Origin of the sequence: Robiginitalea sediminis, from assembly GCF_002198115.1 — a bacterium.
In the GTDB taxonomy this organism is placed as follows: Bacteria; Bacteroidota; Bacteroidia; order Flavobacteriales; family Flavobacteriaceae; genus Robiginitalea; species Robiginitalea sediminis.
Genome location: NZ_NGNR01000001.1, coordinates 869,967 through 926,984 on the forward strand (window position 1 = coordinate 869,967; position 57,018 = coordinate 926,984).

51 protein-coding genes and 1 tRNA gene (2 of these 52 running past the window's edge) are annotated in these 57,018 nt (G+C 56.0%); 21 read left to right on the forward strand and 31 right to left on the reverse strand.

Translation table 11 applies throughout. The features are described from left to right. From CA832_RS03900 to CA832_RS03910, 3 genes are all read right to left on the reverse strand, one after another. Positions 1 to 46: transfer RNA gene (locus CA832_RS03900), tRNA-Arg, on the reverse strand (it extends 26 nt beyond the left edge of the window). A gap of 72 nt (positions 47 to 118) precedes the next feature. Beyond that, a complete protein-coding gene (locus CA832_RS15295; RefSeq protein ID WP_088340235.1) occupies positions 119 to 412 on the reverse strand; it encodes a GIY-YIG nuclease family protein in 294 nt (97 codons plus the stop codon). Between the two features lie 157 nt (positions 413 to 569). Continuing rightward, positions 570 to 863: a GIY-YIG nuclease family protein gene (locus tag CA832_RS03910; RefSeq protein ID WP_158211876.1), complete on the reverse strand. Its 294-nt coding sequence runs from the start codon at positions 861 to 863 to the stop codon at positions 570 to 572. Between the two features lie 152 nt (positions 864 to 1,015). Here CA832_RS03910 and CA832_RS03915 point away from each other — a divergent pair, with 152 nt between their 5' ends. Beyond that, positions 1,016 to 1,459 carry a molybdenum cofactor biosynthesis protein MoaE gene (locus CA832_RS03915; RefSeq protein ID WP_088340237.1) on the forward strand — a complete coding sequence of 148 codons (444 nt, stop codon included), beginning with the start codon at positions 1,016 to 1,018 and terminating at the stop codon, positions 1,457 to 1,459. A 4-nt stretch (positions 1,460 to 1,463) separates the two neighbouring features. Beyond that, positions 1,464 to 1,892, forward strand: a complete 429-nt coding sequence (gene moaC, locus CA832_RS03920; protein WP_088340238.1) for a cyclic pyranopterin monophosphate synthase MoaC — start codon at positions 1,464 to 1,466, stop codon at positions 1,890 to 1,892. A gap of 6 nt (positions 1,893 to 1,898) precedes the next feature. On the opposite strand, the gene CA832_RS03925 is transcribed toward moaC, so the two are convergent. After that, complete coding sequence (locus CA832_RS03925) at positions 1,899 to 2,615, reverse strand: hypothetical protein (RefSeq protein WP_233131729.1); 717 nt, start codon at positions 2,613 to 2,615, stop codon at positions 1,899 to 1,901. A 413-nt stretch (positions 2,616 to 3,028) separates the two neighbouring features. Here CA832_RS03925 and CA832_RS03930 point away from each other — a divergent pair, with 413 nt between their 5' ends. From CA832_RS03930 to rimK, 6 genes are all read left to right on the forward strand, one after another. Next, positions 3,029 to 4,498, forward strand: coding sequence for a type III PLP-dependent enzyme domain-containing protein (locus CA832_RS03930; RefSeq protein ID WP_088340239.1), 1,470 nt, complete (start codon positions 3,029 to 3,031; stop codon positions 4,496 to 4,498). Then, entirely contained in the window at positions 4,495 to 5,427 is a 933-nt protein-coding gene (gene speB, locus CA832_RS03935) for an agmatinase (RefSeq protein WP_088340240.1), read from the forward strand. Before CA832_RS03930 ends, speB begins: the two co-directional genes overlap by 4 nt. Beyond that, a complete protein-coding gene (locus CA832_RS03940) occupies positions 5,417 to 6,391 on the forward strand; it encodes a deoxyhypusine synthase family protein (protein ID WP_088340241.1) in 975 nt (324 codons plus the stop codon). Before speB ends, CA832_RS03940 begins: the two co-directional genes overlap by 11 nt. A gap of 1 nt (position 6,392) precedes the next feature. Further along, the gene (locus CA832_RS03945) at positions 6,393 to 6,692 is read left to right on the forward strand and encodes a hypothetical protein (RefSeq protein ID WP_088340242.1); all 300 of its coding nucleotides are present in this window, start codon (positions 6,393 to 6,395) and stop codon (positions 6,690 to 6,692) included. A 17-nt stretch (positions 6,693 to 6,709) separates the two neighbouring features. Further along, positions 6,710 to 7,129 carry a VOC family protein gene (locus CA832_RS03950; RefSeq protein ID WP_088340243.1) on the forward strand — a complete coding sequence of 140 codons (420 nt, stop codon included), beginning with the start codon at positions 6,710 to 6,712 and terminating at the stop codon, positions 7,127 to 7,129. Between the two features lie 75 nt (positions 7,130 to 7,204). Continuing rightward, a complete protein-coding gene (gene rimK, locus CA832_RS03955) occupies positions 7,205 to 8,584 on the forward strand; it encodes a 30S ribosomal protein S6--L-glutamate ligase (RefSeq protein WP_088340244.1) in 1,380 nt (459 codons plus the stop codon). Positions 8,585 to 8,587: 3 nt separating this feature from the next. Here rimK and CA832_RS03960 read toward each other — a convergent pair whose 3' ends face one another. Continuing rightward, the gene (locus tag CA832_RS03960; protein ID WP_088340245.1) at positions 8,588 to 9,535 is read right to left on the reverse strand and encodes an NAD-dependent epimerase/dehydratase family protein; all 948 of its coding nucleotides are present in this window, start codon (positions 9,533 to 9,535) and stop codon (positions 8,588 to 8,590) included. 63 nt (positions 9,536 to 9,598) lie between these two features. Between CA832_RS03960 and CA832_RS03965 the strand changes: the two genes are divergently transcribed. From CA832_RS03965 to treF, 3 genes are read left to right on the forward strand one after another with little or no spacing between them, the layout of a single operon-like run. Then, positions 9,599 to 10,093, forward strand: coding sequence for a hypothetical protein (locus tag CA832_RS03965; protein WP_088340246.1), 495 nt, complete (start codon positions 9,599 to 9,601; stop codon positions 10,091 to 10,093). Continuing rightward, a complete protein-coding gene (locus CA832_RS03970; protein WP_088340247.1) occupies positions 10,086 to 10,592 on the forward strand; it encodes a nuclear transport factor 2 family protein in 507 nt (168 codons plus the stop codon). Before CA832_RS03965 ends, CA832_RS03970 begins: the two co-directional genes overlap by 8 nt. Before the next feature lie 6 nt (positions 10,593 to 10,598). After that, on the forward strand, positions 10,599 to 12,185 hold the full coding sequence (treF, locus tag CA832_RS03975; protein WP_088340248.1) for an alpha,alpha-trehalase TreF: 1,587 nt from the start codon (positions 10,599 to 10,601) through the stop codon (positions 12,183 to 12,185). Between the two features lie 7 nt (positions 12,186 to 12,192). On the opposite strand, the gene CA832_RS03980 is transcribed toward treF, so the two are convergent. The 3 genes from CA832_RS03980 to CA832_RS03990 all read right to left on the reverse strand — a co-directional run bounded on the left by CA832_RS03980 (position 12,193) and on the right by CA832_RS03990 (position 16,074). After that, positions 12,193 to 12,891 carry a tetratricopeptide repeat protein gene (locus tag CA832_RS03980; RefSeq protein ID WP_088340249.1) on the reverse strand — a complete coding sequence of 233 codons (699 nt, stop codon included), beginning with the start codon at positions 12,889 to 12,891 and terminating at the stop codon, positions 12,193 to 12,195. A 98-nt stretch (positions 12,892 to 12,989) separates the two neighbouring features. After that, positions 12,990 to 13,799, reverse strand: coding sequence for a Rossmann-fold NAD(P)-binding domain-containing protein (locus CA832_RS03985; RefSeq protein ID WP_143542329.1), 810 nt, complete (start codon positions 13,797 to 13,799; stop codon positions 12,990 to 12,992). Continuing rightward, positions 13,792 to 16,074, reverse strand: coding sequence for a M28 family peptidase (locus CA832_RS03990; protein ID WP_088340251.1), 2,283 nt, complete (start codon positions 16,072 to 16,074; stop codon positions 13,792 to 13,794). The genes CA832_RS03985 and CA832_RS03990 overlap by 8 nt, the downstream gene beginning before the upstream one ends. A gap of 121 nt (positions 16,075 to 16,195) precedes the next feature. On the opposite strand from CA832_RS03990, the gene CA832_RS03995 reads away from it, so the two are divergent. Continuing rightward, positions 16,196 to 16,666 (forward strand): CBS domain-containing protein, encoded by a 471-nt coding sequence (locus CA832_RS03995; RefSeq protein WP_088340252.1) that lies wholly within the window; start codon positions 16,196 to 16,198, stop codon positions 16,664 to 16,666. Between the two features lie 544 nt (positions 16,667 to 17,210). Here CA832_RS03995 and CA832_RS04000 read toward each other — a convergent pair. The 3 genes from CA832_RS04000 to CA832_RS04010 are packed head-to-tail and all read right to left on the reverse strand — an operon-like array spanning position 17,211 to position 23,246. Then, the gene (locus CA832_RS04000) at positions 17,211 to 20,351 is read right to left on the reverse strand and encodes a VPS10 domain-containing protein (RefSeq protein WP_317042262.1); all 3,141 of its coding nucleotides are present in this window, start codon (positions 20,349 to 20,351) and stop codon (positions 17,211 to 17,213) included. A 45-nt stretch (positions 20,352 to 20,396) separates the two neighbouring features. After that, a complete protein-coding gene (locus tag CA832_RS04005) occupies positions 20,397 to 21,689 on the reverse strand; it encodes a serine hydrolase domain-containing protein (RefSeq protein ID WP_088340254.1) in 1,293 nt (430 codons plus the stop codon). 9 nt (positions 21,690 to 21,698) lie between these two features. Beyond that, entirely contained in the window at positions 21,699 to 23,246 is a 1,548-nt protein-coding gene (locus CA832_RS04010) for a M20/M25/M40 family metallo-hydrolase (RefSeq protein ID WP_088340255.1), read from the reverse strand. Between the two features lie 176 nt (positions 23,247 to 23,422). Here CA832_RS04010 and CA832_RS04015 point away from each other — a divergent pair, with 176 nt between their 5' ends. Beyond that, a complete protein-coding gene (locus tag CA832_RS04015) occupies positions 23,423 to 23,755 on the forward strand; it encodes a single-stranded DNA-binding protein (RefSeq protein ID WP_088340256.1) in 333 nt (110 codons plus the stop codon). Between the two features lie 110 nt (positions 23,756 to 23,865). After that, positions 23,866 to 24,258 (forward strand): hypothetical protein, encoded by a 393-nt coding sequence (locus CA832_RS04020; protein ID WP_088340257.1) that lies wholly within the window; start codon positions 23,866 to 23,868, stop codon positions 24,256 to 24,258. Positions 24,259 to 24,542: 284 nt separating this feature from the next. Here the strand turns inward: CA832_RS04020 and CA832_RS04030 are convergent, their stop codons facing one another. The 8 genes from CA832_RS04030 to CA832_RS04065 form a co-directional block, all read right to left on the reverse strand. Beyond that, complete coding sequence (locus CA832_RS04030; protein WP_088340259.1) at positions 24,543 to 25,064, reverse strand: ferritin; 522 nt, start codon at positions 25,062 to 25,064, stop codon at positions 24,543 to 24,545. Positions 25,065 to 25,140: 76 nt separating this feature from the next. After that, entirely contained in the window at positions 25,141 to 26,136 is a 996-nt protein-coding gene (locus CA832_RS04035; RefSeq protein ID WP_088340260.1) for a GRP family sugar transporter, read from the reverse strand. 3 nt (positions 26,137 to 26,139) lie between these two features. Further along, positions 26,140 to 27,039 carry a ribokinase gene (rbsK, locus tag CA832_RS04040; RefSeq protein WP_088340261.1) on the reverse strand — a complete coding sequence of 300 codons (900 nt, stop codon included), beginning with the start codon at positions 27,037 to 27,039 and terminating at the stop codon, positions 26,140 to 26,142. Positions 27,040 to 27,046: 7 nt separating this feature from the next. Then, positions 27,047 to 28,081 carry a nucleoside hydrolase gene (locus CA832_RS04045; protein ID WP_088340262.1) on the reverse strand — a complete coding sequence of 345 codons (1,035 nt, stop codon included), beginning with the start codon at positions 28,079 to 28,081 and terminating at the stop codon, positions 27,047 to 27,049. 96 nt (positions 28,082 to 28,177) lie between these two features. Continuing rightward, positions 28,178 to 29,080, reverse strand: coding sequence for a histone deacetylase family protein (locus tag CA832_RS04050; protein ID WP_088340263.1), 903 nt, complete (start codon positions 29,078 to 29,080; stop codon positions 28,178 to 28,180). Positions 29,081 to 29,095: 15 nt separating this feature from the next. Next, positions 29,096 to 31,174: a methionine--tRNA ligase gene (gene metG, locus CA832_RS04055; protein ID WP_088340264.1), complete on the reverse strand. Its 2,079-nt coding sequence runs from the start codon at positions 31,172 to 31,174 to the stop codon at positions 29,096 to 29,098. Positions 31,175 to 31,322: 148 nt separating this feature from the next. Next, complete coding sequence (locus tag CA832_RS04060; RefSeq protein WP_088340265.1) at positions 31,323 to 33,020, reverse strand: DUF1501 domain-containing protein; 1,698 nt, start codon at positions 33,018 to 33,020, stop codon at positions 31,323 to 31,325. Positions 33,021 to 33,031: 11 nt separating this feature from the next. Beyond that, positions 33,032 to 34,540: a DUF1800 domain-containing protein gene (locus tag CA832_RS04065; RefSeq protein ID WP_088340266.1), complete on the reverse strand. Its 1,509-nt coding sequence runs from the start codon at positions 34,538 to 34,540 to the stop codon at positions 33,032 to 33,034. Between the two features lie 194 nt (positions 34,541 to 34,734). On the opposite strand from CA832_RS04065, the gene CA832_RS04070 reads away from it, so the two are divergent. Both CA832_RS04070 and CA832_RS04075 read left to right on the forward strand, forming a co-directional pair. Then, positions 34,735 to 35,094 carry a YraN family protein gene (locus CA832_RS04070; RefSeq protein ID WP_158211877.1) on the forward strand — a complete coding sequence of 120 codons (360 nt, stop codon included), beginning with the start codon at positions 34,735 to 34,737 and terminating at the stop codon, positions 35,092 to 35,094. Between the two features lie 52 nt (positions 35,095 to 35,146). After that, positions 35,147 to 35,806 carry an aspartate kinase gene (locus CA832_RS04075; RefSeq protein ID WP_088340268.1) on the forward strand — a complete coding sequence of 220 codons (660 nt, stop codon included), beginning with the start codon at positions 35,147 to 35,149 and terminating at the stop codon, positions 35,804 to 35,806. Here the strand turns inward: CA832_RS04075 and CA832_RS04080 are convergent. The 6 genes from CA832_RS04080 to CA832_RS04105 form a co-directional block, all read right to left on the reverse strand. Further along, positions 35,803 to 37,725 (reverse strand): CocE/NonD family hydrolase, encoded by a 1,923-nt coding sequence (locus tag CA832_RS04080; RefSeq protein WP_088340269.1) that lies wholly within the window; start codon positions 37,723 to 37,725, stop codon positions 35,803 to 35,805. The genes CA832_RS04075 and CA832_RS04080 overlap by 4 nt on opposite strands. 50 nt (positions 37,726 to 37,775) lie before the next feature. Continuing rightward, positions 37,776 to 41,135, reverse strand: coding sequence for a transcription-repair coupling factor (gene mfd, locus CA832_RS04085; protein ID WP_088340270.1), 3,360 nt, complete (start codon positions 41,133 to 41,135; stop codon positions 37,776 to 37,778). Positions 41,136 to 41,204: 69 nt separating this feature from the next. Then, a complete protein-coding gene (gene pdeM, locus CA832_RS04090; RefSeq protein WP_088340271.1) occupies positions 41,205 to 41,861 on the reverse strand; it encodes a ligase-associated DNA damage response endonuclease PdeM in 657 nt (218 codons plus the stop codon). Between the two features lie 42 nt (positions 41,862 to 41,903). Beyond that, positions 41,904 to 44,384, reverse strand: coding sequence for a ligase-associated DNA damage response DEXH box helicase (locus CA832_RS04095; protein ID WP_088340272.1), 2,481 nt, complete (start codon positions 44,382 to 44,384; stop codon positions 41,904 to 41,906). Then, positions 44,381 to 45,994, reverse strand: a complete 1,614-nt coding sequence (locus CA832_RS04100; RefSeq protein ID WP_088340273.1) for an ATP-dependent DNA ligase — start codon at positions 45,992 to 45,994, stop codon at positions 44,381 to 44,383. The genes CA832_RS04095 and CA832_RS04100 overlap by 4 nt, the downstream gene beginning before the upstream one ends. Before the next feature lies 1 nt (position 45,995). Further along, positions 45,996 to 47,015, reverse strand: a complete 1,020-nt coding sequence (locus tag CA832_RS04105; RefSeq protein ID WP_088340274.1) for a ligase-associated DNA damage response exonuclease — start codon at positions 47,013 to 47,015, stop codon at positions 45,996 to 45,998. A 154-nt stretch (positions 47,016 to 47,169) separates the two neighbouring features. Between CA832_RS04105 and CA832_RS04110 the strand changes: the two genes are divergently transcribed. Continuing rightward, a complete protein-coding gene (locus CA832_RS04110) occupies positions 47,170 to 47,598 on the forward strand; it encodes a TerB family tellurite resistance protein (RefSeq protein WP_088340275.1) in 429 nt (142 codons plus the stop codon). Here CA832_RS04110 and fbp read toward each other — a convergent pair whose 3' ends face one another. Then, on the reverse strand, positions 47,599 to 48,606 hold the full coding sequence (fbp, locus tag CA832_RS04115; protein ID WP_088340276.1) for a class 1 fructose-bisphosphatase: 1,008 nt from the start codon (positions 48,604 to 48,606) through the stop codon (positions 47,599 to 47,601). 115 nt (positions 48,607 to 48,721) lie between these two features. On the opposite strand from fbp, the gene CA832_RS04120 reads away from it, so the two are divergent. The 3 genes from CA832_RS04120 to CA832_RS04130 all read left to right on the forward strand — a co-directional run bounded on the left by CA832_RS04120 (position 48,722) and on the right by CA832_RS04130 (position 52,339). Then, a complete protein-coding gene (locus CA832_RS04120; protein ID WP_088340277.1) occupies positions 48,722 to 49,210 on the forward strand; it encodes a GNAT family N-acetyltransferase in 489 nt (162 codons plus the stop codon). Beyond that, complete coding sequence (locus CA832_RS04125; protein WP_088340278.1) at positions 49,197 to 50,447, forward strand: aspartate kinase; 1,251 nt, start codon at positions 49,197 to 49,199, stop codon at positions 50,445 to 50,447. The genes CA832_RS04120 and CA832_RS04125 overlap by 14 nt, the downstream gene beginning before the upstream one ends. An 80-nt stretch (positions 50,448 to 50,527) precedes the next feature. Continuing rightward, entirely contained in the window at positions 50,528 to 52,339 is a 1,812-nt protein-coding gene (locus CA832_RS04130; RefSeq protein WP_088340279.1) for a GNAT family N-acyltransferase, read from the forward strand. 9 nt (positions 52,340 to 52,348) lie between these two features. Here the strand turns inward: CA832_RS04130 and CA832_RS04135 are convergent, their stop codons facing one another. The 5 genes from CA832_RS04135 to CA832_RS04155 all read right to left on the reverse strand — a co-directional run bounded on the left by CA832_RS04135 (position 52,349) and on the right by CA832_RS04155 (position 56,070). After that, the gene (locus tag CA832_RS04135; protein WP_088340280.1) at positions 52,349 to 52,846 is read right to left on the reverse strand and encodes a GNAT family N-acetyltransferase; all 498 of its coding nucleotides are present in this window, start codon (positions 52,844 to 52,846) and stop codon (positions 52,349 to 52,351) included. 9 nt (positions 52,847 to 52,855) lie between these two features. Further along, complete coding sequence (locus CA832_RS04140) at positions 52,856 to 53,338, reverse strand: DUF6428 family protein (protein WP_088340281.1); 483 nt, start codon at positions 53,336 to 53,338, stop codon at positions 52,856 to 52,858. Between the two features lie 13 nt (positions 53,339 to 53,351). Beyond that, on the reverse strand, positions 53,352 to 53,675 hold the full coding sequence (locus CA832_RS04145; RefSeq protein WP_088340282.1) for an ArsR/SmtB family transcription factor: 324 nt from the start codon (positions 53,673 to 53,675) through the stop codon (positions 53,352 to 53,354). Between the two features lie 76 nt (positions 53,676 to 53,751). After that, positions 53,752 to 54,186 carry a TM2 domain-containing protein gene (locus tag CA832_RS04150; protein ID WP_088340283.1) on the reverse strand — a complete coding sequence of 145 codons (435 nt, stop codon included), beginning with the start codon at positions 54,184 to 54,186 and terminating at the stop codon, positions 53,752 to 53,754. A gap of 342 nt (positions 54,187 to 54,528) precedes the next feature. Continuing rightward, positions 54,529 to 56,070: an aldehyde dehydrogenase family protein gene (locus CA832_RS04155; protein ID WP_088340749.1), complete on the reverse strand. Its 1,542-nt coding sequence runs from the start codon at positions 56,068 to 56,070 to the stop codon at positions 54,529 to 54,531. Positions 56,071 to 56,276: 206 nt separating this feature from the next. Here CA832_RS04155 and CA832_RS04160 point away from each other — a divergent pair, with 206 nt between their 5' ends. Then, positions 56,277 to 57,018, forward strand: the 5' portion of a protein-coding gene (locus tag CA832_RS04160; RefSeq protein WP_158211878.1) for a helix-turn-helix domain-containing protein. Its footprint extends 116 nt past the window's final position; 742 of the gene's 858 nt are visible here — the first part of the coding sequence; its start codon is at positions 56,277 to 56,279; its stop codon lies off the right edge, out of view.

The following is a 57,018-nucleotide window of genomic DNA, read 5'->3' on the forward strand; positions in this document are numbered from 1 at the left end:
TCTAAAGTTTAGGAAACTTCTATTCTATCCATTGAACTACGGGGCCAATCTTTTGGAAGCGGTTCAAAAGGGTTTGCGAATTTATGAATACTTTTTAAAAATGGTTGTCTCTGAATGATTATCCCGATGGGTTAAAGGACTTTTGATCAAATCTGTCGATGAGTTTTTTCTGCATTTCGGGATACTTTTTCAAATTATCAACATATTGCCGGCTTTTCATCCGCTTGATATGTTGTTCTATTTTAAGCCCGATGGTCTTATTTCTAACTTCAAGGATCAGATAGTATTCCCAGGGAATTTTATTTCGGGACTTACCTTGATTGAGGCCTTTATCATTGTGCCACTTAAGTCTTTTCTGGGTATCGCTAGTGCTGCCGATGTAATACGAATCGTCTTTAAGGGACCGTATCATGTAGACGTAGTAAGGCACGTTATTCAGGAAATGAAAGGAAACTTCCCCCGATAGCTATCGGGGCTATCCATTGAACTACGGGGCCAAGCTTTTGGAAGCGGTACAAAAGGGTTTGCGAATTTATGAATACTTTTTAAAAGTGGTTGTCTCTTAATGACTATCCTAATGGGTTAAAGGACTTTTGATCAAATCTGTCGATGAGCTTTTTCTGCATTTCGGGATACTTTTTCAAATTATCAACATATTGCCGGCTTTTCATCCGCTTGATATGTTGTTCTATTTTAAGCCCGATGGTCTTGTTTCTAACTTCAAGGATCAGGTGGTATTCCCAGGGAATTTTGTTTCGGGACTTTCCTTGATTGCGGTCTTTATCATTGTGCCACTTAAGTCTTTTCAGGGTATCGTAAGTGCTGCCGATGTAATAGGAAGCGTCTTTAAAGGATCGTATCACGTAGACGTAGTAAGGCACTTTTCTGAGGAAATGACAGGAAACTTCCCCCGATAGCTATCGGGGCTATCCATTGAACTACGGGGCCGCAGCGGGGTGCGAATTTAAAAATACTTTTCCAAAACTTCCCTAAATTCGTAGGGAAAGCAAGACGTGTGAAGGCAAAGAAAAAGATCAACCTATTTGTGGACGGGGCTATAACCCCGGGGTTTATCGCGGAATCCATCGCGAAACACCAAAGCAAAACAGGCATAGGCGCCCACGATATCTTCCTGGGGCAGGTACGGGCAGACCAGATTGATGGTAAAACGGTAACGTCCATAAGTTACACGGCCTACGAGGAAATGGCCCTGGAGAAGATGTATGAAATCCGGGAAGATACCTTTTCAAAATTCGACCTGAGCTGCATGCATGTGTACCATAGCCTGGGGGAGGTACCCACGGGGGAAATCTGCCTTTTTGTATTTGTATCCTCTGCCCACCGCGGGCCGGTATTTGAGGCTTTGCACTATGTGGTGGAACGAATTAAGAAGGAGTTGCCCGTATTCGGAAAGGAACACTTCGGAGACCAGGGCTACACCTGGAAAGTCAATACCTGATCCTATGGTCGATATTACAGCAAAGAAAGCAACCCTGCGCACGGCCGTGGCAGAGGCCCTGGTGGTACTGAGCGACTCCAAAACCGTTACCGCGATTGAAGCCGGCCAGGTACCCAAGGGGGATGTTTTTGAAATGAGCCGCGCCGCGGGCCTCTTGGGGATCAAGAAGACTCCGGACCTGCTGCCTGACTGCCACCCTCTGCCTATTGAGGGAGCCAGGATCACCTACCAGATGGAAGGCCTGGAAATCCGCATCCGGGTTTGGGTCACTACGATTTATAAAACAGGGGTGGAGGTAGAGGCTATGCACGGGGCCAGCGTTGTGGCCCTGAACCTCTACGACATGCTGAAGCCCCTCGACAAGGGGATCGAAATCCGAAATATCCGGTTGGTGGAGAAAACAGGAGGTAAATCCGATATCCGCCGGTCCTGAGACCAGTTACCTCAGGGACCAGATCTCGTACATGGGCTCCCCTCGGCTGTTACTGCCCTTGTGGTGCCAGTCATTCCCCATGCGTTCGAACTGGAAGCTGAGTTCTGCCCCTACCCGGCTGTCATCCCTCGAAAAGAATTCGATAACCTCGGTGTAGGCCCCGTCCATGGCAGCGTATCGCCCGCCTCCGGTGCCCATAAAGGCCATGGTCTCGGTATTGTAGGCAATCCATTGGAAATGGCCATCCATCAGGAACTTCAGGGTTTTGCGCGGGTTGGAATCCCCCCTGCGTTCCTGTCCCTCGTCCGGACCCCGGGTGGCAAAAAGCCATTCCCCGTCCAGTTCCTGAGACAAATGGGGCTGCCGGGTGTAGGGCCGGTCTTCATTGCCGTTAAAGATCAGGTTTCCCGACACAAATCCATAGGAGACATGGTGCTGGCGCTCCCCGGTTTTTTCGAAATCCGAATTAAACTCAAGGGTTACCCGCATGCTGTCTTCCTCTATGGTGTAAAACCCTCCCATGGTCTGAATAAAATGGGCCGGGTCTGAATCATAACTGGTGTAGATGGCGTAGTCCTCCGAGATTTTCAGGACGTGGTGGCGCACCCCTGTATCGAGGGTTTCCTTCGCGGTATAGACCCCGGGCTCCAGTTGTGCGCTGGAAATAGGCGCTGTCAGAAGGGCCAGTATGAGGGCAGCAGGTTTGGTATTTAATAATTTCATAATTTACATAAGAGTTGGACCACCCGAATTTACGATATATTTCCGTTCGGGAACAGGAGAAAACACCGCTGGGAAGCGGGCTAAAAAAAAATGTGCAATCGCGCTTGTTTTTTTGAAAAAAAGGTTTCATTTGCACCCGCGTAAACGGTATGTACCGCAGGCGCGTAGCTGAACATTTTGAAGTGTGTTTCTATGTTCGGGCTGGCAGGATTTAGGAAGTCATACCTGTCAGCGGCCTATGGGATAGGCAACCGGAGTTTAAAGCTAACTTCCGCATTTCTGTTTTTCCGGGAATTCCTTTTCCCATCCTTGCCAGGCGGCGATTTGTATCCTCCTGGTGTCCTTCTCAGTCCGGGGAGCGTTTCCCCTGTTTTTGCCACCGGATCGGACGGATCCACTGAATTACAACATCCATGAATATTACTTACCGCGATCTAATCGATCAGACGTACTACTTTCCTACCGAAGAGTTCGACCTTGACCAGTCCGGGCTCCGGTTTAACGGAGTTTCCCTCAATGACCTGGTGGAGCGCTACGGCAGCCCCATGAAGTTTACCTATCTGCCCAAGATTTCCCAGAACATCAACAAGGCCAAGGGCTGGTTTGCCGATGCCATGGCCAAATACGACTATCCCGGGAAATACTATTACTGTTATTGTACCAAGAGCTCCCATTTCCGCTATGTACTGGACGAGGCCCTGAAGAACGATATCCATATGGAGACCTCTTCGGCTTTCGACATCAATATTGTGGAGCACCTGAAAAAGGAAGGCCGTATCGATAATGATACCTATGTTATTTGCAACGGGTTCAAACGGGAGGCGTATATCGACAATATTGCCCGTTTGATTAATGGCGGCCACCACAACTGTGTTCCCATCATCGACAATTATGAGGAGTTGTCCCTTTTGGAGGGGGCCATAGACAAACCCTTCCAGGTGGGGATCCGCATCGCTTCCGAAGAGGAACCGAAATTCGAATTTTATACCTCCCGCCTGGGCATCGGGTACAAGGATATCGTCCCTTTTTACGAGAACCAGATCCGGGATTCGGAGCAGGTAGAACTCAAGATGCTCCACTTTTTCATCAATACGGGGATACGGGACAACGCCTATTACTGGAACGAGCTGGTGAAGTGTCTTAAGGTGTATGTGCGCCTGCGCAAGATTTGCCCCACCCTGGACAGCCTGAACATCGGTGGGGGCTTCCCTACCAAGAACTCCCTGGCCTTTGAGTACGATTACGCGTACATGGTAGACGAGATTGTAAACCAGATACGCCTGGCATGCGAGGAAGAGAACATCCCGCCGCCCCACATCTTTACCGAATTCGGGAGCTTTACCGTAGGCGAAAGCGGGGGCGCCATTTACCAGGTGCTGTACCAAAAGCAACAAAACGACCGGGAAAAATGGAACATGATAGACAGCTCGTTTATCACTACCCTCCCGGATGCATGGGCCATCAACAAGCGGTTCATCATGCTGCCCATCAACCGCTGGAATGACCCCTATGAGCGCGTCCTGTTGGGGGGGCTTACCTGTGACAGCGACGATTACTACAACAGCCAGCAGGATATGAATGCCATATACCTGCCCAAATACCACGTGAGCAAGCCGCTTTACATCGGCTTTTTCCATACCGGGGCCTACCAGGAAACCATCGGGGGCTTTGGGGGGTTGCAGCACTGCCTGATCCCGCACCCGAAACACGTGCTGATAGACCGGGACGAAGAAGGACAGATCACCTACCGGCTCTTCAGCCGGCAGCAGCGCCCGGAAGACCACCTCAGGATACTGGGGTACGACGGGGAATATGCCGAAACGGAAGAACCCCTGGTGATGCCCGAAAATGAATTGGCCAACCCTAATGCATTGAATTCATGAATCCGAACAACAATTATGCGGGCATCCCGGATAGGTATGCCCAACTGGAGAAGGCCGGGGTAGTTCTGATCCCCGTACCTTACGATGGTACCAGTACCTGGGGCAAAGGTGCAGACCGAGGACCCGAGGCTTTCCTGGATGCCTCTGCCAATATGGAGCTCTACGATATAGAAACCGATTCCGAAGTCTACCGCCAGGGGATTTACCTGGCGCCTCCCATCACGGAAGACAGCAGCCCGGAGGCCCTGGTGGACGCCGTGCACAGCACGGTTAAGGGGTATATCAAGCGCAATAAATTCGTAACCCTTTTCGGGGGGGAGCATTCCCTTTCCATCGGTTCCATCCGCGCCTTCAACGAATGCTTCGAAGACCTGACGGTCCTTCAGATAGACGCCCATGCCGACTTGCGGAAGGAGTATGAGGGCAGCGCCTGTAACCACGCCTGTGCCGTACATGAGGCCGCCCAGACCACCAACCTGGTACAGGTGGGGATCCGCAGTATGGATGCCATCGAAAAGACCTATATGGACCAGGAAAAGGTCTTTTTCGCCCATGAGATGGCCACGGACGATTACTGGATGGACAAGGTAATAGACCTGTTGGGAGACAACGTGTTTATCACCTTCGATCTGGATGCCCTGGACCCATCCATCATGCCTTCTACCGGTACCCCTGAACCCGGGGGGCTGTTCTGGTATGAAACCCTCGAGTTCCTCAGGCGGGTCTTCGAGGAGAAGAATGTGGTGGGCTTCGACCTGGTGGAACTTTGCCCCAACCCGGCCAACCGGGCCCCGGATTTTTTGGCCGCCAAGTTGTACTACAAAATGCTTACCTATAAATTTTCCGGTGAAGAGGCCGAGGAAGACGAACCCGCAGATTCCGGATCGGTTCCGGGGCTTGCGACAAACTTCGATGACGATGACTACTAAGGGACCCATTTCCGGGTTTATTACCCATTATTACAAACACTTTAACGCCGCTGCCCTGGTTGATGCCGCCAAAGGGTACGAGGCCCAGCTGGAACAAGGTTCCAAGATGCTGGTGTCCCTGGCCGGGGCCATGAGTACAGCGGAACTCGGCAAAATCTTCGCCGAGATGATCCGCCAGGACAAGGTGCATATCATTTCCTGTACCGGGGCCAACCTGGAGGAAGACCTCATGAACCTGGTGGCCCACAGCCACTACCGACGCGTGCCCAATTACAGGGACCTGACGCCCCAGCAGGAATGGGATTTGCTGGAACAGGGGCTCAACCGGGTTACCGATACGTGTATCCCGGAGGAAGAAGCCTTCCGGCGATTGCAGCGCCACATCTTCGACTTGTGGAAGGAGGCCGACGACAAAGGCGAGCGGTACCTGCCGCACGAATTCATGTATAAATTGCTGTTGTCCGGGGTACTGGAACCCTATTACGAAATAGACCTGAAGGATTCCTGGATGTATGCCGCGGCAGAAAAAAATCTCCCCATTGTTTGCCCGGGGTGGGAAGACAGTACCATGGGGAATATTTTTGCCTCCTACGTCCTGAAGGGCGAGCTGAAGGCTTCTACCATGAAGTCCGGGATCGAGTATATGACCTTCCTGGCAGACTGGTATACGGCCAATAGCGGAAAAGGCATCGGCTTTTTCCAGATTGGCGGGGGTATCGCAGGGGATTTCCCGATCTGCGTGGTTCCCATGCTCTACCAGGACATGGAGCGGACAGACACCCCGTTCTGGAGCTATTTCTGTCAGATCAGCGACAGTACCACCAGCTACGGCTCCTATTCCGGGGCCGTGCCCAACGAAAAAATCACCTGGGGCAAACTCGGGATCGACACCCCGAAATTCATCATAGAAAGTGATGCAACCATTGTGGCTCCTTTGATTTTTGCCTATCTTTTAAACATGTAATATGGATAATCTAAGGCGCGTCATAGTAGATTTTAAGAAACTTACCCCCGAGGTACTGAAGCTCCTGGTGGAGAAGTACCCGGATGGGTATGACGACGACGACATCATCACCTTCCGCAATGCGGTGGGCGAGCGCGTGGAGGCCGTCGAGGTGACCACCCCGGATACCAAATACCTGGTTAAAATCAGCGCGAAACTCGAAAAAACCATGGCCAATTACGACGAAGAGGACTACGCGGACTACGATTCCGACGACCCCGACGCCATCCCGGATATTGCCATGGATTCCGAAGAGGAATAGCCTTTAAACTGCCTGCCATGGAACAAGCCGCATTCCACCTTTCCCTGCCCTGCTACAGCGTTTCCAAAACGAGGGCCTTCTATACCCAGGTGCTGGGCGCCTCACAGGGCCGCTCCGCTACAACATGGGTGGATATCGACCTGTTTGGCAACCAGATCACCTTTATCAATTCCGGGGCGTTCGAGTTCCACTACCGGTCCTACAAGTTTGAGGACGCCATCCTCCCTGCATTCCATTTCGGGGTCCTGGTGAGCGAAGCGCAGTGGAATGCCCTGAGGGAACGGTTACAGGGGCATAAGGTCCATTTTTCAGTAGACAGTCAGTTCCTGAGCCAGAAGGCAGGTTCCCACAAATCCTTTTTTGTCGAAGATCCAAATGGGTACTTCGTGGAATTCAAGCAATTTACAGAGCCCGGGGCTATTTTTGCTGCAGACTAACCGGGCCATGAACCATGGGCAACCGCCCTTGCGGTGACGCCCGCCCAACCAGATAGTTCCAAAATTAAAACGCGAATGAACAAAATCGCCGGGAGCGAGGAGTGGTGCGTATTTGAAGACCTTGGGATCCCAGCCGTTAAGGCCCGGGTCGATTCCGGGGCCAAGACCTCTTCCTTGCAAGCCAGTAATATCCGCTACTTCATGCGGCATGCCCAGGAATGGGTGCATTTTGAAATCAACCCCCTGCAGGAAAACCGGAGTATCTGTATCCCCTGCGAGGCGAGGGTGGTAGACCGCAGGGTGGTCCGGAGTTCCATCGGGATATCGGAAGAACGGCCGGTGATCCGCACCCATGTGACCCTGGGTCCGGACAAGTTCGAGATCGAACTCACCCTGGCCAGCAGGGATACCATGGAGTACCGGATGCTCCTGGGCCGGGAAGCCCTCTCCGGGCGCTACCTGGTAGACCCGTCCATCAGTTTCGGCCTGCAGGCCTTTTCCGATGCCGAGATCCGGCAGCGGTATGCGAGTTACATCAAGGACCGGGAAGGCCTGAAGATCGCGTTGCTGGCCAGCAACCCCAACCTGTATTCCAATAAACGCATCGTGGAGGCCGCCCAGGCCCGGGGCCACGAAATCGTCTTCCTCAATGTGGAACTGGCCTATATGAAACTCGATGCCAGTGCCCCGGAAATCCGGTACAGGGGTGGAAACATCCTGGGGGAATTCGATGCGGTAATACCGCGGATCAAGCCTGCGGTTACCTTCTATGGGTGCGCCCTGATCCGCCAGTTCGACTATCTCGGCGTCTATTGCCTGAACTCTGCGGAGGCCATAACCCAGAGCCGGGACAAGCTCTTTGCCTCCCAGCTTTTCTCCAAACACGACATCCACATCCCCATAACCGGCTTTGCGAAATCCCCCAACGATACCAAGGACCTGATCCGGATGGTCAACGGGGCGCCGCTAATTATCAAGCTGCTTGAGAGCACCCAGGGCAAAGGGGTAGTGCTTGCCGAAACCAACAAGGCTGCGGAAAGCGTTATTAACGCCTTTAAAAGCGTCCAGACCAATATCCTGGTGCAGGAATTCATCAAGGAGGCCAACGGCCAGGATATCCGCTGTTTTGTGGTGGATGGCAAGGTGGTCGCCGCCATGCAGCGCCAGGCCGAAAAGGGCGAATTCCGGGCCAATATCCACCAGGGGGGCAGGGCCTCAAAGATCAAGATCACCCCGGAGGAGCGTAAACTGGCAGTTAAGGCAGCGCGTATCCTGAATCTATCCGTCGCAGGGGTCGATATCATCCGAAGCAACCGGGGCCCCCTGTTGCTGGAAGTGAACTCTTCTCCTGGTTTGGAAGGGATCGAACAGGCTACCGGGAAGGATATTGCGGATATCATGATCCGGGCCATCGAGCGTAAGCTCAAATTCCAGCCCGGGGAGGTCAGCCTGTAAGGTTCAGGACCGTTTTCCCAGTTCTTTGAGCATGATGGCCGTGGTTTCCTCCAGGCCGAATTGCGGCTCCCAGCCCCAATCCTCCCGGGCGGGCGTATCGTCTATGCTGCCGGGCCAACTGTCTGCAATAGCCTGGCGGTAGTCCGGCTCGTAACGGATCCGGAAGTCAGGGATATGTTTTCGGATGGCAGCGCTGAGCTGGTCCGGGGTAAAACTCATGGCCTGCAGGTTATAGGAAGAGCGCACTTGTAGCTGTTCCGGGTTTGCCCGCATCAGGGTGATGGTCGCGCGGATGGCATCGTCCATGTACATCATGGGCAGTTCCGTGCCGGCTGAGAGGAAGCTGGTATAGGACTTGTGTTTGAGGGCATGGTGGAAGATTTCCACCGCGTAGTCTGTGGTCCCGCCCCCCGGTTCTGTTTTCCAGCTGATCAGGCCCGGGTAGCGCAGGCTGCGGACGTCCACCCCGAATTTCCGGTTGTAGTATTCACACCACCGCTCCCCGGCCTGTTTGCTGATCCCGTATACGGTGCTGGGTTCCATAATGGTAGACTGGGGTGTCCGGTCCTTGGGGGTGTTGGGCCCGAAGACTGCAATGCTTGAGGGCCAGAAGACCTTGTCGATCATCTTTTCCTTTGCGAGTTTCAGCACGTTGAACAAGGAGGTCATATTCAGGTGCCAGGCCCGGTCCGGGAATTTTTCGGCCGTGGCGCTCAGCATGGCAGCCATCAGGTAGACTTCCTCCACTTCGTGGTGCATGACGGCATCTTCCAGGGCGTTTGGGTCTGTGGCATCCAGGCTCTCAAACGGCCCGGAGGCCATCAATTCCTCCCCGCCCTCGCGGATATCGCTGGCAATAACCCTCTCGCTTCCGTGAAGGTTTCTCAGGGTTAATGTCAGTTCGGTTCCGATCTGGCCGCAAGCGCCAAGGATAAGGATAGTTTTTGCCATAAAGGAGGGATTCTCGGCTCCGGAGTCAAAGATAACTCTTTGTAAAATTTGTACATTCGCTCTATGCGTAATTCCATTGTTGCGACCGTTTTTTTTGCCCTCCTATCCGCCTGCGGGGGAGGTGGGGAAGCCCCTGCCGAAAACGCCCCTCAGGATGCGGTTCAGAGCCCGGTTACCCTCCCCGACCCTGTGCAGCTTAACCCCAATGCCCGGGCTATTGCGGAAACCTGGTCGGAATTCGGCAGCCTGGAAGCCCGCATGGACGTCCTCCTGGCCGCCGAAGGCCCCGAGCAACTCGGACTGGAACTCGAGGAGGTACTGGCCCGTATTGTGGAAATCGAAACGGCCGCCATCCCTGCCAAATTTGAACAACCTTCGGTCCGCAGCCGGTTGAAGGTGCTGAAAACCTATCTGCTCAAAACCCAGGCAGCCCTGCATTACCGGACCGATTATGGCCCGGTGCTCGCGGAAGCGGCAGCGGCCTACAATGCGTTGCGCGACCAATTGAACCACATTGTAAACAGTAATCTGGACCCTAAACTCTTCGAAGATGACTAAAGCAGCTGCGCTGGTGGCGCTGTTCCTTTCCCTGACGCTACACGCCCAAACCCCGGAGAAGACAGCCATTGACCAACTCCTGACCCAATGGCACCAGGCGGCCGCCGATGCCGATTTCCAGGGCTATTTCGGCTTAATGGCCCCCAATTCTGTTTTCATTGGAACCGATGCCTCCGAGAATTGGGACAAGGATGCCTTTATGTCCTTTTCCAAACCCTATTTCGACCAGGGACGCGCCTGGTCTTTCAGGGCGGTCCAACGCAATATCTACCTTTCGGAATCCGGCCAGGTGGCGTGGTTCGATGAATTGCTCGATACCTGGATGCAACTCTGCCGGGGCTCCGGGGTTGCTGTGAAAACCGAGGACGGGTGGCGCATCGCGCACTATGTGCTTTCCATGACCATGCCCAATGAGGAGGTAGACGGCGCCGTTGCCCTCAAACGTGAAAAAGACAGCCTCACCCTTCGGTCCCTCACCGGGCTCCAACCCAAAAACTAGACCCAGATGAAACGTATACAAGTCCTTTCGGTACTGGCCCTGATTGCTTTGTTGCTGACCCAGTGCCGCACCACGCCCGAAGCCCCGGCCACCCCTGTATCCTTCTATGAGACGGAGGTTTTCAAGGCTATCCAACTGGAACAGTATTTTGCAGACTCCAAAACCTTTGTGGACCTGTTGCGTGACCGGCCGGCCTCTGAGCTCGAAGCCCTGTACCTGCAGCAGAAGGGCCAGCCCGGGTTCGACCTGAAAGCCTTTGTAGATGCCCACTTCTCGGCCGAGCCTTCCCAGCAGCAGGCTTTTGAAACCGATACCTCACGCACCATGCACGAGCATATAGGCGGCATGTGGGAGGTGTTGCGCCGGGGTCCGGATATGCCCAACCCGCTGAGCTCCAGAATTGCCCTTCCAAAACCCTATGTGGTGCCCGGGGGCAGGTTCAAGGAGATTTATTACTGGGACAGTTATTTTACCATGATTGGCCTGGTTTCGGATGGGCGGGAAGACCTTGCTGTGGATATGCTGGATAACTTTGCCTACCTGATCGACACCCTTGGATTTATCCCCAATGGCACCCGGGACTATTACCTGACACGGTCCCAACCCCCGTTTTTCAGTATGATGGTAGATCTATTGTCTGAAAAGGACCCGGCAGTAGCCGAAAGGTTCCTGCCACAGATAGAGAAGGAGTATGCCTACTGGATGGAGGGCGCCGACGGGTTGCAGGCCGGGGAGGCCACCATGCGGGTGATATCCATGGGGGGCGATACATTGCTGAACCGCTACTGGGACAGCGGGACCACCCCGAGGCCGGAATCCTATGCCGAGGATTTCCACCTGGCCTCTGGCCTCGCTTCCGAAGCGGAGAAGCAGGAGCTCTATGCCAATCTGCGGGCGGCGGCCGCTTCAGGCTGGGACTTCAGCACGCGTTGGTATGAAACGGAAGGGGAATTTGCCTCCACCCAAACCACAGAACTGGCACCGGTAGACCTCAATGCCCTGATGCATTTTATGGAAATGCAACTGGCCGAGGGGTACTTGCGCAACGGCCAGCAGGAGAAAGCGGAAAAGCTGCAGGATCGCGCCCTGAAACGGGCCGCATTTATTCGCAACCGGATGTGGGACCCCCAAACCGAATTCTTCATGGATTATGATTTTACCGATGGGCAGTTAACCGGAGAGCTTACCCTGGCAGGGGTTTTCCCCTTGTATTTCGGGATGGCCAGCGAAGGGCAGGCTACTGCCGTCCGCGACCGGCTGATGGCCGACTTCCTGAAGCCCGGTGGGTTGCTCACTACCCTGAGGGACTCCGGGCAGCAATGGGATGCACCCAACGGGTGGGCACCACTGCAATGGATGGCTGTCAGGGGCCTGCAACGCTTCGACTTCGAACAGGAAGCCCAGCAGATTATGCAGCAATGGCTCCGACTAAACCGAAAAGTTTACGGGGATACCGGCAAGATGATGGAAAAATACAACGTTGCCGATACCACCCTGCTTTCCGGCGGTGGGGAGTACCCAACCCAGGATGGGTTCGGATGGAGCAACGGGGTAGCCCTCGGGTTCCGGGAACTGCTGGAAGGCCCGCAGTAGCCCGGGTTTAATCCTGGTTCTCTGTGGCTTGCCCTTTTCGGGACTCCAGGGCCTGCTTGCTCAGGCTGGCCAGGTTGAAATTCGGGTCCAGGGCAAGGGCTTCGTCAAAGCTCGCAATAGCCTTGTCGATATTATTCTTATTCATGTTGTACTGGGCCAGACCCCTGAGGTGTATAAACGCTGCCTTTAGCGATACCTCATAAGGTTGTTGGCGCTCGTAAAACGCGTATTTCATTTCCGGGGTGGCATTGGCCACGCCATATTCGATATCCGTCAGGGCCCCTGCATTCTCCCCGACCTGGATTTTCAGGTCGGCGATCTCATAGGCCAGGTACGGGTTCGGGTTGCGCTTGAACATTTCCTGAAAGTGTAGCAGGGCCCGGTTGGGCTGCTCCAGGGCCTTTAACGCCAGGGCTTTTACCTGCAGGGCTATATCCGAATCATTACCATTGAATTCCACCCCGACAAGGTTCAGGGCTTGCATATACTGTTCGTTGTTGGCATACACATACGCCAGGGTATCCCTGCGGGCTACGGAGGGATCCAATACATTCAGGTGGGTGAGGGCATTGATGACCCCTCGGACATCCCCTTGCTTTTTCATTTGCAGGTAATAGGCCTCGTAATGGGCCTTCAGGCCATCCTGGGCCTGCAGTTGCGAACCGGCGACCAGGGTCATTACCAGCGCCAAAGTGAATCGTTTCATCGTCATATCATTGGTAGGAGGGCAAAACTACGGTATTTTTCCGATTCCAGACAACGGTAACAGGTTTGCCCTGCGGAATTTACAAAGGCCCCAGGGGCTTATCCCAGCGGATGTCGCCATTGATAGCCCTTGTCGGACAAGACTTTACTATCGACGCATTTGGCGTCCGAATCAGGTGGTCCGGAAGCTTTATAAACAGGGGGCTGAAGTCCCATTTCCCGTGCTGCCCGCCCATAGTAAATCGCTTTGGGTGGGTGGTCCGGATACACCCCATGGACCACGCCGGTCCAGGCAGGGTGGCCAAGTGCCTCCTGCAGGATGCCCATGCAGTCTTCCAGGTGGATGAGGTTTACCGGGTCTGCTCCTCCCTGCAAGCCGGTCCTTCCCGCCAGGTAGGCAGCGGGGTGGCGGCCGGGTCCAAAGAGACCCCCGAAGCGGACGGTCAGGACATTGCAGTCCTTCAAGCTGCCCACCAGGGACTCTGCCTCCAGGAGTTGCTTTCCGCTCTCTGTGTCCGGCTGGGGCGTAGTGGATTCGTCAACCCGGCCCTGGTGGCTGCCAAATACAGAGGTGCTGCTTACATAGATAAGCCGCGGTGTTTTAAACCGTTCCAGGGCTGAATACAAATGGCGGATGCGCGCAGGGTAGTCGCATTCAGGATTGCGTCTGAGCCCTGGGGGAATGTTGAATACCAGGGTATCCAGTCCCTCAAAAAAGCTTTCCCAGGGGCCCTCAAACCCTCCCGATCCCAACCGTATAACAAAGGGGTCAATCCCCTGAGATTCCAGGTTTTCGGCCTTGGAAACACGGGTGGTGGTCCCCCGTACCGGTATGTCCTGCCGCACCCATTCCGCCGCCAGGGGCTCCCCCAGCCATCCACAACCCATGACACCCACCAACTTATTCAAGACGGATGGTTTTAAGCACCAGAATGGCGTCGTTCAGGACAAACGGCATAGGAATCAGGTGGGACGGACGTGGGGGGATGCTGAACTCCGGGTGGGAGAGCAGGGCGTTCGAGGCCTCGTAGAGCTGGAGCTCCATAGGGCTGCCGGCAGCCGTTTCCAAAAAGAGCCGGGTAGGTTCGTTGTCGCTGATGTAGTGTGTTACCAGTTTACCGTTCCTCCGGTTTTCCAGATAATAGGAGGACAGGGGGATTCCATTTACCGAGGCAGCCGATAGCGAATCTTGTGTGAAAACCTCCAGGCGGTTGACTTCCCTGTTGGGCAGGATTTCAAGGGTAACCTGTCGGACCTTTCCGGCAGTGGTGTCGGAGAGGATGCGAACCCCGGGTTCCGCAATGGGCTTTGCAGGTGCCGGTGCCATATAGGAGAACCCGGTGCCGTATTTGCTGCTTAGGGTATTGGTTTTTGAAGGGGCCGGAGGTTCCGGGTTTTCCCCCAGGTAGGCGCGGGTCCAGTCGGAAGGTACCTGCTCGTAGGTAGCCCACTGAGTTTCTCCTGTATCTGCGTTATAGACATACAGCAGGCTGGTGGGCTTGGGCTTGTCCGCGTCGAAGCCACTCTGGAAATGGGCCGCCAACAGGAGCAGTACCCACCCTAATATCCCGAGCCAGCCCCACCTTTTCTGGTGCGGGAATTGGCGCAGGAGCCCCAGGAGCAGGAAAAAGATCAAAGTGGTCATCACGGAAGCCGCCACCAGCATTTTCAAGCCCAGGCCCACGGGGAATACCTTAACCATTGGGAGCAACATCCACAGGGCAGGAAGCCCCAGGGCGGTCAGGATATAAGGGTTGGCATTCTCCTGTTCGGTAGAGATCATTAGGGCCATCAGCAGCCCCAGGACGGGAATAATAAAGAAGGCTGCCCCCGGGAGATAGTGGGTTAGGGCGCCGCAAACCACCAGCCACAAAAAAGCAGGGCCCACCAGGATTTCAGCCCCGTGTTGCCTGCCGAAGGCCCGGTAAATCAGGAAGGAGCTTCCCACAGCCAGGCTCGCCCATGCCGCGATATACAGGTGCCCGTTATAGGTGAACCCGTGCAGGATGTCCCCGTAGGCCGGGTACAGGGCCTTCAGAAAGGGCCATGAATAAAATCCTGTAAGGGCATTGAAGGCCAGGCTCAGGAGCATGGGTAGGAACCCCATGGCGATGGCTTTCCCTTTAAGTCGTCCTTTCAGCAACCCCCGGATGACTACCACGAGGAAGAAGGCTGTGGCCAGGGCCAAAATGGCCCAGGACCACTCCATGGGGTAGGAGACCAGGCCGTAGTATTGGAGGTTGAAATACACATCGTCGTTGAGGGATTTCATCTGGCCCAGGTCTGCCCGGCTGAAGTGCTCCAGCAGGGGCATCAGGTAACTGCCCTGGTGGGCCAGGGTTTCCGGGTCCAGGCGGTCGGCCCGGTCCAGGGCCGTGTGGTAATCGAAATGGTCGTCTATAAAGGCAAAATTGAATCCTTCAATATCCGCATCCTCCCGGAAGACCGTCAGGTCCGTATCGTTGGGTAGCATTTTGTAGATGCTGTAGGCCAGGGAATTGGCAACCGGGTAGGTGACGTCGGCAGCGCTGAATTCCGCTATCATCCTCGAATTGCCCCGGTTGGTTTCTATCAGCATAAAACCAGGGCCCCCACTGCCCCGTCCTTCAAAATTCAGCACCAGCCCCACGTCCCGTACCCAAGGGTGGTTATTCACAAAAAGGTCGGCCCCGTTCAGGCCCAGTTCCTCCGCGTCGGTAATCAGGACAATGATATCGTTCTCCGGGGTGTTTCCGGCCGCCAAATAGGCGCGGAGCCCTTCCAGGATGGTAGCCACCCCGCTCGCGGCATCGCTGGCCCCATAGGAAGAATGGGGGCTGCTGTCGTAGTGGGACATCAGCACCAGTGCCTTCCCTTCCCTGCTGCCTGGGATACGCGCCAGGATATTTACAGCCCGGCTCAGGTTTCCCCAGTCCCCGGCGGTATAGCCCTCCTGCAAGGATACTTCCAGCCCCAGTCCTTCCAGGGACTCCACCACGTATTCCCGTACCTCGGAATGGGCCGGAAACCCTACCCCATGCGGCTTTTCCGACATCTTGCGCACATGCTCCAGGGCACGGTCTGTGGCGAATTCGGTTTGTGGGGCATCCGCGTCAGGGCGGTAAGTGGGCAGGGTCGCCCGGAAGGCGGTTACGCCCATCAGGGCCAGCAGGAAAAAACAAATAAGGGCGGTGGTGGGTTTCATATCGGTTTTTGGGTAATTAAATGTATGAAAATTTGATGCGCACCCCCTTTTTGTCGAATTGTTTCACCCAAATCCGTGGAAAATGTTATATTACATAGACCGCAACTAAAAAAATAAGTCCATGGCAATCAAGAGTTTTCAAGGCCGCAGGGCCAAGGAGGTGTCCAAAAAAGAGTACGATGCCCCCATCCTGGTAACGGACTACATGAGTAAGAAACTCGTGACATTCCACCCGGAACAGTCTATTCTGGAAGTAATGGAGGCCTTTGCCAAGCACCGCATTTCCGGCGGGCCGGTATTGGACGACAGCGGGTTTCTGGTGGGCATCGTTTCCGAGGCGGATTGCATGAAGCAGATCTCGGAAAGCAGGTACTTCAACCAACCCATCCTGGATAAAAGCGTGGAGCGTTTTATGACCAAGGAGGTGGAGACCATCCCGCATGATATGACCATTTTCGATGCCGCCGGGGTCTTCCACAAAAACAACCGCCGCCGCTTACCCGTCATGCAGGACGGCCTGCTCATTGGCCAGATCAGCCGGAAAGACATTGTTGTCGCTGCCCTCAAACTGAGCGCCCATAACTGGAAATAGGCCCCTGCAGGCCATTTGTAGTTCCTCTCCGGTTACTGCCTTATACCGCGACCCGGTGTCGCGGTAGTATGCCCTGTCGTAGACCCAGGTTTGTACCTGCCCCCGGAAGGAGGTTTGTGCCGTTAAGTATTCAAAGCGGAACCCCAGCGCCAAAAGCTTTTCCCGATGTAAGCCCGCTTCGGGGCAACATCGTGCCCATGTCTCTAAGATGCGGTAATTCTCACGCAATGCGCGGTGGACTATGCGGATGCATGGGTTGTTAATCCTGTTTTTTCGGTTGTTCCAGGCGTTACGGCAGGGGTCCGAACAAAATTTCTTGTCGGCCCGGCCGCGGAATTCGCTCTGGCATTCCAGACAATGTCCCCTCAATGGCTGTACGATTCAATAATGATCCCATTTGGCATCTCGCAGGCTGCCCTTTTACGGTTTGACAGACCTGAAAATGCCACCGATCCGGACAGCGGGTGTCATGCCTCCCTGCCAGACCAATCCCCAAGCTACTGCGGCCTGCTGAAATGCCAAATCAGGCCTTACGGCATGCCACTTAATCCATTATCAGGGCCGGTAAGCCCAGTTCCCGATATGTCTGGTTGTAGGCCTGCATTCCCTCGTTGACAAGGGCATCCCGTTCGCGGGCCAGGGCTTCCCATTCGGACAATAAATCCGCCAGTCGTTCACTCGCGCCCCGGGTCACCTCCGGTTCGGCGCTGTCTACATAGGACTTCAGGTTCATCAGTTCCGCATTCAGGCGGTTGTTGAAATTGATGACATCCTGGAAGGTCTTCTGCCGCGGCTGGATCAGTTGGTTTTCCCAGGCATCGATGCGTTCCAGCAACGCTTTCCCCTGCTCCAGGAGGGGTTCTGCATCGGTATTGCCCTTCAGCAGGCCGGCATAGGCCTCCACCTGGTTTTTGACTTTGCGCAGGGCCTCTACGGCCTGGTGCATATCCCGGAGCGCCCCTTCGATCTTCTTCAGGGCCTCTTCCTGGCCGGCATAGGCTGCGGCGGTGGCTGTGATGCCCGGGTGGGGCAGTACCTGGAAGGGTTGCTCCACTACGGTGTTGTCCAGCGTCATCCGGGCGGTATAGGTCCCCGGGCCCACCATGGAGCCCGCATAACTTCCATAGACAAAGACCCCATTGACCGCAGGGAGGGTTTCCCGCCTGAAGTCCCAGACAAAGCGGTTATGCCCTTTCCGGGCGGGCAGGACTTCCGGTTTGGAGGGGCCGCCGGGCCAGGATTTAAAGTTTTCAGGGGCCTTATGGCTAAAGGTGCGGATCACTTCCCCGTCCTCCAGGATTTCCAGGCGCAGGCTGGCCGAATCGGCAGGCTGGCCCAGGAAGTAATCCAGGATAACCCCGCTTTTCGGGTTCTGCCCCAGGCCTGGTGCCGGGTTTTCGGAGTAGCCCCCGGTAAAGCGGTAGGTGTCTTCAGGGGGCAACAGGGAGAGGGAGGTCCCGGGATCCCATCGGTGTTGGAGGGGTGCCAGGTTGTCCAGGATCCAGAAGGACCGGCCCGCAGTAGCGGCCACCAGGTCCTGGTTGCGAATGCCCAGGTCGTTTATGGGAACTATCGGGAGGTTCAGCTGCAGGCGTTGCCAGAAGTTGCCCCCGTCTGCCGAGACATACAGACCCGTTTCGGTCCCGGCATAGAGCAGGCCGGGCCTTACGCGGTCTTCGCGAACCACCCGGGCGAACCCATTGGGGTCGTCCAGCCCGCGGGTAATGCTGTTCCAGCTTTGTCCGTAATCCGTGGTTTTGTAGACGTAAGATTGCAAGTCCATGAACTTGTATCGCATCAGGACCACATAGGCGGTTGCGGGGTCGTGGGGGGAAACCTCTATGCTGTTTACGATGCCCTCCGGCATGCTTTCCGGGGTTACATTTTCCCAGCTTTCTCCTCCGTTGCGGGTCAGGTGAACCAGGCCGTCATCGCTTCCGGCCCAGAGCACGCCGGGCTGGTGGGGCGATGCCGACAGGTACATGATGGTATTGTAGTTTTCCCCTCCGGCAGCCTCGTTGGTGTAAGGCCGCCCGCCCGGGCCTTGTTTCTCAGGTTCGTCCCGGGTGAGGTCGGGGCTGATGATATCCCAGCTCTGACCCCCGTCGCGGGAGCGGAATACCACATTCCCCGCATGGTAGAGGGTATTGCGGTCATGCGGGTCCGTCAGGATAGGGGCGTTCCAGTTGTACCGGAACCGGAAGCCTTCCGGGGCGTTACCCAGGGCCAGTTCCGGGTATTCCTTGATAGATTTGCCCTCCCGGCTTGCGGCAAGCCAGCGTTCGATAATCCCCTGGTAGCACCCGCCGTATACCACTTCCGGGTTGTCCGGGTCGAAGGCCAGGTAGGCGCTCTCGCACCCGGCCACGGAATACCAGTCCTTCCAGTCGATGCCCTGGTCGTTGGTGCGGCTGGCAATGGCAATGGCGGAATTGTCCTGCTGCCCGCCATAGACATAATACGGAAAGCGGTTATCGGTAATCACGCGGTAAAACTGCGCTGTGGGCTGGTTTTCCTGGGTGCTCCAGCTCATGCCCCCATTGTTGGATATGTTGGCCCCCCCGTCATTGGCGTTGATGATTATCCGGTTGTCCTCCGGGTTGATCCACATGTCGTGGTTGTCTCCGTGAGGCGTGCGGATGGTCTGGAACGTTTTCCCCCCGTCTATAGAGCGGGTCATGGGCGCATTCAGGACATAGACCCGGTTGGGGTCTGCGGGGTCTGCAAAAATCTCCATGTAGTACCAGGACCGGGCTACATTGATTCGGTCCTTGTTGACCTGTTGCCAGTGCTCGCCCCCATCGTCGGAGCGGTAAACCCCGGCCTTGTCCCCTTCGGCCTCCAGGACGGCATAGACCCGGTCGGAAAGGGCTCCGGAAGCGGATATCCCGGATTTGCCAAAGGCCTCAGGCAATCCTTCTTTCATTTGCTTCCAGGTGCTACCCCCGTCCGTGGACTTGTACAACCCGGAATGGGGGCCGCCGGATTCCATGGTCCAGGGGTACCGCCGGTGCTGCCAGAGGGCGGCGTAGAGCACCGATGGGTTGTCCGGGTCCATGCTCAGGGAGGAGGCGCCCGTGGTAGCGTCGGTGTACAGCACTTTTTCCCAGGTAGTGCCCCCGTCTGTGGTCCGGTATATCCCCCGGTCTTCGCTGGGGCCGTACTGGGCGCCCTGTACGGCTACGAAAAAGGTGTTTTCGTCCGTTGGGTGGATGATGACATCCGAGATATGCCGACTTTTTTCCAGGCCGATATAGGACCAGGTGCGGCCGGCGTCGCGGGAGAGGTAGACCCCGTCCCCCATTGAGGTCATGACCCCCCGGGCAGGGTGTTCGCCCATGCCGACCAGTACCAGGTTCGGGTTCTGAGGAGCTACGTCTATAGCCCCTACCGTCCCTGTTTTAAAAAAGCCGTCCGAGACGTTGGCCCAGGTGAGCCCGTCGTCCGTGGTTTTCCAGAGCCCACCCCCTGTGGACCCCATATAATACGTGCCCGGCTGGGAGGTTACCCCACACACGGCCACGCTGCGGCCACCCCGGAAGGGGCCGATGTTCCGCCATTTAAGCCCGGAAAGCAGGCTGTCCTGCCAGACGGGTTCGGGGGCCTGCTGTTTGCGGCGTTGGGGATATGCAATCAGGGAAAGGCTCAGGAGAGCCACCAGGGTCAGAAAAATGCGTTTCATCATGGCAATGCGCTCGTATTTTGGTGTTGGTTTTGTGTTTGACTTGTACTAGTCGGCTATGGAAGCGAAGACCATTTGGCGGAATTTCCAGTCGGTCTCGTCCTGCGAGGCCCCCTGGGTCTGCTTCATGAGGATTCCGATGAGCTGTTCCCCCGGGTCGGCAAAATATTCGGTATTGAAGTACCCGCCCCAGTCGAACGTGCCTTCACCCCCCTCGCCCCCGTATGCCACGCCGTTGGCGTTGACCACGGCAAAGGCCAGACCGAAGTCCTTGGGCCCGCCTGCCCAGAACTCCCCGATCTGGTTGGCCAGAAGCGTTTGGACGGTGGTGCGGCTCAACAGGCGGGTGCCGTTGTATTCGCCCTGGTTGAGCATCATCTGCAGGAAAACGGCATAATCCCGGGCCGTACTGGATAGCCCGGCCCCGCCGGCAAAATAGGTACGGGCTCCGGTTATGGGGTAATCGATCTCAAAGCCTTCTGTTTCGAAGCGTTTCCATTGCCCATCGGCCTGGTACTGGACCGGGACCAGCCGGTCGGCTTTCTCTTCCGGCAGGTAAAACCAGGTGTCCTCCATACCCAGGGGGTCGAAGATCCGGGTTTTCAGGAAGGCATCGAAGGGCATTCCGGAGACGATTTCCACCAGGCGGCCCAGGACATCCAGCCCTTCGCTGTACGTCCAGCCCTCTCCCGGAGGGTGGTGCAGGGGCATCTGAGCGAGCCGCGGGATGTTTTCTTCCAGGGTCACGGCTTCGGCAGTAAAGGCATCGATTATCCCGGCTTTGGCAAAGGCTTTCCGGATGCTGGGGTTCCCGTCTATCATCCCATAGCCGATCCCGGAGGTATGGCTTAACAGGTGTCGGATGGTAATGGGGTTCTCCAGAGGGGTTACCGTAAAGCTGCTGTCGGCTTCGTTAAAGCGTTCCAGTACCCCGGTTTGTGCAAATTCCGGGATGAAATCGGATATGGGGTCGTCCAGGCGGAAATGCCCTTCTTCCCATAGCATCATAACGGCCGTGCTGGTAATGGCTTTGGTCTGGGAGGCAATCCGGAAGATATGGTCGGTCTCAAAGGCAGTACCCTGTTCGGCGTCTGCCAGGCCAAAGGCTTTGTGGTAGACAATTTTCCCGTTTCGGGCAACTAAGGCGACAGCCCCGGGAATCTGCCCTTCGGCAATGGATTCCTCCAGCATCCGGCCTATCCGGTCCAGTCGCTCCCCGGACATCCCTTCACTTTCGGGAGGAGCCTCGGAAAGGAGGTGTTGGGTTTCAGTAACAGGTTGGGCCTGGCGGCAGGAAATCGCAAGTGCCGCCAGTAGCAAAAGGAAATGTGTTGTTCTCATCGGGTTGGTTTAATCGAGCCCGCCCTCGCGGTTCGGGGCTCTGGGTGAAGGCCATTGGCGTTGTTCCCCTGTCCGGGGGTCGGTGGCGAGTTCCGCCTTTTCCCTTGAGGTCCGTTCGGGGTCCTCGCTGGCCATGTAGGTGAGGATGGCGGTCAGGATGGCATTGGACCGAACATCGTCAAACACGATCTTATCGTAGGTGTCCAGGTTGGTATGCCAGGTGTAGTTCCAGTAATCCCAGCTCAGGGAAAACAGGGAGAAGGCAGGGGCGCCCATCGCCACAAAGGCGGCGTAGTCCGATCCGCCCCGGCCCGGGTTCCCGGGGAAGGTGGTCTCTATGTGACGGGTAATGGAGTCCGGTACGGCTTCCAGCCAGCGGCCCAGGTAGGCATACGCATGGAGGAACCCCTGCCCGGAAAGCTGTACGGCCCTCCCTGTTCCATTGTCCTGGTTGAACAGCGCCTGAAGCCCTTCCACGACTTCCGGGTGGTCTTCCACGTAGGCCCTGGAGCCGTTAAGGCCTTGTTCTTCGCTGCCCCATAGCCCTACAATAATGGTCCGCTTCGGGTTGGGGTACACTTTTTTAAGGATGCGGGCCGCCTCCATCATGGTCAGGGTACCAGTCCCATTGTCTGTAGCCCCGGTACCCCCATCCCAGGAGTCGAAGTGGGCAGACAGCACCACATACTCATCCGGGAGGGTGCTTCCGGGGATGGTGGCGATGGTATTGAATGTAGGGACCCGCCCCAGTTCTTTCGATTCGGCCACGGCCCGGATCACCGGGTTATCCCCGTTTGCCGCCATGCGGAAGACCATCCCGTAGTCTTCCAGGGAGAGGTCCAGTACCGGGATTTTCGAAGTGTTGGCGCTGAAGATTTTATTGGCCCCAAAGGCCTGGGACCAACGGGATTGCAGTATGCCTACTGCCCCGGCCGCTTCGAGGGCCGGGTTCAGCGTCCGGCGGTCATAGCCGGTTCGTTCCAGATTTTGCCTCCAGGCGGTTTCCTGGGTTTCCCGCTCCTGCTTCATCCGCGAAAAGGAGGTTTCGGTAGCAAATTCCTCCCAGTTCTCATCCGGCCTTCCAGTGGGTTGTGGCATGGAGATGCACACCCATTTCCCCTTTACCTGGGGCAGCCACCGGGCAAAAGCCAGGGAATCTGCGACTTCGGGCAGGGTGATAACCCCGGCAGAGACCCCGCCTTTGGGCGTTGGGGGGCTCCAGGCAAGTTGCCTTCCGTGGAGGGTAACCACTCTGGGGGCCACCAGGTCTATATGGCAAATACCGCGTTCCCATCCGCGCCAGGTGCCCCATGGTTGGTTCTCGGCAGCGATACCCCAATCCCGGAACCGTGCCACAGCCCAGTCGTGGGCCTTTTGCATCTGGGGCGAGCCCACGAGCCGGGGCCCGATGACATCCATGAGTTCATGCGCCAGGGGCTCCAATTGGGAGTTTTCCGTAGCTTCCTTTACAATCTGCTCCGGGATGCTCGCATCCTGCGCCAGGAGCCCGGCACCCATCCAAAGGAGGGTTATGGGAATCAGGAATTTTAGTTTCATATGTTCAGTTGGTTTGTGGTGAGAAGAAAGATAAGAATAAATCGGGTTAACACGAGAGGTGTCCATCTCGGGGTGTACCTGTCCCGGAAGTGTTTATATCCGGATACAAATGTTTGTCAGACGACTTTGGCTGCCCGCCCTACCTACATTTGACCAAAACGTGGTAAAATTAGATTATGAATGCACTGAGAAACAGAGTACAACTCATTGGCAACCTGGGGCAGGACCCGGAAGTGAACGAATGGGAATCCGGGAACAAGATGGCCCGGTTTTCGGTAGCCACCAACGAAACCTACCGCAATGGGAAAGGGGAGAAAGTTACCGACACCCAGTGGCACCAGGTGGTGGCCTGGGGCAAGACTGCGGAGATTGTGGAACAGTACCTGAAAAAGGGCAGGGAAGTGGCCCTTGAGGGGAAACTCATCCACAGGTCCTACGATACGGATGCCGGGGAGCGGAAGTATGTAACGGAGGTAAAATGCACAGAACTGCTGCTGCTCGGCAAGTGACCCAGGGTCCGTTAATCGACAAAAGAGGCTTTTGGCCTCTTTTTTTGTGGTAAAAGGCCTACAGGGTGTAACTTCTAAACAGACTTGTCGTCTGTTAGTAAAAGAAAACCATGCGCCGTACCACCTCCGTCTTATTGCTTTGGGCCCTTGGGGGGCTTGCATGGGTTCAGGCCCAGGAGGTCCCATCGGATTTCTATGCCCGGATGGGGAAGACCGATGGGCTTTATGAACAAAGTCTCAACTTTGGTCAGGAAACCGATGAACTGGATTATTGGAGGGATCAGCGCTTTTTCGAACGAAAACTCTACCAGGAAAACCCCGTGGCCTACCACGGGTATCTCCAGGCGAAAAGGGAAGTGTACCTGGCCCACCGCCCGCTTTGCGGGTCAGAATGCCAACATGGGGATTATTATTGGTTACAGGCGGCCTATTACGCCCAATTCGGGCCGGATACCCTACCGGAGTATTCGGTTAATGGGGCAAGCCATGGTGTTCGGCATTGAGCCGGGTCAGGCCACCTGGGAAAGCCCATTGTGGCGCTGCAATTCCCGTAACAAATCCGTACAAGGACATTTCTTACAGCGCTTGCTTTCGCATTTCTGATACTTCTTGCAGCACTTGGATTTGCAACCTTTGGGCGAACAACAGGTAGCCGAGAGGAGGAGCATCCTTTCGGCCCTTATTTTCTCGGCTTTACGCGCCTTTTTTTCCTGTTTTTTCTTGTTACCCATGGCAGTACTCCTACCAAAGGTAAATAATTTTTAATAAATCTAAATAAGATTTAACATTAAGCCATCGGTTCCCCCGAGGCAGCACTATCCACAGAAATTTGCTGGATGTCGCGGTCGAAGAGGTACAAGCCGCCCTTGTCGTTTCCGATGAGGTTTATCTTGTCCAGGATGGTCCGGGCCAGGGCTTCTTCCTCAATCTGTTCGGCTACGTACCACTGCAGGAAGTTATGGGTGGCGTAGTCGCGCTCTTCCAGGGTCACGTGCACCAGGTTATTGATACATTCCGACACCATGATTTCGTGCTTGAAGAGCTTTTCAAACAGTTCCTTGAAGGAGCCGAATTCCGTTTCCGGGGCTTTCAGTTCCGAGACCACGGCGTGGCCCCCCCGCTCATTGACGAATTTGACCAGCTTAAGCATGTGCATCCGCTCTTCGTCTGAGTGTTTATAGAGGAATTGGGCAATACCCTCGAGACCTTTGACCTCCGCCCAGGAGGCCATGGACAGGTATACCTGGGAGGATTCGGCTTCCACGCGGATTTGTTCGTTAAGCGCGGCTTCCACTTTCTTGTTCAGCATATCGGTAAAATTTTACATAAAGGTACAAAACGCGCTTGTTTTTAGGCCACAACAGCCACCGGAATCCGCCAAGAACTTATCTGGCCAGGACAATGAGGGACAACCCGGCTGCATAGACCAGGAGCATCAGGTTCAGCATGGCAGGGACCCCCTTTGGCGCCCCCCGGAACTCCTTCCAGATGTAGATGCCCCACAGGGCGGCTACCACTGTGGCCCCCTGCCCGAGGCCATAGGAGATGGCCGGCCCGGCTTTATCCGAAGCCAGGATGCTGAAAGACATGCCGATGCACCAGATAACCCCGCCCAATATTCCCATTACGTGGTTTTTCCTATGGCCCTGGAGGTAGGATTTGAGATTCAGGGGCTCCCCTTCAATGGGTTTGCGCATCAGCAGGGTGTTGAATACGAAATTGCTCACCAGGATTCCGTTGGCGAATACAAATACAGCCGAATAAGGGCTAAGCTTCCCGGGCAGGGGGTTGGAGAAATCGGGAAACATAGACAGGGCCACATATTTGTAGAACAACCCCATAAGGCACCCGGCCACAATAGCCAGCAACAAGCCTTTGGCGGGGACCTTATTCCGCGTTTGGGACAGACGCTGGTAGGCCCGTGCATTGAGCAGGATGGCCAGGGCCACCAGGGCCACCCCGGTAAACAAAAGCCCGGCATCTCCCACCGGGCTGTCCAGATAATTGACCACCACCCCAATAGCCAGGGCAAGGCCAATCCCTACGGGAAAGGCCACGGACATCCCCGCTATGGTAATGGCTGCTACCAGGAGGATGTTGGCCGCATTAAAAAGGACCCCGCCCAGGAAGGCATAGGACAGGTTTCCGAGGCTCGCCTGGTCCAGGTCTTCCAGGAAAGGCCTGCCTTCGACCCCGATACTCCCCGCAGTTAACGCGAATAGCAAGGCAAAAATCAGGATGCCGAAAACATAGTCCCAGTAAAAAAGTTCAAAACGCCAGGTGGGGGAAGCCAGTTTCTGGGTGTTGGCCCAAGACCCCCATGCCAGCATGGTAACGATACAAAAAATGACAGCCAGCGGGTATTGATCAATAATAAACATGGGTTACAATATTTCATTTTTAAAGGGAGCAGAACTCTGGGCGCCCAGGCGGGACACCGAAAGGGCAGCGGCCCGGTTGGCGCGCTGTAGCCGTTCCTTCCAGGGCAGGGCTTCGGCCGTACCTGCGGCCAGGACCCCGTTAAAGACGTCCCCGGCAGCCGTTGTGTCTACGGCTGTCACCTTTTCCGAAGGCAGGTGGTAGGCCCCGTCTTCACCTGAATAATAACAACCCTCTTTCCCCAGGGTGATAACCACATTGCGCACCCCTTTGGCCATCAGTGCTGCCGCAGCCGCTTTGGCCTGCCCCGCCTCGCGGGCTGTGAGGCCGGTAAGCGCTGCTGCTTCCGTCTGGTTGGGGGTAATGCAATACAACCCTTCCAGGATGCTGTCCGGCAGGGGGGCTGCAGGGGCAGGGTTCAGGATTAAAGGGACCCCGGAAGCCCGGGTTGATTTCGCCAGGAATGCGACCACCTCCAGGGGGGTTTCCAGCTGGGTCAGGGCAACGCCCCAATCGGATTTTTGGGTTAAAGGGCCTTCCAGGTGGGCGGGGGTAAGTCCGGAATTGGCACCGGGGGCCACCACAATTTCATTTTCCCCGGAAGCATTCACGGTGATAAGTGCCACTCCTGAGGCCATCCCTTCCAGGGTCTGGACCCAGGAGGTGTTTATGCCCTCCCGGGAATACCCCTCCAGGGCGTTGCGCCCGAAAAGGTCGTCGCCCAGGGCACAGACGAAAGTTACTGAAGCGCCCATCCGTGCTGCAGCCACGGCCTGGTTGGCTCCCTTCCCTCCCGGAAACATGTGGAAGGCACCCCCAAGCAGGGTTTCTCCGGGTTCCGGGAAACGACTGGTTTGAACCACCATATCCGTATTGGCACTGCCAACGACCAGTACTTTTGCCATCGGTAGATTACGGTTTTTCTTCTAATACGGGGTTAGCCATCCGGTTGTAAAAATCGGCCAGAAGCCCTTCCCGGTCGAAGTGCTCCCAAATACGGATTTTCCTTGGGTTATCGGGACGCTCTACCCACTGGTTATCGATCAGGACCGGGGCCGGGTGTTCCCGTACCTGGCCCCACCGGGGATCTTTCAGCAAGGCAACGGCCACCATATCGAACAGGGGCCTCGATGGCGGGTCTCCATGGTAGTCGATGTGTTCGAACAGGCTAACGGCGTAATCCCCAAAACGCAGGTATTGGCCCCCATGCCTTCCTGTGATGGGTTCTGAAGCCCGGGGCCCCAACCCGGGCATTTTGGCGTTGATTTCCGATTGGGTCACTTTGACTGCATCGGTCCCACTGGCTTTCCCATAGCGGACCGTGACCATTTCGAAGGGGATGTCGCTGGCCAGGACGGCATTCACGGCGGTGGTGTCGTTGTCCTGGTTGTATTCCCCGGGTTCGGGGTAATTGGAACCGAGCCAGACCACCCGCGTGCGGTCGGCAAAGGAAGGATCTGCTTGCAGCGCCAGGGCAATGGTGGTGAGTTTGCCAACAGCAATAATCACCACGCTGTCCTGTTTGGTTTGTTTCAGGAGAAAGTCCACGCCCGCTTTCCCGTCGTAAGAGGGGCCGGTAGGGGAAATCTGCTTCAGGTTGGCATTGGCCCCATTGAGGAGGGGAACTTGCCCCTTGCGGTTATATAGGGTCAGGATACGCTCGGCCTCCGCACGGTGGCCTTCAATATCGCCCCCGTTATAGGTGGCGTTAACGGTTACGCCCAACAGGTCGATAACATCGGCATTCGAGAGCAGGTAGGCCAGGGCGTGCTGGTCGTCCAGTTCGTTATTGGCGTCAGTGTCGAAAATGACTTTGACTCGGGCAGCCCCGGTGTTTTGGGGGCTATCGGGTGTCTTGGTCTTAGAGTCCCCGGGGCGGCAACACAGGAAAAGCAGGCCCAGGGAAAGCAACAACCCAAGGCCCGGAGGGCGCAATACAGGGTTCATGTTCAGTTGATTGTTGCACTCAAAATACAAAAAAAGCCGAATCCCGGGAAGGGTAGTAGCAACTTGCCTGAGGCCCTGAAAGCGGAATGGCAGGAATCAGAAATACAGGTTTTGGGCAATGCGGAAGGTTTGGGCATGGGCTTCCACAATGGTCCGGAGCTGGGGGGAATACCCGCCTCCCATACTGCACTGCACCGGGATTTGATGGGTGTGGCACCACTCCAGGACCATCAGGTCCCGCTGCCTGCATCCTTCCGGAGTAAGCCCAAGGGTACCTAATTTATCGGTGGCCAGCACATCCACCCCGCAGAGGTAAAAGACAAAATCCGGCCTGATTTCCTCCAGTAGGGATTCGAGCTGCCTGGCAAGGATGCCCAGGTAGGCGGCGTCGTCCGTACCTCTTTCCAGGGCGATATCCCGGTCCGAAACCTCCTTGCGGAACGGGTAGTTGGCCTTCCCGTGCATGGAAAACGTGAATACCTGCGGTACGTCCTGGAAGATCTCGGCCGTGCCGTTGCCCTGGTGTACGTCCAGGTCCAGAATCAGGATGCGCTGGGCCAGATTCCCGGCCAGAAGGTAATGCGCCCCAATGGCTTGGTCATTGAGCATGCAGAAGGCTTCGCCCCGGTCTGAGTATGCGTGGTGCGTGCCTCCGGCGATATTCATGGAGATGCCGTTTTCCAGGGCGAAATGACAGCCATCTATCGTGCCTTTGGCAATACGACGTTCCCGCTCCACCAGCGCGGCACTCCAGGGGAAGCCCACCTTCCGCATGGCCTTGGCGGGAATGGTACCCTGGCCCAAGGCCTGGTAGTATTCGGCCTGGTGTGCCCTCAGGATATCCCGGTCCTCCGGGAGGCCGGGTTCGAAAAAGTTATCGCGGGTACAGGTGCCCTCATGCAGGAGTTGCTGGGGTAGCAGCTCATATTTCTGCATGGGGAAGCGGTGCCCCTCCGGAAGGGGATGTTTGTAGATGGGGTGGTAGGCGATCCGTAGCACGGGATGCGCGCAGGATCAGGTAATGGGAGAACCGTTGGCAACCGGGGTGCCATCCGGGCCCACAAAGACCAGTTTCCCGTCCTTGTCTTCGGCCAGCAGGATCATCCCCTGGCTCTCCACCCCGCGAAGGGGCCGGGGTGCCAGGTTAACCAAAACCGTCACCTGTTTGCCAATGAGTTGTTCCGGTTGGAAGTGCTCGGCAATCCCGGAAACGATGGTGCGGGTGTCGATGCCCGTATCTACTTTCATCACGATGAGTTTCTTGGCCTTTGGCATTTTTTCGGCCTCCAGGATGGTGCCCACCCTCAGATCCAGTTTACTGAAGTCGTCGTACGTGATGGTGTCCTTTTGCGGGGCGGCTTGGCTTTCGCTCATGGCATTCGATTTTTTGGTGGCTTCTAGTTTGTCCAATTGGGCCTGGATTTCAGAATCTTCGATTTTACGGAACAGCAATTGGGTTTCCCCAATGGTATGTCCCTCCGGCAGCAGGGCCTCGGTGCTGGCGATGGCATCCCACCCGGGGAGGGCGTCAGCGGCTTCTGCGTTTAGGATGGCCCGGAGTTTTTGTGCTGTAAACGGCAGGAAAGGTTCCGAGAGCACAGCCAGGGCTGCGGCTACCTGCAGGCCCACATACAGGATGGTGGCGGCCCGTTGGGGGGCCTGTTTCACCACCTTCCAGGGCTCTTCGTCCGCCAGGTATTTGTTGCCCAGGCGGGCCAGGTTCATCAACTCCTGGGAGGCTTCCCGGAAGCGGAACCGGTCCAGGCTGTTTCCGATTCTGGCGGGATATTCCCGGATCTCTGTCAGGGTAACCCGGTCGTTTTCGGTTAGCGTACCGGGTGCTGCAATCTGACCGTCCAGATATTTGTGCGTCAGTACGGTTACCCGGTTGACGAAATTCCCCAGGATGGCGACCAGTTCGTTGTTGTTGCGCGCCTGGAAATCCTTCCAGGTAAAATCGTTGTCTTTGGTTTCCGGGGCATTGGCCGTCAGGGTGTACCGCAACACGTCCTGCATGCCTGGGAATTCCTCCAGGTATTCGTGCAGCCACACCGCCCAGTTCCGGGAGGTGGAGAGTTTCTGCCCTTCCAGGTTCAGGAACTCATTGGCCGGTACATTGTCCGGGAGGATATACCCGCCGTGGGCTTTAAGCATGGTCGGGAAGATGATACAGTGAAAGACGATGTTGTCCTTCCCGATAAAGTGCAGCAGGCGGGTGTCTTCGGATTGCCACCAGGGTTTCCAGTCCTGGCCTTCCAGTGCGGCCCATTCTTTGGTGGAGGAAATATACCCGATAGGGGCATCGAACCAGACGTAAAGGACCTTTCCCCCGGCGCCTTCCAGTGGGACCGGGATACCCCAATCCAGATCGCGGGTCACGGCCCGGGGCTTGAGCCCGTCGTCGATCCAGGATTTACATTGCCCGTAAACGTTGGGTTTCCAGTCTTCTTTGTGCCCTTCCAGGATCCAGTCCTTGAGAAAGCCTTCATACCGGTCCAGGGGGAGGAACCAGTGGCGGGTGTTTTTCAGCACGGGGGCTGCCCCGCTGATGACCGAACGAGGGCCGATGAGGTCCGTAGCATTTAGGGAGGAACCGCAGTTTTCACATTGGTCGCCATAGGCTTCTGTGTGCCCGCATTTGGGGCAGGTGCCCACCACAAACCGGTCGGCAAGGAACTGCCGGGCTTCCGGGTCGTAGAGCTGTTCGCTCACCTCCTCGATGAAATCGTCGTTCCCATGGAGGGTTTTGAAGAAGTCCGAAGCGGTCTGGTGGTGGACTTGTGCGGAGGTGCGGGAATAGTTGTCGAATGCAATTCCGAAATCGGCAAAGGACTTTTTAATGATCCCGTGGTACTTATCGATGAGGGCCTGGGGGCTAACGCCCTCTTTTTTGGCCTTCATGGGGATGGCTACCCCGTGTTCGTCGCTGCCGCAGACAAAGAGGACCGGGTGGTGCTTCAGGCGGAGGTAGCGGCTGTAAATATCCGCCGGGACATAGACGCCTGCCAGGTGGCCAATATGGATGGGGCCGTTGGTATACGGGAGGGCAGCCGTTATGGTCGTGCGTGCAAAATGGGTGTGGGCCTCAGGCATCGGGAATGCGGAATTAAGGCACAAAAATAACCAAAAATGCGGGCCGGGGGCAAGGCGGCATCAAAAGAAAAGCCCCCGAGACACTGGACAGATACGAATATCAGGGGCGTCCAGTGTCCGAGGGCATTATCGGTACTCAGGGCCGCGGTCAGGCCACCATGATGGATTTGGCCAGGAAGCGGTCCTGCACCCCAATACGGTAGATATATTTCCCCGTAGCCAGGTGGCGCGGCACGCTGTCGCGGACATTGATGTCCAGGCTGCCTGCAAAGACCATCTCGTTGAAGAGGGTGGCCACCTTCTGGCCCAGGATGTTGTACAGGGTCACATCGATGTGTCCGGTAAAGGGCATTTCCACGTGGATGTGCGGGCTGCTGTCCGATGGGTAATAGGGCCTGTGGACGATAGCCTCGATCATCGCGTCGGTGGGGTTTTCCCCGTCGCCTTCTCCTGGGGGGGTGGGTGGGGTGGGCGGATCATCACTGTAGGCGATATCCGGGAACTCCGTGCCTGAACAGTTGAACCCGAGGTTCACCGGGTTGTAGGCGTGGCCCAGCAGGTGCTGTTCCACCAGGGGGATGTCCACGCAGAGCCATTCGGCAAGGACCGTGGCATAGAGGTCGCGGAAGTCCATGGTATATTCAAGGTTCCCCCGGCTGTTGGGGTCGTCCAGGGAGGGGTGTTCCCCTACAAAGGCACTGCCGTTAAGCCCGGCGCCGAAGAACAGGGTAGGGGCTGCCTTTCCGTGGTCGGTCCCATTGGAACCGTTTTCGAAGATCCGGCGTCCGAATTCCGAGAAGGTCATACTCAGGACCTTTTCGTCCTGCTCGGTAAAGGCCAGGTCGTCATAGAAATCCTTGACGGCAATAGACAGGTTCGACATCAGCCGCTCATGGGCCAACGGCTGGTTGCCGTGGGTGTCGAAACCTCCCATGGAAATCATGTAAACGCGCGTCCCCAGATTTCCTTTGATGAGGCGGGCCAGCAGAGCCAGTTGACGGGCAAACCCGTTGTCCTGGTACTCTACCTGGTTCTGGCCGCGCTCGTAGGCCGCGTGGATGAGTCCGGAATATTCGTAGGTGGTATTGGCAACGCCTCTGAGGAAGCGAAGCTGGTCGCCGTACATACAGTCGCCGAACAGGGCCGGGTCCAGGTTGTACTGCACCCCGGTCTGCGCAATTTCCTCCAGTTGGTCGATGTTGGAGGTTACAAAGGCGTAGTTGGTCTCTTCGCCCTGGAAAATCAGGTTTCCATACTGCCCGATCTGTATAGCGGCCGGGGCAGCCGGCGGGTTCATCAGGTAGTCCGGGTATAAATTTTCGAAATAGCGTCCCATCCAGCCTGTGGGTTCCCCTGAGATCCCGGTAGTGGTCAGGTCGGTGTTCGCATAGATATCCGACCCGGTAAAGTGGGAAAGGCTCTGGTTCTGGTAACCCACCCCGTGTACGGCCTTAAAGGCCCCGTCTCCCCACATGGCCTCAAGGGACTGCATGTAGGAGGGGATGCCGAATTCATCGGTCAGTTTCAGGACCTTGCTCTCCGGGATATAGATATTGGGCCGGGCATTCGCATAGGTATCGTATTGCTCAATGGGGATCACGGTGCTGAGGCCGTCGTTCCCCCCGGAGAGGCGGATCAGGATCAGGATACCGTCTCCCGGCGCATTGGCAATTGCCGCGGTCAGTGGGGATGGGGCCGATGCGGTGAGCATGTTGCTGCCCAGCATCATTGACCCTGACCCGGCAATGCCCAATGCTTGCAGGAAGGAGCGCCGGCTCCATACTTTGTGCTCCAGATCATGGGCACTTTTGTGGTTCTTTGGGATGGGGATATGGTTGTTGCACATAGTCGTAGGCTTTATTTGAGTTGAAATTCGGGCTGACGGGAGAGGTACATCAGCAGCAGGAAGACCTGCTGGGGCACTTCGGGACTAACAGCCAGCATCCAGAGGCCGAGGCCCCCCGGGGTGTAATCCGAACCGTAGTAGTTTTCCGGCACATCCTCAATCTTGAAGACCGAGAGGGCATTCTGGAAATCCTGTTCGGTGAGCAGTCCTTTGGGTAGGAATTTGTCCACCAGGGCACGGGTCACGGTGTCCGGGTTGCTGGTGTTGCTGTCGGCCGGGCCAACAGCATCCATGGCAAGGGTCCGGAACTGGTCTGGGTTGTTCTGGAAGAACCCCTCGATGAGTACCTCCATGGTCAGCCAGCGGCCAATAATAAAATTGGTATTGATCCAGGTCCGGTCCCGCTGCCACCCGGCCACGTCAATGGGGTCGAAAACCTCCTGCCCCAATAAAGCCGAAGAATCCATAGCAAACGACAGGGTGGTGTCGGTGTAGGTAAAATTGGATTCGTTTATGAAGTTGAGGTACAGATCAAATGGGCTTTTGATGATTACCCCAATGGCATTGTCGTCAAAAAAGTGCTCGCTCTTAAAAAGTTGGGAGAGCACAGGTGCAATTTCGAAATTGTTGGCCAGGAAGGTTGCGGCCATCCCGGAGATAATGGTTTGGGCATTGCCCGTGGCATCCATGGAATCAGGGTGCACAAAGTATTCATACAGTTTGCGGCAGATGAATTCGGCGATCTCATTCGGGCGTTGGGCAAATAACACGTCTATGGTGTCGTCATACCCCCAGTTCCCCGTCTGGCCCAGGATCGTTTTGCTTCCCGTATCGTGCTCGGTGGGGTCAAAGGTCACGGGTGTCCACCGGACTTCGCCCCGGTTGGTATACCCAGAGAGGGAACGGGCCGTTTCGATGATATCGTCCTCGGTGTAGCCGTTGCCTTCGCCCAGAGTAAAGAGTTCGTATAATTCCCGGGCGTAGTTCTCATTCGGGTTTTGCCCGTTGTTGTAGGCCCCGTCCAGGTAGAAGAGCATGGCATTGGTCAGGCCTATCTCGCTCACAAAGGTCTTGAAATTGCCCAGGGCATTGCGCTGCAGGCAGTTGGTATATTCATACAGGAAGGCAGGTCCTTCGTAAATGTCAATTTCGGTAACGAAATGGTTGCTCCAGAAGAAACTCATGCGGTCCCTTAGGTTGTTGGTCAGCAGGCCGCGGGTGTAGTCCAGCCTCCAGGTTTCCCTCTGGGAGCGGATTTCCTGCCCTGCGGCATCGTCGTCTGCCGGGTAGTTGGCCCGGGTCCAGGTGGCCCAGGTAGGGGCTGCCTGCGGGGGCATGGTTAGGGCTTCGCTGATGAGGGTGTCTACCAAAGCATTGGCAGACTGGCCAACCGCTTGGTTTACGCGGTCTACCGAGGCACTGAACCCCAGCCGTCTAAACAGGTGTTCCACCCTGGTCCGGTCCAGGGGAGGTGCATACGGCGCAAGGGAGGCCGTATTGCAATTCACGAAATACTCCATAGTTGTTGTAGGCTTTAAGAACGTTCATGTGTTTAGGGGCAAATTCTTAACGCGCGTACAAAAGGCTTATTATTATAGGCGTGGCTTTTTCGTTGTAATGCGATCTGAAAATACAGGCTTTGATTGAAAATTGCGGTGAACGGCATTTTTTTTCGATGAAATGCACAAAATCTTCACAATTTAAATCGAAAGCCATGGAGACGACCACTTCGTTTGGTTCAAAAGGAGAGGCATTGGCGGCAGCCTTCTTGCAACAAAAGGGATACCGGATATTACACCGGAATTACAGGTACCGCAAGGCAGAGGTAGACCTGGTAGCCAGCTGCGGTACAATTCTGGTGATTGTGGAAGTAAAAACCCGGACCGTACGCTTTTATGAATCCCTGGCAGAGAGTATTCCGCGGAGCAAGATCCGGCGGCTGGTCGCCGTGGCAGATCACCTGGTGGCGTCTATGGGTTGGCACGGGGAGGTGCGCTTCGACGTCATACAGGTCTTGCGGACGGGTCATGGGTACGATCTGGTCCACCTGGAATCCGCCTTCTATCATTTCTAAACATTTGTTTGTTTTGTAACAAAAAGTTATTTTTGGAGCAAACAGCCAATCGATGAAAACCATTTCCTCCGTTGTAGAACACTACATCAAGAAGAAACCCTTTCTGCAAACCGCCCTGGCACAGGGTATTATTAACCTGACCTCCCTGGCCCGGCAGGTGAAGCCGGAGATCGAAGAACACCTTGGAAAGGAAGTGCGCAACGGGGCCATTGTCATGGCACTCAAACGCCTGTCGGACGATCTGGAATTCCGGGCCACCCACCGGATTGTGAAGGTCCTGAAGAATATCGGGGAAATTACCGTCAGATCCTCGCTCACGGATTTTACCTTCCTCCTGTCAGATACCCTGCTGAAGAACCAGGGCAAGCTCCTGGAGGAAATCAACCGGAACCAGGATGTGTTCTACACCTCCTCCCGGGGGGTCAATGAGCTGAATATCGTAGTGAGCAACAGCCTGGACGCGGTCGTTGAAAAGTTGTTCCAGGGCGAACGCCTCACCCAGAAGGCGGAGAACCTCTCCTCCATAACCGTTAAACTCCCGGCCGAAAACGTATCGGTCCCGGGCATCTATTACTTTATATTCCAACGCCTGGCCTGGGAGGGTATCGTCCTCTATGAGGTTATTTCCACTACCAACGAGTTCACCATCCTGGTAGACGAGGAGCAGGTAGATATCGCCTTCTCTGTAATCAAGGACCTGAAATCCCTCTAATCCCGGATAAAACGCTCCCCCTCAAACGCCGCTGGCTGAGGTGACAGGTCGTCAACCTTACCCCCGGCCTGAATCACGGAGCTCCCGTGCACGCTAATGGTGGATTTAATAAAATCGCCTTCCGAGGCCTCGTAGATATTCTCCACATACTTCTGGGGGTTGCGGTCTATGTACGGAAACCAGGTGCTGTGGATCTGGACCATGATGCGGTGCCCGGGCTTAAAGGTATGCAACACGTCCTGCAGGCGGAAATTCACGTCCGAAACCTCCCCGGGTACAAAGGGCTCCGGGGTTTCGAAACTGTTGCGGAACCGGCCGCGGAAGACCTCTGAGCGCACCAGTTGCTGGTACCCGCCCATGACGATGTTCTCCGGGTTGTGTTCGTAGTTGGGGTGGTCCTGGGGGTATACATCAATGAGCTTAACCACAAAATCCGCATCGGTGCCGGTCATGGACACTTTGAGTTGGGCCAGTAGTTCCCCCGCCAGGGTAACCGGGTCCGACAGCGGCTCGGTCTGGAAGGTCAGGACATCCGGGCGGCGGGCGGCATGCCGCTGGTCGTCGCTCATAAACCTCCTTGGGGTAAAGGTCAGCCCTTCCGTCTGGGAGGTGTATGGCACCGGTTTATCGGGGTCGCTCACATAGGAAAATACGGCAGAAGCATCCACCGCATCTCCAAGGGTCAGGCGGCCATCTTCCCCAAAGCGAAGCGCCAGGGGTTTAACCTCCTCCGGGGGCCAGGAATCGAAGCTTTTCCACTCCTTGGTCCCCGTATCGTACATATAGGCCTCGGGCAAGGTGTCCTCCCCTTCGTCCTTGAGGTGGAAGTTGAAGAAGCGCCTTTCGATTTCCCGCTGGTAGTGCGTGGAGATGCTGTCCCCGAAGTAGATGTGGTTATGGGTGGTCTTTCCCCGTTCCCGGGCCCATCCGCCATGGTCCCACGGGCCCATCACTATGGTGTTTTTCGCCTTGGGGTTGTTCACCTCTACGGTCTTGTAGATATTCAGCGGGCCATACAGGTCCTCGGCGTCGAACCACCCGCCCACGGTCATTACGGCATGGTCAATGCCTTTCAGGTGGGGCAGGATACTCCGTTTCTGCCAGAATTCGTCGTAGTTGGGGTGCTCCACGATCTGTTGCCAGAAAAAATTGTCGTGATGGTATTTCTCGGTGATGTTTTTCAGCGGGCCCTGGGCCAGGTGGAAGTCGTACCCGTCTGCAGCCGGGGCCTCGTAGAACCGCATCAGTTTGTCCCGGTACCAGGGCTCCCGGGTACGTTCGGTTTTCTGGTACCCGAACACGGCAAAGGCTGCTGTGTAGCTTTGCAGGTAGGCCCCCTGGTGGTGGAAATCGTCAAAGAAGAAGTCGGCAATAGGCGCCTGGGGGGAGGAAGCTTTAAGCGCAGGGTGAGCATCCGGCAGGGCCGCCGCAGTGTAGAACCCGGGGTAGGAGACCCCGTACATGCCGACCCTTCCGTTGTTGTTGTCGATGTTCTTTAAAAGCCATTCTATGGTATCGTAGGTATCCGAGCTCTCGTCGATGGCATCGGGGTCCCCGGGGTCATTGCCGGGAATGTTGGGGCGCATATTGTCGAAGGTGCCGTCGCTCATATAGCGGCCCCGCACATCCTGGTACACCAGGATATAGCCATCCCGTATCAGGAAATCCGACGGGTAGCGGCGCACCTGGTAATCGGTGTAGTTCGAGGCATTGTAGCAGGTGCGGTTCATCAGGAACGGGTAGGTACGGCTCTTGTCCTTGGGGGTATAGACCACGGTGAAGAGCTCGGCCCCATCCCTCATGGGGATGTGGTATTCGCTTAGGTCGTAATGCTGTCGGAGGAACGTGGAGTCTGCTTCCTGGGCCCTGCTAAACGGGGAAACCAGAATAAAGAGCAACAGTAGGATACGGAATGTCATCTGCAAGGGTTTTTTTCGGTTCCCTAAGATAGCAATTCCGGGATTCTCTGTCAGGCTTCTGCCGGGGTAGCGGCCCCGCTTAAGGCCTGAAGGCGTATAAGGGCATCGGAAACGGAACCGATGTGGTCCAGGCTCAGCAGCAGCCGCAGGCCATTGCGGGTTTGCTTTTCCTTGATAGTGCCGTCTAGCTTCCCGGATTGCATGGCCCTGATAATACCCGAAAAGGCAGTGCTCTGGTAGAACCCGGATTCCTGGTCCGAAATAAAGTACCCGGTGAGTTTCCCGTTTTTCATGACGATTTTTTCCAGGCCCAGGTGGGCACCCAGCCACTTCAGGCGGATGGATTCCAACAGGTCTTCCGCCTGGGCCGGCAGCGGGCCGAAGCGGTCTTCGAGTTTGGCCCTGAAAGCACTAAGCGCAGTGTCGTCCCGGCATTCGCTGAGCTCGGTATAGAGGCTCAGCCGCTCGGAGATATTGTTGATGTAATCGTCCGGGAAGAGCCATTCAAAATCTGCATCGATCTGGGTTTCCTTCACGAAGTGGTCCCGCGGCCCTTCGACCTCTTCATAGAGCTCCCGGAATTCGTTTTCCTTAAGTTCTTCGATGGCCTCGGCGAGGATTTTCTGGTAGGTCTCAAACCCGATTTCGTTGATAAAGCCGCTTTGCTCCGCCCCGAGCAGGTCTCCAGCCCCGCGGATTTCCAGGTCCTTCATGGCGATGTTTAACCCGCTGCCCAGGTCCGTGAACTGCTCCAGGGCCTGGATCCGTTTGCGCGCCTCCGGGGTCATGACATCGTAGGGCGGGGTGATGAAATAACAAAATGCCTTCTTGTTGCTGCGCCCCACCCGGCCCCGCATCTGGTGCAGGTCACTGAGGCCGAAGTTATTCGCATTGTTGATAAAGATGGTATTGGCATTGCTCACATCCAGGCCGCTTTCGATGATGGTGGTAGAGACCAGGACATCGAAGGCCCCGTTCATGAAATCGAGCATGAGCTGTTCCAGCTTTTTGCCTTCCATCTGCCCGTGGCCCACCCCTATTTTGGCATCGGGCACCAGGCGCTGCAGCATCCCTGCCACTTCCCGGATATTCTCAATGCGGTTATGCACAAAAAAGACCTGGCCGCCCCGTTGGATTTCATAGGCGATGGCATCGCGGATGGTGGCCTCGTCGAAACGGATCACCTGGCTTTCTATCGGGTAGCGGTTGGGGGGAGGGGTATTGATCACCGACAGGTCCCGGGCCGCCATCAGGCTGAATTGGAGGGTGCGAGGGATGGGGGTTGCCGTGAGCGTTAGCACGTCTATGTTCTCCTTGAGGCTTTTGAGCTTGTCCTTGACCGAGACTCCGAACTTCTGCTCCTCGTCTATAATAAGCAGGCCCAGGTCCTTGAAGGCTACCTGTTTGCCCACCAGCTGGTGGGTGCCAATCACAATGTCCAGCTTCCCGGAGGCCAGGTTGTCCAACAGCTGCCGCCGGGCTTTGGTGGAGCGGAAGCGGTTCAGGTAGTCCACATGTACCGGCATCTCGGCCATGCGTTCGGTAAAGGTGCGGTAGTGCTGGAAGGCCAGGATCGTGGTGGGCACCAGTACCGCCACCTGTTTCCCGTTATCGACCGCCTTGAATGCCGCCCGGATGGCGATCTCCGTTTTCCCGAAGCCCACATCCCCGCAGATAAGGCGGTCCATGGGGCGCTCACTTTCCATATCTGTCTTAACGGCTTCGGTGGCCGTACTTTGGTCCGGGGTGTCTTCATAGAGGAAGGAGGCCTCCAGCTCGTGTTGGAGGTAGCTGTCCGGGGCGTATTGGAATCCCTTCCGGAGCCTTCTCTTGGCATAGACCTCGATGAGGTTGAAGGCTATTTTCTTGACCCTGGACTTGGTTTTCGCCTTGAGTTTCTTCCAGGCCCCTGATCCGAGTTTGTAGATTTTCGGCGGCGCCCCGTCCTTCCCGTTGTATTTGGCGATTTTGTGGAGGGAATGGATGCTTACATAGAGGATGTCCCGGTCTCCGTAAATGAGTTTGATGGCTTCCTGGGTTTTGCCTTCCACCTGGATTTTCTGCAGCCCCCCGAAGGTGCCGATGCCGTGGTCTATGTGGGTCACGTAATCCCCGATTTCCAGCTTATTGAGCTCCTTCAGGGTAATGGCCTGCTTCTTGGCGTAGCCATTGCGGATCGTAAAGCGGTGGTAGCGCTCAAAAATTTGGTGGTCGGTATAGCAGCACAACCCAAGTTCCGGGGCTTCAAAGCCCTGGTAGAGCGGGTGGACCAGGGTTTCGTAGGGGATGTCCTTCCCGATCTCATCGAAGATATCGTGGAACCGTTTGGCCTGTTGCTCCGAGGCGCAGAACAGGAAATTGCGCATCCCCTTTTCGCTGTTTTCCAGCAGCCTGTCCCGCAGCATTTCAAAATGCTTGTTAAAGGCTGGCTGGGGGGTGGCGCCAAGGGTTGCCGTTACCCCGGCGCTTTCGCCCCCGGCACCTAAAACGATCCGTCGGAAGGATTCCAGCCCTGTCGTAAGGGCTGCCCCGTTCAGGAAGAGGTCCGCCGGTTTGGCGCGGGAGGTTTCACCTTCCAGGGATCCGAAGGCTTCTTCTGCTTTCCCGAAGAGACCGTCCAGGCGGCTGGCCGCCACTTGGGGGTGTTTGATCAGGACTATGGTCTGCTCGGGGATGTATTCCAGGAAGCTTACGCGCTGTTCGTGCAAAAGCTTGTCGGCCATATTGGGGATGATGCTGATTTTCTTCACCTGACCCGTGGAGAGCTGGCTCTCCACATCGAAGGTGCGGATGCTGTCTACTTCGTCCCCGAAGAATTCGATGCGGAAGGGTTCGTCGTGCGAAAAGGAAAAAACATCTACAATACCACCCCTTACGGAGAATTCCCCGGGCTCGGTAACAAAATCGACACGGCGGAAATGGTATTCGAAAAGGGTTTCATTGAGGAAGTCCAACGAAAGGCTGTCCCCAACCCTAAGGCCCAGGGTGTTTTTGCGAAGCTGCTTTCGGGTAACGACCTTTTCGAAGAGGGCATCGGGGTAGCTCACAATGAGGGCCGGCTTTTTGCGGGAATCGATCCGGCTCAGGACCTCTGCCCGCAACAAAACGTTGGCGTTGTCCGTAGATTCGATCTCATAGGGCCTGCGATAACTGCCGGGAAAAAACAGGGCCTGGTCGCGCCCCACCAGGGCTTCCAGGTCATTGAGCAGGTAAGCGGCCTCCTCCTTGTCCTCCAGAAGCAGGAGCATGGGCGATTCCAACGCCCCAAAAACCTCCGCTATGGTAAAGGAAAGGGCAGACCCGGGGCACCCTTTCAGGTGCACAATGCCCTGGGAGCCGGACATAGCTTCCCGCAGATCCCCCAGGGCAGGGGCCTGTGCAAAGCGTTCCCGGATATCGGCCAGACTCAAGAGAGGTCGAAAATTTGTGCAAAAATACAGGGAAAGGGCCACCCGGGCAACCTCACCGGCCGTTTATCTCTATCCGTCCGCTGTATTGGGGGTTTCCAGAGGGAGGACAGCTTCCGGGGTCAGGGCAAAAACCCGCTCCCCGGGTTGAGGAGACACCACATGCATCCCGGTAAAGGCGCCAAAGGCCGGGAGGATGAGTTGTTTCTCCCTCAGGTAAAACACCGGCAGGCGCAGGCGCTGGCGCCCACTCCCAGCCAGGCGCACGGCCGGGTGCAGGTGCCCGGCAATATTGAAGCGCCCAGGGGACTCCATGGGGTGGTGGGTGAGCTCGAAAGGGCCGGTTTGCCAGCTTTCGTGCAGGCGAATCCCGAGGGCTTCGAACCGTACCGGGTCAATGATGTCGTGGTTGCCCACCACCAGTTCCAGCCGTGCAGAACAGGCACCGGCCCAGGACTCGAAGAAGTCCCATTCCCGGTTGAGGTGGGAATGAAAGAGGTCGCCAAGGAAACAGATTGTCTCCGGGCGGAAAACCTCCTGCAACTGTTGCAGCCGGCTAAAATTGCGCTTCAGGGCCTTTAGGGGTACAGCCGCCCCGTATTTGCGGAAATGCGTCACCTTCCCCAGGTGGAGGTCGCTTAGCAGGAGCATCCCCCGGCTGCGCCAGAACAGCCCTCCCCAGGGGTGCATCTCCAGGGTTTCCCCAGCGATATTTTCCAGGTGTAGCATTGGGGCAAAGGTATCATTTTAAAGTGGCCCTCCGCCCGGTTGTCACCCTCCTGTCAGGATCCGGGTCATGCGCTTAATGCGGTCGGCGAGCTTTTCACTGCTGAGCTTTTCCCGTAGGCGGTCGGTAATGATGGGAAAGGAAAACGGGGTGGGTTTCGTACAGGCCTTCCAAACAATTTCCTGGCCTTGGATCCGCTCCAGGGCCAATCTCAAGCGGCCTTCCTCCAACTGGTGTTCGAAGGTTTCGGTAAAGGCCTGCTGGAAAAGGAGGTTGTCGGGCTCATAGTCGCGGAAGACTTCAAAAAGCAGCTGGGAACTGCTTTGCAGGTGCTTCATCTTAACCCCTTTGTTCGGGTATCCCGAAAAAACCAGCCCGCTGATTACCGCGATGTCCCGGAATTTCCTGCGGGCCATCTCGGTGGCGTTCAGGCTCTTCTGCAGGTCGTCCAGCAGATACTCCGGGCTGAATAAATCGTTGTCCAACACCATGCGGACATCCAGGGGTTGGTCCGAGAGCAGCTCAAACCCGTAGTCGTTATAGGCCAGGGAAAAGGTAATGGGGGTCAACAGGCTGATGCGGTAGCTCAGCAGGCTGGCCATAGCCTCATGGACAAACCGTCCTTCGAATGGGTAGAAGATATGGTGGTGCCCTTCCCGGGTTTTAAAGGTTTCCAGCAGCAGCTGGTCGGGCCCGGGGACGATACTTTCCAGGCGTTGCCGCTCGAATAGCGGTTGCAGGGCCCGGATTTCCTCCGCCTGCTGCTCCTCGGGCATGGCCGCGGAGTAGAGTTCCTCCCGGAGGATCCGCGACATCTCGCTCGAAAGGGTAAGCCGCCCGCCCATCCAGCTTGGGGTTTTTCCGGCTTTCTGGGAGGAATTCCGCACCAGGGCCACCATGTCCCGGATCCGGATAAATTCCAGGTTCCGCCCTGCAAAGGTAAACACGTCCCCCGCCTTGAGCTTGGAGATAAAGTACTCTTCTATGGTGCCGATATAGCCCCCTTTCTGGTATTTGACGGTGAGCTGGGCATCCCCCACAATTGTCCCGATCTGGAACCGGTGGCGCATGGCCACTCCGCGGTTGGTAACCTTCAAAAGCCCGTCAGCTTCTACCTCTACCTTGCGGTATTCGTCGTAAGACTGCAGGCTCTGGCTTCCCAGGACCAGGAAGTTCAACAGCCATTCCCATTGCTCCTGGCTCAGCGCCTGGTAGCAGAACGTCTGGCAGACTTCCCTGTAAATGGTCTCGGGATGGAAGCCGTCGGAGACGGCGAGGGTGGTGAGGTACTGCACCAGGACGTCGAAGCTGCCCAGGTAGGGTGTGCGGTCTTCCACGGCCTGTAATTTTACTGCCTGCTGCAGGGCGGCCGCTTCCACCAATTCAATGGCATGGGTTGGCAGGAAATAGATCACACTTTCCTTCCCCGGCCGGTGCCCGCTGCGCCCCGCCCGTTGCAGGAAGCGCGCTACCCCTTTGGGCCCGCCTATCTGGATGACGGTTTCCACAGGGGCAAAATCCACGCCCAGGTCCAGGCTTGAGGTGCACACCACCGCCTTAAGGCTTTCGTTTCGGATGGCCTGTTCCACCCAGAGCCGGGTTTCCTTGTCTATGCTGCCGTGGTGCATGGCTATTTCCCCGGCCAGTTCCGGGTGGCGTTCCAGCAATTTCTGGAACCAAATTTCGCATTGGCCCCGGGTGTTGGTAAAGATCAGCGTGGTTTTGCTTGCTTCGATAATGGGGATGATGGATTCGAGCATGTGCAGCCCCAGGTGGCCCCGCCACGGAAAAGTATCCATGCGCTCGGGCAACAGGCTTTTTACCACGATGCGCTTGGGGACATGGGCCCGGATCATCACGGAATTTTCCAGGGCTTCTGAACCCGGCCCTAACAGGACCTGCCGGGCCTGTTCCAGGTTGCCGATGGTTGCTGAGATGCCCCAGATGCGCAATTGGGGGCAGACGGACTTCAGGCGGGAAAGGGCCAGTTCCATCTGTACCCCGCGCTTGCTTCCCAGCAATTCGTGCCATTCGTCTACCACGACAGCCGTGCAGGAGGCGAAGGTTTTGGCATACCCCTTCGTCGCCAGCAGCAGTTGCAGGCTTTCCGGGGTGGTGATCAGCAGGTCCGGCATGGCTTTGCGCTGTTTGGCGCGTTGGGCCGTGGAGGTGTCCCCTGTACGGATACCCACTTCGAAGGGGATGTCCAGGTCCTGGAGGATCCGTTGGGCAGACTGGTGGATTTCCTGGGAAAGCGCGCGCAAAGGGGTTATCCATACGGCCTTAAGGCCTTTCCGGTGCTTAGTTCGGAACCCTGGGTGTTCTTTCATGTATTGCAGCAGGATAGGGAACCAGAGGGCGTAGGTCTTCCCGCTCCCGGTGGGGGCGTTGAGCAGCCCGTGCTTGCCGTCCAGAAAGGCCTCCCAGGTCTGTACCTGGAAGGGAAAGGGTATCCAGCCCTGCCCGTGGAACCATGCGGTAGCCTGCTCGGTCCACTTCTGGTGCCTGTCTTTCGCTGCTTTCATGGGTCGGGGATTAAGGACAGTAGGGATTGGAGGCTGTCCGCGGCCTCAATGGTCTTGTCTTTTCGCCAGCGTACAATGCGCGGGAAGCGGGTAGCTACCCCGCTTTTGTGCCTTCCGGAGCGGGCAATCCCCTCAAAGGCAATTTCAAAGACCTGTTCGGGCTGGACCGAGCGCACCGGCCCGAAGCGCTCCAGGGTATGGCGTTTGATCCAGGCATCCACCTCCCTGAACTCCGCATCGGTAAGGCCGGAATAGGCCTTGGCAAATGTTACCAGTTCCCGGGTGCCGTCCTGTTTTTCATCCCACAACGCGAAGGTGTAATCCGTAAACAGATTACTGCGCCTCCCGTGCCCCCGCATGGCGTAGGTCAACACGGCGTCTACGGTAAAAGGGTCTACCTTCCACTTCCACCAGTCCCCCTTTTTCCGGCCTACCCCATAGGCCGAATCCTTGCGTTTGAGCATCAGGCCCTCCGAGCGGACCTCCCGGGAACGATTCCGCTCTTGGGCTGCCTCCTCCCATTGACCAAAGGCCATGGTTTCGGAAAGGTCCAGGGGTAGTCCTGCCTCGCCGGAAAGGGGCCCTATTAACGCGTCAAGGTGCTGGCGCCTCTGGCTGAAGGGCAGGTGCCGGATGTCCTGGCCTTCCCATTCCAGCAGGTCATAGGCCCGGAGGATCACAGGTGTTTTTTCCAGGAGTTTGGCACTGATGGTTTTTCTGCCCAGACGTTTCTGCAGGTCCCGGAAACTCCCAACCTGCCCCTTGGGAAAAGGCAGGATTTCCCCGTCGATCACCGTGCCCTCCGGGAGCACCGGCAGGAGCTTCTCAAATTCCGGATACTGGTCGGTTACCAGCTCCTCGCCCCGGCTCCAGACGAAGAGGCGTCCTTCCCGGCGGATGAGCTGTGCCCGGATCCCGTCCCACTTGTGCTCGGCCAGCCACTGGTCTGTCGCTCCCAGGTCTGCGGGCTGCCCTTCCAGGGCATGGGCCAGGAAAAACGGGAATGGCCTGGAGGCCTTATCGGCTTCCCGCTCCTCCAGGACCAGGTGTTCGAAGGAGACAGATTGGGGGTCCCAGTTGCCCATCAGGCGGTAGGCCAGCAACTCTTCCGCCACTCCGGTAGCGGCCGAAAGGGCCCGGGTCATGAGTTTCTGGCTGATGCCTATGCGAAACCCCCCGGTAATGAATTTGTTGAACACGAAGCGCTCATAGTACCCCTGTTGCTGCCAGTGCCTCAGGACATAGGCTTTCTTGCCGGCCTCGTCAAGGGATTTGAGCCAAACCATATCGGCCAGGTATTCCGCAAGGGAGGGCAGGGGGGTAGGCTGATCCCTGTCGGGGAGGACCAGGGCAATGGTCTCGGCCAGGTCCCCCACAATATGGTAGCTCTCCTCGAAAAGCCACATTGGGATCCCCGAGACCTCAGCCGCCCATTCCCGCAGAAGTCGCGTATTGACAGGCCGTGAGGGTCTCCGGTGCGACAACAGGGCAATGGCCCAGACCTTGTCCGGGCCTTCGGCCTCCCGGAAGTATTCGGCCAGGGCCTCCACCTTCCGGGTGGTCTTGTTGGTGCTGTCCAGGGTGCGGATCAGGGATGCGAATCGCTCCATCTTATCCCTCTTCGTTAGTTTCGTCTTTGCCTTCTGGGCTCTCCCCTTCGTATTGGGTACTCTCGGTCCGGGCATCGTAGCCTTCTTCCCTTAAGAAGCGGGAGAAGATGTCGGCGTACCCGTGGGTGCAGATCACCCGGGACGCCCCCGTTTCCGAAATGGTACGGAGCAGCCCGGTCCAGTCGGCGTGGTCGCTCAGGACAAAGCCCCGGTCTACGGCCCGCCTCCTCCTGGCCCCGCGAAAGGCCATCCAGCCACTGGCAGTCGCAGTTTCGTAGGGCACCAACCGGCGCATCCAGGTACTCCCGTGGGCACTTGGTGGGGCCAACACCAACTGCCCCCGCACTTCTTCTTTGGGGGTGTCGGCCGTAATCCGCCGGGTAGGCGGCAGGGCCGTAATCCCCCGGATGACCTCATTCATATTCTCTATGGCCCCGTGGGTATAGACAGGTCCTATGGATGTATCCAGGGCGGCCAGCAGGCGTTGGGCCTTACCCAGGGAATAGGCAAAGAGGACCGAAGTCTTGCCGGCAGCCTTGTTGGCTATCCACCAGTGCTGGATGTCTTCGATAACCTCCTGCTGTGGCCTCCAGGAAAAGGCCGGAAGCCCAAAGGTGCATTCCGTGATAAACGTATCGCAGCGCACCGGCTCGAAAGGCGTGGAGAGCCCATCCGGCTCCGGTTTATAGTCTCCGGAAAAGACCCAGGTTTCGCCTTTGTATGATACCCGGACCTGGGAAGAGCCCACAATATGGCCGGCGGGGTGGAAACTGAAGCTAACCCCGTTCAGGTTCCGGGTTTCCCCCCATTGCACCGTTTCCACACGGATATCACCCAGGCGGTGCCTGATGATGGGGGCATTGAGGTGGTGGGTGAGGTAGTGCTGGTGGCCCCAACGGCTGTGGTCCGAATGGCCATGCGTGATCAGGGCCTTTTTGACAGGCTTCCAGGGGTCTAGGTAAACATCGGCCCGGGAACAGTAGATGCCCTTATCCGTGAATTCCAGCAGGGGTCTTTCCATAGCCGGGTGAAGGTACGCAATTCTCCTTTTTGAGGGAAGGGGCTTCTGTCGGGATATCCTCCCGGAACGGCCGTGGGGCGGTCTAAGAATTGGATGGCATTGCTGTGCAGAACGGGAACAAAGCGGTATATTTGCACGAAAATCCATTTGTATCATGCCTATCCTGGATCTGTATAACCACCCCGAGAAAAGGAGGAATCTGGCCCACTTTGCCGCACTGGCTTCCCTGGCTGCCGTAGACGGCGCCATCAACCCTCCTGAAAAGGAAGTAATCGATCGTTTTGCCGCCAAGCTGGATATCACCCCTCAGGAATACAAGGAGGTGATGAAAAAGGAGAACAAATACCCCATTGAAGCACCTTTCGAAATGGAGAAGCGCTACGAGCGCCTGTTCGATTTCTTCGGTATCATTTTCTCCGACCACCAGATAGATTCCGAGGAAATGGCACTTGTTAAGAAATATGCCCTGGGATTGGGCTTCTCCGACAAGAAAGCCGATGAGGTCATCGCCAAGTCCGTTGCGATCTTTACCGGTAGAATCCCCTTTGAGGATTACCTCTACCTGATAGAAAAGAAAGACTAATTACCGCTGCCGGGCCATAAAGGACTCGGCTTTTTCCACCATTTTACGGCTGCCGCAGAAAAAGGGAACCCGCTGGTGCAATTCGGTGGGCTGAATCTCCATGATGCGGCCATACCCGTCGGAGGCCTTGCCCCCGGCCTGCTCAGCCAGAAAAGCCATGGGGTTGCACTCGTAAAGCAGTCGGAGTTTCCCATTGCTGTTCACACTGCTTTTCGGGTACATATAAATCCCGCCCTTTATCATATTGCGGTGGAAGTCAGACACCAGGGACCCGATGTATCGGGAGGTGTAAGGGCGGTCCCCCTCTTCCATCTGGCAATATTTGATATAGTCCTTGACCCCTTGGGGGAAGTGGATATAATTCCCCTCGTTCACGGAATAGATCTTACCGGTTTCCGGGAACTGCATGTTGGGGTGGGAGAGGTAGAAGGTGCCGATGGCCGGGTTGAGGGTAAACCCATTAACGCCATGGCCCGTAGTGTAGACCAGCATGGTGGAGGTTCCGTAGATTATATACCCCGCTGCTACCTGGTTTACACCGGGTTGCAGGAAGTCATCCAGGGTTACCGGCGTACCGCTTGGGGTCAGGCGCCTGTAAATGGAAAATATTGTACCTACGGAAACATTCACGTCGATATTGGAAGACCCGTCCAGGGGGTCAATCAGTACCACGTATTTGTTCTGGTGGTTTTCGTCCAGGGAATTGATGGAGATGTAATCCTCCTCCTCTTCCGAAGCAATACCACAGACAATTTCCCGGTTTTTCAGGGTCTGGATAAATTTCTCATTGGCCAGCACATCGAGTTTTTGCTGGCTTTCGCCCTGGACATTGGTTTCCCCGGCGGCGCCGAGGATGTCGATGAGCCCGGCTTTGTTTACCTCGTGGTTGACCACTTTGGCGGCCAGGCGGATGGCGTTGATGAGTTTGGATAGTTCGCCGGTGGAATACTGGAACTCGGCCTGGTTCTCTATGATGAACTCGCCCAGGGTTTTCGTTTTCCCCTGCATAAATTTCGGGTTAGGTGTTACTGCCCACAAATATCGCTTATTTTGTGAAACTACATCGATTTCGAGTTCAGTGACTTTTGTGAAATTATAACTTTGTGTTTTATTTGTAACAATTATGGAATATACGATCCGACCCGCCAGGGAAGAAGATATGCCGGCAGTCCACCGCCTGATCACCGAATTGGCAATATTTGAAAAGGAACCCAATGCGGTGGAAGTTACTGTGGAAAAGCTCAAAGAAGACGGTTTCGGGCCCGAGCCCCGGTTCCGGTGTTTCGTGGCCGATAGCGGGATGGGGGTAGATGGGATGGCGCTGGTGTATCCGCGGTATTCCACCTGGAAAGGCCCCGCCCTGCACCTGGAGGACCTCATCGTTACCGAACCTGCAAGGGGTTCGGGCCTTGGGAGCGCCCTGCTCACCGAGGTCATCCGCCACGCCCGGGACACCGGCGCCAAACGGGTAAGCTGGGAGGTTTTGGACTGGAACGAACCGGCCATCCGGTTCTACAAATCCAGGGGTGCGCGAATCCTGAGGGACTGGGATGTGGTGCAACTCGACGAGCGGGGGATCGATCACTATTTACAACACTATGCGGGTTTATAAATTCGGAGGTGCCTCGGTAAAAGATGCCGACGGGGTACGCAACCTTTTGGCCGTTTTGCGGCAAACCGGAACGGAAAAGACCTTTTTGGTGGTCTCCGCCATGGGCAAAACGACCAATGCCATGGAGGAGGTGGTGCGCGCCTACTTCGAGGACAAGGCTGCTTTGGCCGGGGCCCTGCAAGGGGTGGAGGATTACCACCTGGAGATCCTCTCCGGGCTTTTTCCGGCTGCTTCCCACCCCATTTACGAGAGGGTGCGGGGGCTTTTGGCTGAGGTAAGAGGCTTTCTGGCCTGGAACAAATCGCCCAAAAACAGCTTTGTCTATGACCAGGTAGTAGGTTACGGGGAGCTGCTTTCCACGGCTATTGTGAGTGCCTACCTGGAATCCCAGGGCCTGGCCAACACCTGGCTCGATATCCGGGACTACATCAAAACCGATTCCAACTACCGGGACGGCCGGGTAGATTGGGAACGCACGCAGCAGGCCGTAGCAGCCCTTTCCGGACGGCGCGAGCTCTTTATTACCCAGGGTTTCCTGGGCAGTGATGAGAACAATTTCACCACTACCCTGGGGCGGGAGGGTTCCGATTATACGGCAGCCATTATTGCCTACTGCCTCAATGCGGCCTCGGTGACCATCTGGAAGGACGTCCCCGGTGTGCTCAATGCGGACCCCAGGTACTTCGAGAAAACCACCCTGCTGCAGCAGATCTCCTACCGGGAAGCTATTGAACTGGCCTTTTACGGGGCCTCGGTAATCCACCCGAAAACCCTGCAGCCTCTGCAGCGCAAGGAGATTCCCCTATACGTAAAATCCTTCCTTAAGCCCCAGGACCCGGGTACTGTTGTCGGCAAGGGCAAAGGAATCCAGCCGGAGATCCCCTGCTTTATACTGAAAAAGGACCAGGTGCTCATGAAACTCTCCTCCCTGGATTTCTCATTTATCGTAGAGGACAATATCAGCGACCTGTTCAAATTGCTGCACGACCACCGGATGAAGGTAGACCTGATCCAGAATTCGGCCATTAGTTTTTCGGTCTGCTTCGACGACAAGTACAACCGCCTGGAGGCCCTGCTATCGCAACTCAAGGGGAGGTTCAAGGTGGTTCACCAGAAAGGGGTGTCCCTCTACACCATCCGGCACTTCGACCCGGACGCCATCCGCTCCCTCCAGGACGGGCGGGAGGTCTTGTTAGAACAGCGCGGAAGGGAAACGGTCCAATTGGTGGTACGTTAGACGGAGGCAGGCCCAAAATGCCCGTGTTTTAACCCCCGGCAACCCCCATTTTTCTATCTTTACCCCGAAGAAGGAAGGTTATGAGTTTAGTTACTGCCAAGGAAGTTGCCAGAGCCATCCACCTGGACCGCTATGGGTTCCTGGGGACCTTTATGGGCTGGATCCTGATGCAGGTAACCCGCATTAGTAACCTGAACCGGTTTTACAAACGCAACCAGCAGCTTTCCGGACCCGAATTCCTGGAGCGCATCCTGGAGCACTATGAAATAGATTTCGAAATTCCGGAGGAAGACTTTAAGCGACTGCCCAAAGAGGGTCCGTTTATCACCATCAGCAACCATCCGCTGGGGGGTATAGACGGGGTCCTCCTCCTTAAACTCCTGCTCCAGCACCGTTCGGATTATAAGATTGTCGCCAACTTCCTGTTGCACAGAATCGCCCCCCTGGCCCCGTATATAATGCCGGTAAACCCCTTTGAGGACCGGCAGGATGTCAAGAGTTCCATTGCCGGAGTCAAACAGGCCCTCGAGCACCTGGGCGAGGGACACCCGCTGGGCATCTTCCCCGCCGGGGAGGTTTCCACCTATAAGGAAGGGCACCATTTTGTAGACCGTCCCTGGGAGGAAGGGGCCCTAAAGCTGATCCGGAAGGCAGGCGTCCCGGTGGTCCCGGTGTATTTCCACGCCCGCAACAGCCGGCTGTTTTACCGCCTTTCCAGCATCAATGAAAAGTTTCGTACGGCCCGCCTCCCCACCGAGTTGGTGACCCAGCGCAACCGCCCGATAAAGGTACGGATTGGCCAGCCCATAGCGGTGGCGGTCCAGAAGGAACAAGACTCCCTGGAGGAATATGCCGACCTGCTGCGCCGTAAGACTTATCTGCTGGCCAACCCCTATGAACGCGAGCGCCTCATAGACCAGATCCCGGGCTCCATCAAAATCCCCAAGCCCCCCAGGCGCATTGCCTCTGCTGTGCGGACTGAGGTTATCGAAGGGGAAATCGAAAAGCTCAGGGAGAAGGACTGCCGGCTGTTGCAAAGCAAGAATTACGAGGTTTTCCTGGCCCAGAAAAAGGACATGCCCTTTATTTTACAGGAGATCGGGCGCCAACGGGAAATGACCTTCCGCGCCATTGGTGAAGGGACCAATAAGTCCATCGACTTAGACCGCTTCGACGACTATTACCACCACCTCTTCCTATGGGACGATGCCGAGAAACAAATTGTCGGGGCATACCGTATGGGGATGGGATCGGAGATCTTCGAACAATTCGGCATAGACGGTTTCTACCTGCAGGACCTCTTCCGCTTTGAGCCGGAACTGTTCCCCATGATGCGCCAATCTATAGAGATGGGCAGGGCCTATATCGTGGAGGAATACCAGCAAAAACCCATGCCGCTGTTCCTGTTGTGGAAGGGGATAGTCCATACAACGCTTCGGCACCCCGAGCACAAATACCTCATTGGGGGGGTAAGTATCAGCAACCAGTTTTCGAACTTCTCAAAGTCCCTGATGATCGAGTTCATGAAATCCAATTATTGGGACCCCTATGTGGCGCAGTACATCCGCCCCAAAAAGGAATTCAAGGTAAAGCTCAATGATGCAGACAAGGAGTTCGTTTTTGACGAGACCGAGGCGGACCTCAATAAGTTCGACCGCCTGATCTCGGAAGTGGAGCCGGGCAGCCTGCGCCTGCCGGTGCTAATCAAAAAGTACATCAAACAAAACGCCCGGGTGGTGGCCTTTAATGTGGACCCCCTCTTCAACAACGCCGTAGACGGTCTGATGTATATCCGCATTTCCGACCTCCCGGAAAGCACCGTGAAGCCGGTTATGGAAGAATTCCAGGCTGAGTTGGAACGGAAGCTGGCCGAAGGTAACGGGCCGGCCTAACCGGTGAGTTCAGTCTTCGGGTATTCCAATACGACTGCTCCGCCGTTCAAAAAGCACGTTGTCTGTCCAGACCCCGTTGCGCTGGCCAATCCGCTCCCGGTACCCGATGCGGCGGAACCCCGCTTTTTCATGGAGGCGGATACTGGCCGCGTTTTCAGGGAAAATACCGGATTGAAGCGTCCAGAACCCGCTGGCTTCACTCTCCCGTATAAGGGAGTTCATAAGCTGCATGCCTACCCCTTGCCCGCGGAAGGCTTCCCCGATATAGATACTGACTTCCGCCACACCTCCGTAAACACACCGGCCCGAAACGGGCGACAGGGCGGCCCAGCCGGCAATGGCACCGGTAGCTTCGGCTACCAGCCGGCAGTTCGGCAGGTGAGCGGCATCCCAGGCCTCGTAGGAGGGTACCTGGGTCTCGAAGGTTGCTACCCCGGTAGCCATACCCTCGGCATAGATACGGGACACCTCCGGCCAGTCTTTCGGGAACATGTTACGGACATTCATGGCAGGACATTAACAACACCCGCTTCCGGGGGTGCAGCCCGAGGAAGATTCCATCGGGGCTCCCACTCCACATAGTTCCTGGGCCTTGCATTGGGTGGCTTCCGTGCTTAGCGTGAAGGTAAGGGTCTCGCCTTTGGTTTGGAACAGAGCCACATGCAGTTGCCCGGTATGGAAGGAGGCATTCCCGTATTCGAATTTCAGGGTGCTCTCCATTAGCAACGGTTTTTGTTGGGCCACACGTCCGAGGATGGACAGGGCCTTGTCCGAGGTGATGGGGCCGTGGTGGGGTTCCGGATTAGGGGCTTCCCAGAGTTGGATTAGGGTCTCCTGCCAGCTGTCTGTACGCCCCCCGCAATCGGTGGCATCTATGTAGACATTTTTGACTTCGGTAATATGGTAATCCGGGCGGAGGTGTTCCCCCGGACGGTATTCAAAGTCGAGGATGTGATTGGGATGGCTTTGCAGCAGGGAGATAAATTCGCGTGTGGTCATAGGATGTTTTTAGTTAACAGCACTGTTGGCTGATGCGGTTGAAAAAAGACTCGAATAACGTACTGAAGGTTTCCCACCGGTCTTTGTCGATGCAATAGCAGAGGTTTTTGCCCTGGAAATTTCCTTTGAGCAATCCGATTTTCTTGATTTCACTCAGGTGTTGGGATATGGTGGCCTGGGCCAGCCCGGTTTCTTCCACGAGGTCACTGCAAATACAGGCATCCTGGCGGCTGATGTACTGGAGGATAGCCACCCGTGCAGGATGGGCCAGGACCTTGGCCACCTGGGCGATTTCATTTTGCTGGGAATTGAAGAGTTCGGATTTGCTGACGCCCATTCAGGTAATTGTTATATCGCAATATTACGATAATAAAGTGAAACAAAAAAGCCGGAAGTTACATTCCGGCTTTTTTTCAGAACCAGGGTTTGCGCCCGGACTGATAGGTGTTGTAGAACTCGGCATCGCTCTTGGTCAGGTAAATGATACCTTCAATAAGGCCGATGAGCCCTGTGGCCCAGACCAGGAAGACCCCTATGCCTATACAGGATAGTACAAAGCCTATTATGGTGATAACCAATAGGATAATCCCCTCCTTCTGGTAGCCCAGGATAAATTTGTGGATTCCCAGGGAGCCAAACAGGATGGCCAGGATGCCTGCCAGGATTTTCTTGTTGTCGGCACTTACGCTTTCCAGGCCTTCCTTGAATTCCTCTGCCGTTTTCTTGGCCTCTTCTTTGAAGTCTCCGGCAGCCTCTTTGGCCTCCTCGCCCATTTCTTTAGCTTTTTCCTTGGCTTTGTCGAAGGCCTCTTCGGCCTTGTCGCCCAGGTTTGATTTGTCGTCTGACATGGTCTTAATATTGTTGGTTGATAGTTAGTACAATGTAGGAAATAAAATGGGATTCATAAAGCGCTTCGTCTACACTTTCCAATAGCCTGGTCTGTGTTTGGGTCAAGTTGGGTTGATTTAAGTCCTTTGATTTGGAGCAGAGCACACGGCAGCTTCCCATGATTGTGGTTTGCGGGGGGTGTTGGTATCTTGAAGTTGGGTGGGGGAGGGGTCCCTTGTTCTCAAAACGGAAGCTCCCCCTCTGAAGGTCCCATCCTCTTCTGTTTAGTTCCGGAAACACAAAAGCGGCCCGCAGGCCGCTTTTGATGGTATTCTTCAGATAGGAATAACACTTGGGAAATTCTAAAAGAACCCGAGTTTGTCCTTGCTGTAGGAAATAAGCATATTCTTGGTCTGCCGGTAGTGATCCAGCATCATCTTATGCGTTTCGCGCCCAAATCCGGATTTCTTATACCCTCCGAACGGCGCATGAGCCGGATAGGCGTGGTAGCAGTTCACCCATACTCTCCCAGCTTGGATAGCCCGGGGAACCTGGTACATTTCGTGGGCGTCCCGGGTCCATACACCTGCACCCAGCCCGTAGTAGGTGTCATTAGCAATTTCGATGGCTTCCTCCACGGTCTTAAAGGTGGTCACGGAGGTGACAGGGCCAAAGATCTCTTCCTGGAATACCCGCATTTTGTTATGGCCTTTCAGGATGGTGGGTTCAATATAAAATCCATTTTCCAGACCGCTGTTCAGGGCTTTTTTGGTACCCCCGCAAAGGACTTTGGCACCTTCCTGTTTGCCTATTTCCATATAGCCCAGGATTTTGTCGAACTGTTCGTTGGAAGCCTGTGCCCCCATCATGGTTTCAGGGTCCAGGGGGTTCCCCATTTTGATCGCCTTGGTGCGCTCAATAACCCGTTCCATAAATCGGTCGTAAATGTCTTCGTGGACCAGGATGCGCGAAGGGCAGGTACAAACCTCACCCTGGTTCAGCGCGAACATCACAGCGCCTTCCACAGCCTTGTCGAAAAAGGCGTCATCCGCATCACCCACGCTTTTAAAGAAGATATTGGGGGACTTACCTCCCAATTCCATAGTCACGGGGATCAGGTTTTCCGATGCGTATTGCATGATGAGTTTCCCGGTGCCGGTTTCCCCGGTAAAGGCTACCTTTTGGATCCTTGGCGAAGTGGCCAGGGGCTTACCGGCTTCCAGGCCAAACCCGGTAACTACGTTGAGGACCCCTTCGGGTAGGATGCCGTCTATGAGTTCCATAAGACACATCAGGCTGGTAGGGGTCTGTTCGGCCGGTTTTACCACAATGCAGTTTCCGGCTGCCAGGGCCGGTGCAATCTTCCAACTCGCCATCAGCAAGGGGAAGTTCCATGGGATAATCTGCCCGACTACCCCAAGGGGTTCGTGCAGGTTTATGCTTACGGTGTCGGCATCGTGCTCCGAGATGGTGCTTTCATCGGCCCGTATCACGCCGGCAAAGTACCGGAAATGATCAATGCACAAGGGGAGGTCTGCCGCCATGGTTTCCCGTATGGCCTTGCCATTGTCTATGGTTTCAATTGTGGCGAGGTACTCCAGGTTGTCTTCCATAACCTGTGCAATCCGCAGCAGAAGGTTGGAGCGCGTTGCGGCAGATGTTTTACTCCAGGACGGGAAGGCGGCGTGGGCAGCATCCAGTGCCTTTTCAATATCGGCCTCTGTGCCCCGGGCTGCCTGGGTAAAGGCCTTTCCGGTTACGGGGGAGATGTTTTCAAAATAAGCGCCCGAGGCGGGTGCAGTCCAGGTCCCACCGATATAATGGTCGTACCTGGGTTTGAACGAAACCGACGGCCCCACAAAGGGAAAGGCCGCGGTATCAGGGTTTTGTGTTAGGGTTTCCATGTTGTTTTGTTTGTTTATGAAGCCCAAGAACACCTAAAGTTTCTCAAAACGGGTGCATCATTTTCTCAACTTATAGCACAATCTTCCCAAAAGCCGTATCCATTGGCCTGGGTTATGCTGGTTTTTGTATCTTTTTTGGCAGAACTGCCATGGGTTCCTTTATTACACCATATCGCCTAACGCCAGAAGCGCAACGCACATCTCTGGTGGAACACCGCAACACCTTCAATCTGGATTTTTGCGAATTAAACGTATTTGAGACCCATAAGCAGGCCCGGGATTTCCACCTGAAGTTTCCCGGGTTTACGGTAACCTCCATGCTGCGGGGTAAAAAAGTGATGCGGATAGAAGGCCTGGGCAGCTTCGATTACCTTCCGGGGGAAACCGTCCTGGCCTCGAGAGATCAGCTTATGCGGATCGACTTCCCGGAGGCCAACCGCGAGCGGCCTACCCAGTGTACCGCCCTGGTCATAGATGATGCCTATGTAAAGCAGCAGCTAAACCGTATCCGGGAGCAAAGCCAGCTCGGGCATAAGGCCGAGGAATGCTTTACCCTGGACCTGGAGAACCCCATCCTGAAGAATAACCAACGCCTTGCCCTGGTAAGCGGCCGGATGATCCAGGTACTTTCCAGTAAGGATCCCTTCAAGCATTTCGAGGCAGAGCTGATCCTCAAAGAGCTGCTTTTGTGTTTAATACGCATGCAGAATCTCGGGGAAGCCGAACGCAACAGTGTATTTGCCTCCAACAGCAAACCCATCCACGCCATCATTGCCTATATCAACAGCCACCTTACCTCCGAAATCCGGATAGAAACCCTCTGCCAGCTGGCGGGTATGAGCAAATCCGCACTCTATCGCATGTTTACAGAGCAGTTTGGGATTAGCCCGGCCCGGCTGGTACTCCAACGAAGGCTGGAACACGCCAAAGAACTGATCCGGAATAACC

Bases quoted from the DNA above. Each gene is read 5' to 3' on its own strand.
- CA832_RS03945 (WP_088340242.1), top strand. From the start codon at position 6,393: ATGGATAATCTAAGGCGCGTCATAGTAGATTTTAAGAAACTTACCCCC.
- CA832_RS04060 (WP_088340265.1), bottom strand. From the start codon at position 33,020: ATGTGCAACAACCATATCCCCATCCCAAAGAACCACAAAAGTGCCCAT.
- CA832_RS03970 (WP_088340247.1), top strand. From the start codon at position 10,086: ATGACTAAAGCAGCTGCGCTGGTGGCGCTGTTCCTTTCCCTGACGCTA.
- CA832_RS04125 (WP_088340278.1), top strand. From the start codon at position 49,197: ATGCGGGTTTATAAATTCGGAGGTGCCTCGGTAAAAGATGCCGACGGG.
- CA832_RS04140 (WP_088340281.1), bottom strand. From the start codon at position 53,338: ATGACCACACGCGAATTTATCTCCCTGCTGCAAAGCCATCCCAATCAC.
- CA832_RS04150 (WP_088340283.1), bottom strand. From the start codon at position 54,186: ATGTCAGACGACAAATCAAACCTGGGCGACAAGGCCGAAGAGGCCTTC.
- CA832_RS04145 (WP_088340282.1), bottom strand. From the start codon at position 53,675: ATGGGCGTCAGCAAATCCGAACTCTTCAATTCCCAGCAAAATGAAATC.
- CA832_RS04105 (WP_088340274.1), bottom strand. From the start codon at position 47,015: ATGGAAAGACCCCTGCTGGAATTCACGGATAAGGGCATCTACTGTTCC.
- CA832_RS04020 (WP_088340257.1), top strand. From the start codon at position 23,866: ATGCGCCGTACCACCTCCGTCTTATTGCTTTGGGCCCTTGGGGGGCTT.
- CA832_RS04015 (WP_088340256.1), top strand. From the start codon at position 23,423: ATGAATGCACTGAGAAACAGAGTACAACTCATTGGCAACCTGGGGCAG.
- CA832_RS03925 (WP_233131729.1), bottom strand. From the start codon at position 2,615: ATGAAATTATTAAATACCAAACCTGCTGCCCTCATACTGGCCCTTCTG.
- CA832_RS03995 (WP_088340252.1), top strand. From the start codon at position 16,196: ATGGCAATCAAGAGTTTTCAAGGCCGCAGGGCCAAGGAGGTGTCCAAA.
- CA832_RS03960 (WP_088340245.1), bottom strand. From the start codon at position 9,535: ATGGCAAAAACTATCCTTATCCTTGGCGCTTGCGGCCAGATCGGAACC.
- CA832_RS04030 (WP_088340259.1), bottom strand. From the start codon at position 25,064: ATGCTGAACAAGAAAGTGGAAGCCGCGCTTAACGAACAAATCCGCGTG.
- treF (WP_088340248.1), top strand. From the start codon at position 10,599: ATGAAACGTATACAAGTCCTTTCGGTACTGGCCCTGATTGCTTTGTTG.
- CA832_RS04135 (WP_088340280.1), bottom strand. From the start codon at position 52,846: ATGAATGTCCGTAACATGTTCCCGAAAGACTGGCCGGAGGTGTCCCGT.
- CA832_RS03980 (WP_088340249.1), bottom strand. From the start codon at position 12,891: ATGAAACGATTCACTTTGGCGCTGGTAATGACCCTGGTCGCCGGTTCG.
- CA832_RS03940 (WP_088340241.1), top strand. From the start codon at position 5,417: ATGACTACTAAGGGACCCATTTCCGGGTTTATTACCCATTATTACAAA.
- rimK (WP_088340244.1), top strand. From the start codon at position 7,205: ATGAACAAAATCGCCGGGAGCGAGGAGTGGTGCGTATTTGAAGACCTT.
- CA832_RS03990 (WP_088340251.1), bottom strand. From the start codon at position 16,074: ATGAAACCCACCACCGCCCTTATTTGTTTTTTCCTGCTGGCCCTGATG.
- CA832_RS04155 (WP_088340749.1), bottom strand. From the start codon at position 56,070: ATGGAAACCCTAACACAAAACCCTGATACCGCGGCCTTTCCCTTTGTG.
- CA832_RS04000 (WP_317042262.1), bottom strand. From the start codon at position 20,351: ATGATGAAACGCATTTTTCTGACCCTGGTGGCTCTCCTGAGCCTTTCC.
- CA832_RS04080 (WP_088340269.1), bottom strand. From the start codon at position 37,725: ATGACATTCCGTATCCTACTGTTGCTCTTTATTCTGGTTTCCCCGTTT.
- moaC (WP_088340238.1), top strand. From the start codon at position 1,464: ATGGTCGATATTACAGCAAAGAAAGCAACCCTGCGCACGGCCGTGGCA.
- CA832_RS03930 (WP_088340239.1), top strand. From the start codon at position 3,029: ATGAATATTACTTACCGCGATCTAATCGATCAGACGTACTACTTTCCT.
- CA832_RS04110 (WP_088340275.1), top strand. From the start codon at position 47,170: ATGCCTATCCTGGATCTGTATAACCACCCCGAGAAAAGGAGGAATCTG.
- metG (WP_088340264.1), bottom strand. From the start codon at position 31,174: ATGCCTGAGGCCCACACCCATTTTGCACGCACGACCATAACGGCTGCC.
- CA832_RS04035 (WP_088340260.1), bottom strand. From the start codon at position 26,136: ATGTTTATTATTGATCAATACCCGCTGGCTGTCATTTTTTGTATCGTT.
- CA832_RS15295 (WP_088340235.1), bottom strand. From the start codon at position 412: ATGATACGGTCCCTTAAAGACGATTCGTATTACATCGGCAGCACTAGC.
- CA832_RS04075 (WP_088340268.1), top strand. From the start codon at position 35,147: ATGAAAACCATTTCCTCCGTTGTAGAACACTACATCAAGAAGAAACCC.
- CA832_RS03950 (WP_088340243.1), top strand. From the start codon at position 6,710: ATGGAACAAGCCGCATTCCACCTTTCCCTGCCCTGCTACAGCGTTTCC.
- CA832_RS04045 (WP_088340262.1), bottom strand. From the start codon at position 28,081: ATGAACCCTGTATTGCGCCCTCCGGGCCTTGGGTTGTTGCTTTCCCTG.
- rbsK (WP_088340261.1), bottom strand. From the start codon at position 27,039: ATGGCAAAAGTACTGGTCGTTGGCAGTGCCAATACGGATATGGTGGTT.
- fbp (WP_088340276.1), bottom strand. From the start codon at position 48,606: ATGCAGGGGAAAACGAAAACCCTGGGCGAGTTCATCATAGAGAACCAG.
- pdeM (WP_088340271.1), bottom strand. From the start codon at position 41,861: ATGCTACACCTGGAAAATATCGCTGGGGAAACCCTGGAGATGCACCCC.
- CA832_RS04120 (WP_088340277.1), top strand. From the start codon at position 48,722: ATGGAATATACGATCCGACCCGCCAGGGAAGAAGATATGCCGGCAGTC.
- speB (WP_088340240.1), top strand. From the start codon at position 4,495: ATGAATCCGAACAACAATTATGCGGGCATCCCGGATAGGTATGCCCAA.
- CA832_RS03965 (WP_088340246.1), top strand. From the start codon at position 9,599: ATGCGTAATTCCATTGTTGCGACCGTTTTTTTTGCCCTCCTATCCGCC.
- CA832_RS04070 (WP_158211877.1), top strand. From the start codon at position 34,735: ATGGAGACGACCACTTCGTTTGGTTCAAAAGGAGAGGCATTGGCGGCA.
- CA832_RS04100 (WP_088340273.1), bottom strand. From the start codon at position 45,994: ATGGAGCGATTCGCATCCCTGATCCGCACCCTGGACAGCACCAACAAG.
- CA832_RS04005 (WP_088340254.1), bottom strand. From the start codon at position 21,689: ATGAGAACAACACATTTCCTTTTGCTACTGGCGGCACTTGCGATTTCC.
- CA832_RS04010 (WP_088340255.1), bottom strand. From the start codon at position 23,246: ATGAAACTAAAATTCCTGATTCCCATAACCCTCCTTTGGATGGGTGCC.
- CA832_RS04095 (WP_088340272.1), bottom strand. From the start codon at position 44,384: ATGAAAGCAGCGAAAGACAGGCACCAGAAGTGGACCGAGCAGGCTACC.
- CA832_RS04130 (WP_088340279.1), top strand. From the start codon at position 50,528: ATGAGTTTAGTTACTGCCAAGGAAGTTGCCAGAGCCATCCACCTGGAC.
- CA832_RS04065 (WP_088340266.1), bottom strand. From the start codon at position 34,540: ATGGAGTATTTCGTGAATTGCAATACGGCCTCCCTTGCGCCGTATGCA.